This is a genomic window from Microbacterium sp. lyk4-40-TSB-66, assembly GCF_030209475.1.
In the GTDB taxonomy this organism is placed as follows: Bacteria; Actinomycetota; Actinomycetes; order Actinomycetales; family Microbacteriaceae; genus Microbacterium.
The window spans coordinates 55,929-113,599 of sequence record NZ_JARVRW010000002.1 but is presented as its reverse complement, the minus strand read 5'-3'; the positions used below and the strand labels follow the sequence as shown (position 1 = coordinate 113,599).

Here is a 57,671-nt window from a genome sequence, read left to right as displayed (position 1 = left end):
CAGCGACATGGTGTCGGTCGGCGGACCCATCACGGTCGCCTCGTCACGGCGGTGGCGCAGCACGTCGTCGATGTAGGAGCTCACGACCTCGGCGAGCGGCACGGAGCGCCCTCGCGCCTGCGACATGTACCACCGGTGCTCGAGCACCTGATGGAACACCTCGGCCGGCTCGAGCTTGGCCCGCAGGTCCCACGGGATGGCCATGACGATGGGCTCGAACACGCGGGTGAGCCACTCGTGCGCGACCATCTCCTCGTCGGCGCCCAGACGCGAGACGCGCGCCCGGAACTCATCGAGGTCGTTGAGCAGGCGGCGGGCCTGATTCTCTTCGACGTCGAGCCCCGTGAGGCGCAGCAGGCGTCGCTGGTGGTGCCCGGCATCCACGACCTTCGGCTGGATCGACACCTGCGTCCCGTCGATCGCCGTGCGGATCGACATCTCGCCGATGTCGAAGCCGAGGGCGTTGAGGCGGTGGACACGCTCGGTGATGCGCCAGGACTCGTCGACCGCGAACGACTCCTTGTCGGTGAGCGCACCCCACAGCGAGTGGTACGACGACACGAGACCGTCGGCGATGGCGATGGCATCCACGCCGCCCTCGAGTCGTCCGCCCGCCTCGAGGTCCATGATCTCGCCCGCGATGTTCGTCCGCGCGATGTCGAGGTCGTGGGCGCGTTGGCCGGGGCTCAGGCGGTTGCCGTGCAGCTCGCCGGTCTCGGCGTCGACCAGGTAAGCGGCGAACTCTCCCGCGTCGCGGCGGAACAGGGTGTTCGACAGCGACACGTCGCCCCAGTAGAAGCCCACGTTGTGCAGGCGCACGAGCAGCACCGCGAGGGCGTCGACGAGGCGCGTGGCGGTGTGGGGACGGAGCACCTGCGTGAACAAGGCGCGGTAGGGGAGGGAGAAGCGCAGATGTGCGGTGACGAGTGCGGCGGGCAACGGGCGGCCCGAGGCATCGGTGCGCCCGGCGATCACGGCGATCCGATCGACGCAGGGGGCGGCGAGGCGGTCGAGGTTGCCGAGCATGTCGTACTCGCGACGCGCCATCTCCTCGGTCGTCTCCTTGATGGCCACGACGCGGCCGGAGAGGGTGGCGAAACGCACGAGGTGACGCGAGATGCCCTTGGGCAGCGCGACGATGTGGCTGCTCGGCCACTCGCCGAGTCCGGTCGACCAGGGCAGCTGAAGGAGTCCTGGATCTACGGCGCTGGCCGTGATGCTGAGGGATTCGGACACGGGGGACCTCCGGGAAACAGTGCGGCGCGCCCCCGGCCCGAGCGAATCGGGACCGGGGACGCGCCGCGTCGGTGCGTGGGTCAGGCCGAAGCGATGGCCCGGTCGGTCAGGCGGTCACCCGACTCGAGGTCGAACACGTGGATGTGTCCGGGGACCGGAGCCAGCACGACCGTCTCGCCCGCGTTGGGGTGGCGGCGACCGTCGACGCGCGCGACCAGGTCGGTGCGCTTGCCGTTGATGTCGGTGTGGCCATAGAGGTAGCCGTCGGCGCCGAGCTCTTCGACGAGGTCGACGACGACCTTGAGGCCGCGGCCGTCGGCCGGGGCGACCTGGATGTCTTCGGGGCGCACACCGATGGTGACCTCGGAGCCGTGCGCCTTGCCGATGGTGTCGGCCTCGACGGGGACGACCATGTCGCCGAAGCGGACGCCGCCCTCGGCCAGGTCGGCGGTGAAGAGGTTCATCGCGGGCGAGCCGATGAAGCCGGCGACGAAGACGTTCTTCGGGGTCTCGTACAGGTCGCGCGGGGTGCCGACCTGCTGGAGGAGGCCGTCCTTGAGGACCGCGATGCGGTCGCCCATGGTGAGGGCCTCGGTCTGGTCGTGCGTGACGTAGACCGTGGTGACGCCGAGGCGGCGCTGGAGCGACGCGATCTGGGTGCGGGTCTGCACGCGGAGCTTGGCGTCGAGGTTCGACAGCGGCTCGTCCATGAGGAACACCTGGGGCTGACGGACGATCGCTCGGCCCATCGCGACGCGCTGACGCTGACCACCCGAGAGGGCCTTCGGCTTGCGCGTGAGGTACTGCTCGAGGTCGAGGAGCTTGGCGGCCTCGAGCACGCGAGCGGCGCGGTCCTCTTTGCCGACGCCGGCGATCTTGAGCGCGAAGCCCATGTTCTCGGCGACGGTCATGTGCGGGTACAGCGCGTAGTTCTGGAAGACCATCGCGATGTCGCGGTCTTTCGGGGGCACGTCGGTGACGTCGCGGTCGCCGATCAAGATGCGGCCGGAGTTGACCTCTTCGAGGCCGGCGAGCATGCGCAGCGACGTGGACTTGCCGCAGCCGGACGGGCCGACGAGGACGAGGAACTCGCCGTCTGCGACGTCGAGGCTCAGCTTGTCGACGGCGGCGCGGGTTCCGCCCGGGTACAGACGGGTTGCGTTGTCAAAGGTGACGGACGCCATTTCTTCTTCTCCTTCACCGGCAGGTACGTGCCGGACGATCCGTAGTGAATGGAATGAACGGGGGCGACCCCGTGCGTGCGACGGTGCACGCAGGGTCAGTATGGCACGTGTCTGGTCATTTCTCAGCCAGCGTGGCTACCATCGGTGCTCGTTCGCCCACCCGTGCGAACCCCCTCGTTTCATGCGGCGATCACCCGCGTCCGGAAGGTTTCATGTCCCACGACCCCTCAGCGAATGCGCCCGCCGAACGCGACCGTCGCGAGGCGGTGCGCGAGAAGGCGCAGCAGGTCAAGGCGAAGCAGACGCGCTGGCGCATCGCGCGCCGCTCCGCCATCGCCGTCGGCGCCGTCGCGGTGATCGGCATCGGCGCCGTGGGCGTCTCGGCCGCGCTGAACTCGCGCGAGGACCGCTCGCAGGCGCTCCCGGATGCCGCCAGCGACGACGGATTCCTCATCACCAACGCTCCGCAGGTGGCCAACCCGCTGGCCGACCAGACCGTCGACGGCACCGCCGCGACGATGGCGGCCGAGGCCGCGCCGACCGTGGAGCCCACCCCCGAGCCCACGTCGACGGCCGCGCCCGTCGACATCCGCGTCTACGTCGACTACCTCTCCACCGAGGCGAAGGAGTTCCAGTCGGCGAACGCGACGCAGCTGTCGAAGTGGGTGGGCGACGACGCCGCCACCCTCACCTACTACCCCGTGGCGATGCTCACCTCCAAGTCGAACGGCACGAAGTACAGCCTGCGCGCCGCCGGAGCCGCCGCGTGCGTGGCCACCCACGCGTCGGACCGCTTCTTCGCCTTCAACCACGAGCTGCTCACCACCCAGCCCGCCGTCGACACCGACGGGTACAGCGACCAGCAGCTTGCCGACATGGCTCAGGGAGCCGGCGTGAGCGACGTCGCGACCGTGCGGTCGTGCATCGAAGACGAGACGTACACCGCCTGGGCCAAGGCCGCCACCGATCGCGCGATCAAAGGGCTGCCCGGCACGGACGGACAGGCGCTCACCTCCACCGCGACCGTGCTGGTGAACGGCACGCCGTACGTCGGCAACATGGATGACGCGAAGGAGTTCGCGCAGTTCGTGCTGACCGTCGACAGCAACGCCTATTACTCCACAGCCACCCCGGTGCCCTCGACCACGCCCGCGGGCTGAACGAATCTCTCGGTGGAGGCGACGGTGTGCGATTCTGTTGTCATGAACGAGGAGATCGAGGACTCGCCGCCGCGGCGGTCCCGTGATCAGTTGAAGATGTGGGTGCAGGAATTCCGCGACCAGGGGCACATCGTCGCGGGCAAGATCAAGGTCGTCGATCAGGAGGACGCCGACGGCCAGGACACCGGCCTCGTCGTGGTCAGCCTGTCGAACGCGAAGGCGTCCATCTACATGCAGCCCCGGGGCTACGACGAGCCTCTGTGGGAGGCGACGCTCAGCGCCCGCCCCGACGACCTCACGCTCACACCGCACGAGATGGCGAGCCTCGCGGCCGAACTCGTCATCGCCGGCAACCTCTGCTCGTTCCTGCAGTTCAAGTCGCTCGACTGGGACCGCCGTAGCGGCCAGCACCACGAGTGATCCGGCCCACGGCCTAGACTCGTCCTCCGAGACGCCTCGGCGCCTCACGCCGGCTTGGCGCAATTGGTAGCGCACCGTACTTGTAATACGGGGGTTGCAGGTTCAAGTCCTGTAGCCGGCACGTCACTCTCCTCTTCCCCGATGACCCGGGCGGAGATCCCGATGCCCTCGTACGCGTCGTCGCGTGGGAATGAACGCCCAGGGCCGGATGAACGCACCGATACGCTCTTTCCTATGACCGGAGATGCGGCGTCGATCGGTCGCATCGACTACCTCGACGGCCTGCGCGCTGCGCTCATGCTGCTCGGCATCCCCTTCCACGCGGCGCTCGCGTTCTCCGGGGGAGGGTGGCTGGTCTCCTCACCGATCGACTCGCCGGCGCTCGTCGCGGTCGCGGACTTCCTCCATGCGTGGCGTATGCCCGCGTTCTTCCTCGTCGCCGGCTTCTTCGCCGCGCTTCTGCTGCAGCGCCGGGGGCCTGGCCCGTGGTTTCGCGGCCGTCTGACGCGGCTCGGTGTCCCGCTCGTCTTCGGAGTGGTCCTGACCGTCCCCGTGCAGTGGGCGCTCATCGGCCACCACCGCTTCGGCAACTGGCCCGAGACCTGGGCGTTCGTGTCGAGACTGGCCGCCGTCCCGAGCCAATGGTGGCTGCTGCACCTCTGGTTCCTGCTCGAACTCCTCATCCTGTGCGCGGTGACGGCGGTGATCGCGGCGAGTCCGCTGCGCTCGTCGCTCGCCAGGCTGAGCGACGTGGTCGCACGATGCGCGCACCGTCGTCCCGCCGCCACGACTGCCGTCGTCCTTCTGCTGGCATCGGTGCTCGTCCTGCTCGGCCGCGGCGCCTGGCGGCTGCTGTCGCTCGACGAGATGCTGAACGGCGTCATCTCGAGGAACCTCGTCGTCTACGCCCCGGCGTTCGCCGTCGGCGCGCTGCTCGGGTCGCGTCGGGACCTCCTCTCCCTCGTCACCTCTCGGGCAGCGGCAGCGACGTTCGCCATCGCGGCGGTCGCCGCTTCGGTCGTCGCCGTCACGGTCTCCGGCGCGGGGGCCGGGACCGTCGTCCGCTCCGTGGCGTGGACGATCGTCGGGCTGACCGCGGCGGGTGTCGCCCTCAGCACCGCCAGAGGGCTGCTCGAACGGCGACGACACGTCATCCGGTGGCTCGTGGACGCCTCGCTCGTCGTCTACATCGTGCACCAGCCGATCATCCTGGCTCTGGCCGTCGTGCTGTTCTCGATCGGTGTGTTCGGCATCCTCGGGTGGACGGTGACGGTCGCGACGGCGCTGATCCTGTCGGCGCTGATCTACGAGGTCGTCAACCGCACTCCCGGTCTGCGCTTCCTCCTGACCGGTCGCACGTTCCGGCAGACGTCGCTGCTTGAGGGCCGCGGTCGGCTCCGGGCGCCGTAGGCGGGACCGGGCAGCGCGCGGGGCGTCGGTTTCCGGCGACGGAATCCGACGGACCTGTGGAACGAATCCTCCTCACCCGTGGACTCACCCCGAAGACACGGGGAGATCGTCCCCCCGTAACGTCCCCGACCATCCGTGTGCGTAGGGTTGATCGGACGTCATGGGGACCGTTACGGAGTGTTCGGAATGAAGAATGACTGATCTTTCTCGACGGACCGCGATGTCCCTGCTGCTTCTGGCGCCGGTGGCCGTCGTCGCCGCGTGCGCCCCCGAGCGGGAACCCGTGACGCCGACCACGTCGCCGTCCGCGCCGGAGGCCTCGGGCGAGGCGCCCGGCGCCGTCGCTCCCGCGGCGGCATCCACCGCTCCGGAGATCCCGCCCGCGGGCGACGTCTTCGGTCCCACCGGCCACACGTGGCCGACGCGGACGCCGCGAGCGTACGACGCGTTCGACGCGAGCGTCGAGTGCGAGTGCACGTGGGAAGCCATCGCCGCCGCGATCACCGCGGTCGACGCCGCGGCGCCGGACGGTTCGGGGCGCGTGCTGGTTCGACCCGGGGTGCTGCCGGGGAACGGAGCGGGTTCCACCTCCGAACCCGTGTTGGCAGACGTCGGACGCGAGGGGCGGGCCTCGCGGGTCCTCGTAATCCCGCGCGATGGGACGGAGTCCGTGACGATCGACGGGTCTCTGCGGCTGGACGCCGTGGTGGGCGTCGCCTTCGCCGGATTTTCGACGTTCCCCAAGAGCCTCGTGCTGACCTCGACACGTGACGTGGCGTGGGCCTGGTCGAAGGGACAGGCGTTCAACATCACGTCGGGCGACAGTGGACCCACCGAGGACACGGAGTTCGTGGAGTGCGTCACGCCCGACGCGGTCTCGGGCGACGCCGACACCTGGGCGTTCCGGACGGGGTCGAACGCCTTCCGCGACATCTCCGTCCGGGGCTGCTACATCGCCCCGACCTACAAGGACGACGGTTCGTCGTCGCACTGCGACACCCTCCAACTGTCGGGTAACGCCGACAAGGAGGGGCTGCTGCTCGAAGGGACCGTGCTGTTCTCCTCCACCAACGCCGGGTTCATCCCGGCGGCGGAGGCCCGCGACATCGTCTTCGACCGGAGCCTCCTCGTGGGTGGCGACCGCATGCTCGAGCGCTACCCGCTGCCCGACGGGGCGAACGCCTTCACCTCCGGAGCGCCGTCCGTGGTGAACGCGGCGAAGTCGATCGACGAGATGAGCGCGAAGGACTCCATCTTCATCGGCCGCGTGCGGGGGACGTTCGCGAACGTCGAGAACTCCATGATCTCGGCCGCGGATCCGCCCACCGCCACGGCGGGTGCGTTCGAGTCGGATCCCTCGCTGGCCGACATCGACGCCGAGTGGCTGGACGAGCGGGCGCCGATGCCGACCGACGACCGGCTCCGGGAGATCTGGCAGCTGCGCTGACCGGCCGTCCTCATCGGTGAAGCGACCGCACGGTCCTTCTTCGCTCCGAAAACGAAGAAAAGATTAAGTTTGATGGGCGATTGAAGCAATGGTCCTCGGCATATTCATCGGGCTCATATATTTGCGCCATGAATTCCATCACCCGTCGCGCTTTCGTCGGATTGCTCTCGGCCGCGCCCGTGGTCGCCGCCTCCACATTCCTGCTGCCCCAGGTGGCGTCCGCCGCCACCGTCATGTCGACCAGGTTCGGACCGGACGGTTCGCATTGGCCGTCTCGAACGCCCCGCCCCACCGACATGTTCGACAAGACCATCGAGTGCGAATGCAATTGGACGGCCATCGCGAACGCCATCGCGTCGCTGCGCACGGTCGCGCCCAACGGCAACGTGCGCATCCTCGTGCGCCCCGGACGCCTGGCCGGCAACGGCGCGGGGTCGTCGTCGAAGCCCGTCCTGCAGGGAGCCGGGCAGGCCGGCCGCGGCCGTCGCATCCTGATCATGCCGCGAGACGGCTCGGCGAGTGTCGGCTTCGACGCGTCGATCCGACTCGACCGCGTCGTGGGCATGAGCTTCGTGGGCTTCTGGACCTTCCCCGGGTCGCTGGTGCTCACCGGCGTCTCCGACTTCGCCTGGGCATGGTCGAAAGGCCGGGCGTTCAACGTCTCGAGCAACGAGACGGCGGCCGTGTCCGGCGTCGAGTTCGTCGAGTGCGTGACCCCCGAGTCGCAGCTCACCGAATCCGACGCGTGGGCGACGCGGACGGCGGGCAGCACCGTGACCGACCTGTCGATCACGGGCTGCTACATCGCGTCGATGTACAAGCCCTCGGGCTCGTCGGCGCACCTCGACACCTATCAGCTGTCGGGTACGCACGCGCTCCGCAACGTGGTGATGAAGGACACCGTCATCTTCGCCTCCACGAATGCGGCGTTCATCCCCACCGAGCTCGCGAGCGGGGTGCGTTTCGAGCATTGTCTGGTGGTCGCCGGAAGTCGGATGCTTCAGCGTTATCCGCTCCCCACGGGCGCCTACTCGTCGACCACCGGAGCACCCCAGGCGGCGAACGGGTCGGGCACCAACGGCGTTTTGGCGGCACGCGATTCGATTATGATCGGAAGCGTCCCGGGCGTCTGGGCATCCGTAGAGAATTCCTTCACACCGGCGACGACGACCTACTCCAATTCCGGACGATGGACGACTGATCCGACGCTTTCAACCGTAGATTCCGCGTGGCTCGAACAGCGCACACCTACACCTACCGATGAATACCTGAGGGCCATTTGGAAACTTTGATCATTCCCTCGGCTCGCCGGAGCCCCGCAGACGTCGTCCCGAAGAGCGCTCTGTGAGCGCGCTCCGACGCCTGGCGAAGCCCCTGCAATCCGAGGGTCTCATCCGTCTCGTCGACCGCATCCTGCTGCACGCGCGACCGCAGAAGGGGGCTCGCAACCACGTCCTGCTGGCCCCTCCGGGTCGCGGCAACATCGGTGACCAAGCCCTGGTGGAAGCCTTCGTCGAGACCGTCGACGGCCCCGTGGTGGTCCTGACGCGCTCCACGCAGGATTTCGACGTACCGACCGCTCTGCGCGAGCGGATGCGCGTCGTCCCGCTCCCCGCCCTCGTCTACGGCTCCGCGGTAGGTCATGCGCGCGACGTGCGCGCCCTGGCCCGCGAACTCCGCTCGGCGCGGTCGTTCTCGGTCATCGGCGCCGACATCATGGACGGCGCGTACGTGCTGCGGGCATCCGTGAACCGCGCGGGGCTCGCAGAGCGGCTCGCCCGTCTCGGATGGCCCACGCGCATCGTGGGCTTCAGCTGGAACGCATCGCCTCACGCGCGATCCGTCGCGGCTCTGCGCCGCGCCGGCGACGCGGGGGTGCGCCTGTACCTGCGCGATCCGCGCTCGGCCGCGCGGGCACGGGCCGACGGGCTCTCGGTGCGGGACAGCGCCGACATCGTCTTCGCCGCGACCTCGCGGGATGACACGATCGTCCAGCGTCTGCTGCCCGAGCTCGGCGACCGCGAGCTCGCGCTCGTGAACGCGTCGGGGTTGGTCGGAGACAGACTGCCCGCTTACGTCCGGGTCGTGGAGACCCTGCGAGCGGCGGGCTTCGTGGTCCTCGTCGTCCCGCACGTGTCTCGTCACGGTGCTGACGACCTGCCGCTGTGCCAGGCGCTGGTGGACGCCGCCGGAGGTGATGCCGACGTGCATCTGGTTCCGCGTCTGCTCGCGCCGGCCGAGATCCGCGGCCTCGCCGCGCGCGCTTCGGTCACGGTCACCGGCCGCATGCATCTCGCGGTGATGTCGCTGATGGCGGGTACGCCGCCGGTGACGGTCGCGACGCAGGGGAAGGTCGAAGGACTGATGGACCTCTTCGGGACGCCGGAGTTGTGCGTCGCGCCGGGATCGTCGTTCGACGGAGATCTCTTCACCGCGGTGTCGACCGCCGTCGACCAGCGGGCCGAGCTGCGCTCGCGGATCCTCGGCGCCCGCGCGACCGTCACGGACCTCGCGCGGCGCAACGTCGAGGGCCTGTCATGAGGGGGCGGACCATCAACCCCATGACGCTCATGGAGTACGCCACCCGCGCACGGGACATGGCGTACACCAAGATCGCGGCCACCGGTTTCGCGGAGTTCGGGAGCGGATCGCGCATCATGCTGCCGTTCCGCGCCGGCAACCCCCAGAAGGTCGTCGTCGGCCGCGACGTGCTCATCGGGCCGTCGTCGTGGTTCATGGTGCCGCGGCTCGACGCCGCCGGCCCCGTCATCCACATCGGCGACCGCGTGCGCATGAACCAGACCTCGATCACCGCCGTCGAGGAGGTGATCGTCGAGGATGCCGTCGCTCTGGCCCGCGGCGTCTACATCTCCGACCACACGCACGGGTTCGACGACCCCGACATCCCCATCCGCGATCAGCCGCTCTCGCGCGTGGCCCCCGTCCGGATCGGCCGCGGAGCCTGGCTCGGCCAGAACGTCGTGGTCATGCCCGGTGTGACCATCGGTGCCGGAACGGTCGTGGGGGCGAATGCCGTCGTCACCTCCGACCTCCCGCCCCGCTGCGTCGCGGTGGGCGCTCCGGCCCGCGTGCTCCGGGAGATCGTCTCGTGAAACGCGACGTCGTCTTCACGTTCTCGTACGAGACCTACGCCGATGCCGCGGCCCGCGGCATGATGCGTCCGCCCGACCGGATCCTGCAGACCCTCATGTCGTCGGACGAGGTGGGCGACCTCCTCGTCGCCAACCCGTTCCGCTCGCTCGCCAGCGTGGCGGCCCGCGGAATCCGGCCGGCCGAGTCCTTCCCCGCCCGGGCGGACCGACGGCTCATCACCCCGACCCGCCTCGCCCGCCGCGACCCGGTCTCGGTGCCCGCGATCGTGCGCACGTACCGCTCGTACGACGAGCAACTGCGCACGGCGGCCGCCCGCGCCGGCATGAGCCGCACCGCGATCGTGACGACGAACCCGCTCGTGGCGGCGTTCTGCCCCTTCGGCTGGGCCGACACCGTCACCTACTTCGGACGCGACGATTGGCTGAGCTCCGAGGCGCGTCAGGCGTACTGGCCGGCGTACGCCGCGGCCTACCGTCAGATCAGCGAGAGCGAGGTCGGCGTCGCCGCGGTATCGCAGCAGATCATCGACCGGATCGACCCGCGCGGACCGGCCGTGGTCGTTCCGAACGGAGTCGACCCCCGCGAGTGGACGGGTCCCCGCCCCGCGGCGCCGGACTGGCTGGCCGCCATCCCCGGTCCGCGCGCGATCTACGTCGGCACGATCGACAGTCGGCTCGACGTCGAGGGCATCGCGCACCTCGCGGTCCTGCGACCCGAGCTCCAGATCGTGCTGCTGGGTCCCACTCCCGAGCCCGGCTACACCCGTGCGCTGCGCGAGATCCCGAACGTGCACCAGCACTCCGGTGTCGGCCGGTCGGAGCTCGTGGCGGCGATGCGCAACTGCGACGTGTCCCTGCTGTCGCACCGGCGCACGGCGCTCACCGAGGCGATGAGTCCGCTCAAGGTGTACGAGTACCTCGCCGCGGGGCTTCCCGTGGTCTCCGTCGACCTCCCGCCGGTGCGGGGGATCCACGAACGGGTCACCTTCTCCGCCAGCACGGCCGAGATGGCCCCCCAGGTCGACGACGCGCTCGCGCGCGGTTCCCTCACCGATGCCCAGCGCGCGGCGTTCATCGAGGACAACAGCTGGGGATCGCGGCACCGTGCTGTGCTGGACCTCGTCCTGCGGTCGTCCGCGCGCCACCGCGCCGCATCCCCCGCGAACGCCTGATCCCCTTCGTCGCGTCCGAACCGGTCAGCCGGTAGGGACGCGACGAAGGGGAGTGCGGGCGGTCAGCCGCCGAGGGCCTTCTGCACCGCGGGCCACGCCGCGGCCGCCACCTTCGCCTGGCCGGAGGCCGAGGGGTGGAAGTGATCGGCCGACGAGATGTCGTCCAACGTGAAGGTCATGCGGGCGACGGCTCCGTCATCGGTCGTGCATCCCGACACCTCGGCGCAGGCCTCGACGATCGCGGCGTTGTAGCCGGCGAGGGTCTCGGCCACCGAAGCGCGACGCTCCTCATCGGCCGCGGCATCCGAATCCGCGTCGCCGAGCAGGGTGCGGCACGACGGGCTCTGGTTCCACAGGCGCACGATGGTCGGGTCCGACCGGCCGGCCTCCCACAACTGGGTGATGTCGGGCAGGGACACCGCGACGATCGGTGCATCCGGCACACCGGCGCGGATGGTGGCGAGCAGTTCGCCGTAGGTCTGGCCGAACTCGTCCACGGGCGTGATCTTGTCCATGCTGCTGGTGCAGACGTTGTTCGTCCCGATCGCGACGAGCACGAGGTCGGCGGACTCGCCGCGGGCCTTCTCGACGGCCGTGATCCGGTCGGCCACGACCGCTCCCGGACGTGCCAGCGACAGCGGTTCGATGGCCGCACCACCCGTGGCGGCACTCACGCGTTCGCGGATGGATGCCACGGCGGGATCCGTTCCGAGCGCCCACGAGGCCTCGGGGCAGGCGTCGCGCGAGCCGCAGGCGGCCATGCCGACCGACATCGAGTCACCGACGACCGCGATCGACGAGACGGGGCGCATCTGGGCGTCGGGGGTCTCCGTCGGGGTCGTCGGAGCGGCCTCGGGCGGGGTGCACCCCGACAGGACCGCGACGAGGGCGAGTCCGATCGCGACCATGGGGATCCTGGTCTTCATCGTCGTCTGTCCTTCCGTCGAGCGTTCTCCTGCTCGATCTCGGATTCGAGCTCGCCGGCCGACGGCTCGTCGGCGCCGAGTATGGTGGCCGGGGCGTCGACGGGCGTCGCCTCGAGGTCGATCTCGGCCGCGGTGGGCTGCGAGACCGCGTCGGCATCCGGTGCCGCGGCGCCGGTGGGTTGTTCGGCGGCGGGCTTCTTCGGTGCGGGCTTCCGCGCCTGCTTCACGAAGTCGAGCATCATCCGGTAGTCGCGCCGGTACCCGGGGACGAGGTACAGGATGCCGAGGACGAGGAGTCCCGCGAGACCGCCACCGATGACCTGGAGGATCGCGAGCCAGTCGACCAGCAGCTGCGCGGTGGTCCAGGACGCACCGAAGGCGAGGCCGGCGGCGATCGCGGGGCGGATGAGGGGGAGGGCGATGTCACGACCGCTGCGCAGGAACGTGCCCTGGGTGGCCACGAGGAATCCCGGAACCAGGAGCGCCAGGGTCACCAGGCCGTAGAGCAGGGCGAGGCCGTTCACGCCGTTCCATGCCACGCCGACGAAGAAGGCGGCGATCACGATGGGACGGGTGATGGCGTAGTAGACCAGCTGACGATGCGCGCGTCCGAGGGTGATGTAGATCCACCCGTTCACGTTGCCGACCGCCTGGGCGACACCCGCCAGGGCGAGGAGCGCGAAGGCATCCGCCGCGGTGTCCCATCCCGGCCCGAGGAGCAGCAGGATGAGCGGGTGGGCGACGGCCGCCGCGATCGCGTAGACCGGGAGGGCGAGGTAGCCGATGACCACCATGGCGTTGCTGATGTAGCGCCGGTAGCGCTCACCGTCATCCTGCAGGCGGCTCAGCACGGGCAGGGCCACCCGACCGAGGGGGGCCGTCAGCTGCTGCTGCGGGAGGAGGAACAGACCGTAGGCGCGGGAGTACTGTCCCAGCGCCGCGGCGCCGAGCTGCTGACCGATCACCACGTTGTCGAGGTTGCGCGAGGCGTAGTTCAGCAGCTGCACGCCGAAGAGGCTTCCGCCCGTCGAGAGCAGCGGGCGGATGTCGCGACCGACACGGGGGCGACCCCAGCGGGGCTTGGCGGCCATCCACAGGGCGATCAGGCGGTACACCTGGCCGGCACCGGCGAAGACGACCAGCGACCAGACTCCGAAGCCCACGAGGGCGGCCACGACCGACAGGGCGACTCCGACCGCCATCGCCACGATGTCGATGAGGGCGAGGGTCCCGAAGCGCAGGTCGCGTTGCACCGAGGCCTGCAGCGGCATGCAGAGGCCGTTGATGAGGAGCGTCGGGGCGATGGCGAGGGTCAGGATCGTCAGGCGGGGCTCGCCGTAGAGCAGGGCGATGAGCGGAGCGCAGGCGGCGATGCCGATCATGAGCACGGTGCCCAGCAGAGCCGAGAACCACAGCAGCGACCGCCACTGGTCCTCGGTGAGCTTCTTGGCCTGGAGGATGGCCCCGGTCATGCCGAAGTCGCGCACGAGGTCGGCCACGCCGACGATGGCCATGATCATCGCGACCAGACCGAAGTCGGACTGATCGAGCAGGCGGGCGAGCAGCATCGTCGAGATGAGCTGCAGCGCCGTCTTGATCCACAGGCCTCCGGCGGTGACCGCGGCGCCGCGGGACGCTTTGTGTTTGAGGTCGCTTGTCATCGGCGTGATGCCTCTCTGAGGGATGAGTCGCGGTCCCAGGCGATGGGACCTGCCGATCGGCGACGGGCGATGAGCTTGGGCATCGCGTATCCCCACGCGTAGAAGGGGAAGGAGAGCCAGAGGCGGGGGGAGCGCGCGACGCGTCCGAGGAGCCCGCCGCGGTCGCGCTCGGCGGCGCCGTTCGGAAGCTGCTTGTTGCCGAGTTCGATGCGGACCCCGCGGCGCACGAGGGCGCGCATGTTCCGGGGAGCATGGACCGTGAAGGTCTCGTCGGCGAGGGTCGTGCGCTCGTCGGGCGCGAAGCGCAGCTGCACGAACCGGTCGTCGGCGATGACGTCGGGGAACGTCTCCCAGCGTCCGCGGCCCGCGGCGTTGACCGCGTAGACCCCGGAGCCGACGTGACCGCGGGATCGGTAGGCCGACGCAGCCCAGACGCGCGAGTGGCACCGCACGGGCAGGCTCGACCGGGACGTGTCGACGACGAGGCGCGGGGCGACGGCGAGCGGAGCCGATGTGCCGGTGAGCTCGTCGGCCATTGCGCGCAGAGCCGTCACCGACAGTGCGACGTCGGCATCGATGTAGGCGCGGGGGAGCACCCCGGCGTGCGCGTCGCCCGCGTTCAACGCCGCGATCTTGGAGCCCTCGGCGATCTCGAGGACGGTCACGCCCGGTACGGCGCGCGCCTGTTCCGCGGTGTCGTCCGAGCAGCCGTTGGCCACCACGACGACGTCGAACTCACCGGGCGCCGCACCCCGGAGCATCTGCTCCAGGGTGCGGCGCACCAGGGGGCCCTCGTCGTGGGCCGGGATGACGATCGACATCCGCGGCGTCATGCGGCGACCCCGGATGACACCGTCGCACGGGGCCACCGGACGAACAGCCCCTCGCCGGCCGCGCGCGCCCTCAGGGCGGGCGGGCTGGATGTGATCAGCCACGCGCCGACCGCGAGCAGCATCGAATAGACGAAGAAGGTCTGCATGAACCCGAATGCGTCGTAGAAGAACAGTGCGGTGGTGTAGCCGGCGCCGCTGAGGAACAGGGCGAATGCCAGCATCGCGTAGCGGGGTTCGTCGCGGGCGGTGGTGAACGCCCACGCGCCCATCATCAGGATGGGGACGAGGATGAACACCGCGAGACCGAGGACACCCACGGCGCCCACTTCGAGCAGCGAACCGAGCACCTGGTTGTCGAGGATGTAGGCGTTCTGCTCGTCGCCGACCACGATGCGGCTGCCCAGACCCGTTCCGAAGAACGGATACTGCGATGCCTGGATCAGGGAGGGACCGAGATCCGCCAACCTCCCGGCGCCGCGGAACCCCGGCGACGTCTGTTGCGAGGCGATCAGTCCGTCGATGTCGAGGAACGACAGCACCAGCGTGCCGAAGACCTTGGGGAGGGCCGCCATGCCGATCGCCAGCATGGGGATCCCCAGCGCCATCAGGGTGATGCCCAACCACGGCCGCAGAAGGAGCGTGAGAAGGAACATGATGCCCAGGACGATGACCGCGGTGCGCGAGACCGCGACCAGCACGCCCATGAGCAGGATGAGGGTGACGATCGAGTAGACGAGGCGACGCGTCCACTCGTTCTTGGGCCACCGGCCGTAGCGCGCGAGGTAGATCGCCAGGGGGATGAGGATGCAGAACATCACCGACAGGGCGATGGGGTGCTGCGACGACCCGAACGAGCGGTATCCACCGGCGCGGAACGACTCGCCGTCGGCGGCGATGAGGTTCAGCGGCAGGAAGGTCTCAAGGCGGTGGAACACGTTGATGCGCGTCACGCGCTCGAAGACGGCGAACACCGACACGACCGTCCCGCACCACACGAGTGCGGTCATGAGACCCATCGCGATCGTCTCGGTGTCGATGATCTGCCGCACGATGAAGAACACCGACAGCAGGACGACCCAGTTGACGAGCGTACCGATGGCGCTCGTGCCGAGACCCTCCTGGACGAGCTGGGTGCCGTTCATCGGGATCGAGACGAACAACGAGATGAAGAAGATCCCGATCGGCCAGCCGAAGCCGACCGGCTTCCACCTGCGGTTGCGGTCGAGCAGGAGCGCCGCGACCATGCCCGCGAACATCACGAACAGGACGAGGCGGTAGGCCTCGAGCTGGAAGGGCAGCGGGATGGGCAACGCGTAGCGCCGGATGGGGATGAACATCACCACGGCGACGAGGATGCCGAGCCAGCCGACCCACGAGGTGAGGATCCTCCGTGCCAGGACCGCCAGGGCGACGACGATCATCGCTCCGCCGGCCGCGACCGGGGGCAGGAAGATGACGGACACGGCGGCCACGGCGATCAAGATGACCACGGCCAGGATCGCCCTGCCCACGGGCAGGGTCACCTCGTCCTCCGTCACCGGGGCCGGTGAAGGAGGAGGCGACGCGGGGGCAGCATCGTGCGGCCCCCGCGTCTGCGATGTGTGCAGTGACACGGGAGGGGCCTCGGGGTTCAGACGTCGCTGCGAAGAGTCGTCGACTCCACGCGGGAGGACCGGGCGCGCGCTCGCGAGGGGACGGTCTCCGCCTCGGAATCCGAGCGCTGGCCCGGCAGGAGGTCATCGATGGAGAAGTCGGAGGCGTCGCCGTCGATCTTCGCCGAGGTGGGGCCGTCGTTCTCGCGAGCGGCCTTCGCGGCGCGCTTGCGCTCACGGGAGGCCTTGGATCCGGCGATGATGTAGGCCGCCGCCACGAAGAGCAGGAAGACACCGAGGAAGGTGACCACGACCGGGATGGCCGGGTTGGAGCCCTCGAGCGCCGTGCCGGGCTTCTGGTCGATGGTGGTGATCAGCACGCGGTTGCCCTCGGGGATCTCCGCGGCGTTCTGGTCGGTCACGACCTGCGCCTCGAAGGTCTGGGCGGCCGTGCGGGAGATCTGCTCGGCCCGCTCGGGCGTCGAGGCCGTACCGACGACCTCGAGGATCGGCAGCACGTACCGGCCGGCGAACGACTCGTCACCGGCGGGCTGCGTGGTGCGGCGGAGAGCGGTGAGCGTCTCCTCCTCGGCGAAGGTGCCGATCTGCGACTCGACCGTCGCGCGCATGTCCTGGCCGCTGATCAGGTACGCGTACAGGATGGCGCGGGAGGTCAGGTCGACCGTCTGCGGCTGGGTCTGACCCTCCTGCAGCTCCTGGCCGGGGATGACGGCCTGATAGAGCGGCTGGTCGGGACCGTTCAGCAGCAGGGTCGTGCCCGCGCGGTACGTCTGCTCAGCGCGCGGCTCCACCTGACCGTTGGTGATCGTGAAGCCGGCGAAGAATGCGGCGACGGCCGCGACGAGGGCGCCCACCACGAGCAGCCACTTGCTCCTCCAGAGGACGCGCAAATACGTCGGAATTTCCATTGTTTCCCCTCCAGTCGCCCCCCCGGGCGACGATGTAACTTGAGCCACCTATGGCGATTGAGAGGATCTCCGGAGACACCCCGTAATCGGCGAACCGATCGACCTCACCTTGACAGTATGCGGGCAACCTCTGGTATTAGCGATTCGAACGTGTTACAAGGTCGCGTCGGTCGGGTGTACATCAAGTGCTCAACTTGCAATGCCGCCGCCCCGTGTCCACAGTAGGAGACCGGCGGGTATCGATGGCTGCATTCGATGTCTGCTCGAAACGGGGGCAATGTACATGCGGGTGCTTTTTTCGTTTCCTCATGCACTCGGGGCGCCAGGCATCGGCTGGACGGCATGGAACCAGGTCGACGGACTCGCCCGGCTCGGTCACGACGTCCACGTCGTGGCGGCCAGCATCGCGCGGCCCGTGCCGTCGAACGTGCGGGTGACGCAGACCCTCGCCGTGCGGGGCAAGAGGGTTCCGCACCGCGCGATCGGGCGCGACCGTGCCTTCGCGTGGCACGACGCCCAAGCGGCGCGATTCGCCGCGCGCGGCGGATACGACGTCGTGCACCTGTGGCCCACGGGCCCCGGTCGCACAGCGGCGACGGCGCGCGAGCGCGGGACCGCGGTCGTGCGCGAGGCGCCGAACACCCACACGGAGTTCGCGTGGCGGGTGGTCTCCGAGGAGGTCGCGAGACTGGGCCTGCAGGGCGAAGTCGACACCGCGCACACCGCGAACGACCGCCGTCTGAACATGGAACGCGCTGACTGGACGCACGCCACGGCCGTCCTCGCTCCGTCGGAGTTCGTGGCGCAGACCTTCCGTGACGCCGGTTTCGCCGACGACCGCATCCTTCGTCATCAGTACGGCTTCCGCCCCGGGACGCGGGTCGCCCGCGCCCGCACGGCGGCCCCGGCGCCTCTGCGCGCCGTCTACGTCGGACTCGGCGAGCCCCGCAAGGGACTGCACTACGCCCTCGACGCGTGGCTTCGATCGAGCGCGAGCGCGGAGGGGACCCTCACGGTCGTCGGGCGCATGCTCCCCGCGTACGAGGCCCTCCTCGCGGACCGCCTGGCCCACCCGAGCGTGCGGGTCGTCGGCTTCACCCATCAGGTGGAGGCGGCACTGGCGGCATCCGATGTCCTGCTCCTGCCCACCATCGAGGAGGGGTCGGCGCTGGTGACGTACGAGGCGCAGGCGATGGGCTGCGTGCCCCTCGTCTCGACCGCGTCCGGAGCCCTCATGGAGGACGGCGTGCAGGGACTCTTCCACGAGCCCCGCGACGTCGACGCCCTCGTCTCGCACCTCGACCTGCTCTCGAGCGACCGTGCGGAGCTGGCGCGGATGAGCGCCGCCGCGATCGCGCACGGCCCGGAGCTGACCTGGGACGCCGCCGCCCACACCCTCGTCCGCTGCTACGACGCCGCGCGCGACCGTGCCGCGGCGGGAGGTGCGCATGCTCACGCCGTCTGACATCTCGATCATCGTCTGCACCCGCAACCGCCCCGGGTACCTCCGCGAGGCTCTGGCGGCGATCCGCAAGAACACTCCTGCCGAGACCGAGGTCGTCGTCGTCGACAGCGCCTCCGACACGGACGAGACGCGGCGGATCGCGGAGGAGGCCGGCGTCGTCTACGTGCTCGCGGGCGCCGGACTGTCGGTGGCGCGGAACGCCGGGATCCATGCCTCCGCGCGCCCGTTCGTGATCTTCACCGACGACGACTGCCTTCCCGAGGAGGGGTGGATCGACGTCGTCCTCCCGCACTTCGAGGACCCCACGGTGGGGGCGGTGACGGGCCGCATGCTGCACCGCTCCGAGTCCGCCGCCAAGGCTCCGTACCGCAGGCAGCGCCTGTACCGCACCCCCGTCCAGGGACTGGATGCCGGCCACGGCGCCGTCATGGCGTTCCGACGCGAGATGCTCCTGCGCATGGGCGGCTTCGACGACGCGCTCGGTGCGGGGAAGCCCTGGGCCGGTGCCGAGGACCTCGACATCTTCGTCCGCATCGTCCGCGCCGGATCGACCATCGTGCACGACGCCACCTGCATCGTGTGGCACAACAACACCCGTGAGGGCCAGGACTACGTCAATCTGCACCGCGGCTACGGCCTCGGACTGGGCGCGATGATCGCGAAGTGGATCCACATCGATCCGGTGCTCGGCACCCGGCTCGCGTGGCGTCTGGTGGGGCGTTCGGTGGTGCGTATCGTGCGCGCCTTCGCCCGGAAGAAACCCGCGGCCCATGAACACGCCATGTTCGACGGCATCGTCACCGGAGCGCGACAGGCCTGGAGGTCGCCGGTGATCGGTGAGCGGTTCGCGTCCGTCCCGTCTTCGGCGGGTGTCTCGCGGCCGACGGCGCGTGCTGGAGAGACCTCGGCCGCCCCCGGGGTGTCGGTCGAGCTGCTCCGCATCCTCGATGAGACGCACCTCGCCACGAACATCCAGTACGAGACCATGCACACCGGGTGCATCCTCGTCCTGAGCGGTCGCAACCTGCGCCTCGCCGACGGCTCGCTGGACCAGGAGAAGATCCTGGCGGGAGTCGACCGGCTCGTGCGACGGGTTCCGGAGTTCCGCCTGCGCGTCATCGACTCCCCGCTCGGGATCACGGCGCCGGCGTGGGTTCCGGCTGAGGGCTTCGACCTGCGCAACCACGTGCACTTCCCCGAGGGGACGCACGACCTCGCGACGGACCGCCTGCGGTGGTTCATCGACGGTGACCGCGGCCTCCTCCCGCGCGACCGTCCGCTCTGGGACTTCACGTTCACGCTCCTGACGACTGGTCAGGTCGCCTTCGGGGCCCGCATGCACCACGCCAACGGGGATGCCAAGTGGGCGATGGAACGCCTCACCGAGCTCACCGAGGCATCCGAGGTCTCCGAGGAGACGCCGTTGCCGAGCATGGCGCGACCGCCCGCGTCGCGCGCGCTCGTGCCGCTGTACGCCGCCCGCAATTGGTGGCGGTTGCAGCCGAACGCCTCGGCCGCGTGGCGCGAGTATTGGCGCAAGCCGGTCGCGAAGAGGGCGAAACGCCTGGTCGGGCGCAATATCCGCCCCATCAAGGAGGTCTACGCGACCCGCCGGAACCTCCGCGCGAGCTTCATCCCGCCCTTCACCGACACGTACTTCGAGGTCGACGCCTCGGCCACCACTCGCCGGGCGGCGAAGCTGCGCGGCTCGCTGAACGACCTGATCGTCGCGGCCGCCATGTGCGCGGTCGACGACGACCGTGACGGCATCGACGTGATGGTCCCGGTGTCGCGGCGCAAGAAGGGCGAGCGCGCCATCCGCAACCACGTGGAGATGCTCCGCGCGCACGGGACGCCGTCGTCGGGCCTGCCCGAGGTCATCGCGTCGGTGCGCTCCCAGGTCGCGGCATTCGCACGCGGCGTCGCCGTCGAAGAGCAGCCGCGCGGTCGCTCCATCGGATACGTGACGCTGGTGCCGTGGTCGCGCGAGCCGCGGTTCTTCTCCGGAGATGTGGTGGAGCGGTTCATCGTGCTGCCGGCCTCGGATCGCCGGGACGAGCTCGCGGTGTTCGCCGCCGTCTACGGCGAGAAGATCACCTTGACGGTGACGACACGTGCGGAGCTGGACACCGACGGCATCGCCGGACGGCTCCGCTCGATGCTCGAAGGGGTGGACGAATGAACCGGATCCGCAAGACGCTCGTGGCCGTCGCCTCGCTGCTCGACCCGCGGGTGTACCTGCACGGACTGCGCGTGCTGCACTTCTACGGGTACTCCCACGTCTCGCAGGTGCGGAAGCTGACGCGCGGGACCGACGTGAGCTTCGCACCCAACGTCTCCTTCCGGAATGCCGAGCGCATCACCATCGGCTCCGGCACCCGGATCGGGGAGTACTCCACGATCTGGGCGGGCAACTCGACGGGTCGCATCACGTTCGGGGAGAAGGCCCTGCTCGCCCCCCGCGTGACGCTCACGGCATCGAACTACGGCATCGCGAAGGGCGTCGCGCCCATGGATCAGCCCAAGCAGGAGGATGACATCGTCATCGGGGCCGGAACCTGGCTCGGGGCCGACGTCGTCGTCCTCGCCGGCGTCACCATCGGGGACGGCGCGATCATCGCCGCCGGCGCCGTGGTGACGAAGGACGTCCCCGAGAACGCGATCGCCGGTGGCGTGCCGGCCAAGGTCATCGCCTACCGGCGAGACGACGAACCCGCGTCGACGCCCGGCCGGGTCACCGCGTGAGCGCGCCCACCGTCGACGCGATCATCGTCAACTACAACACCCGCGATCGCACCCTCGAGGCCATCGACTCCCTGGTCGACCTCGATCTCGACTGGCTCGGGATCGTCCTGATCGACAACGGATCCACCGACGGTTCCCTCGAGGCGATCCGCGCCGCGCACCCGACCGTGACGCTGATCGACGCGGGCGAGAACCTCGGATTCGCGCGAGCGGTCAATCGGGGCGTGGAAGCGTCGACGGCCGACTACGTCATGCTGTTCAACCCCGACGCGTCGGCCTTCCCGGGTTCGCTGGAAGCCCTGGTGGGCTTCGCCGAGGCCCACCCCGAACACGGGATCTACGGAGGCCGCACGGTCGACGAGACCGGCGCGCTCGACCCCTCTTCGTGCTGGGGTGCGCCGAGCCTGTGGTCACTGCTCTGCTACGCCACGGGGGCGTCGGCCGTGGCGAAGAAGTCCGCCCTGTTCGACCCGGAGTCCCTGGGGCGCTGGAAGCGCGACACGGTTCGCGAGGTACCCATCGTCACGGGCTGCCTCCTGCTCACGCGCCGTGACGTGTGGCACCGCATCGGCGGTATGGACGAGCGGTTCTTCCTGTACGGCGAGGACGCGGAGTTCTCGACGAGGGCATGGCGCCGCGGTTTCCGTCCGATCATCGTGCCCGAGGCCGTCATCCGTCACGACGTCGGCGGGTCGAGCAGTTCGAGCGGTCGCCGGCTGGCGATGGTCCTCGCCGGCAAGGTCACGTACTTCACGACGGTCTGGTCCGCCCCCGTCGCGCTGCTCGCGGTGCTGCTGCTCCAAGCGGGTGTGGCCCTGCGCGCGGTCCTCGAAGCCGTGCGCCGCAGCTCGCGCGACGCCTACCGTCAGGCGTGGGCCCACCGCCGTTCCTGGCGTCGCGGATTCCCCGCCGCCGAGCGCACCCTCTTCGGTCGGGAGCCGTCGACGACGGCGCGGCATCCATTGGTCGTCCAGGCCGAACCGGCGTTCCGCACCGAGAAGGCGAACCCCTACACCGCCGACCTGGCCCGCGCCCTGCAGCGGCGAGGCGCCGTCGTGCGCGATCTGCACTACGGACGCCTGCTCGTCGAGCGCACTGACGTCATCCATCTGCACTGGCCGGACCTGTCGTTCCTGTCGGGGCCGCGGCTGTACCGGCACGTCTGCCGGCTCGCGCTGTTCTACGGCAGCCTCGCGCTCTCGCGGCGGCGGGGGACCGTTCTGGTGTGGACGGTGCACAACGTCGCCGCGCACGAGGAGCGATCGACGGCCCGCCTGCGCGCACTGGCCGACAAGCTCCTGCTGAAGAACGTCGACGGCATCATCTCGCTGACGGCTCAGGGCGTCGTCGGCGCCCGTACGGCCTATCCCGAACTCGCCGCCGTTCCCGCGGAGGTCATCCCGCACGGCCACTACCGCGACTCCTACGACTTCGGGATCGGCCGCACCGCGGCCCGCGAGCGGCTGGGGCTCGACCCCCGTCGCCCGGTGATCGTCAGCGTGGGGCAGATCCGCCGCTACAAGAACGTCCCCCATCTGATCCGGGTGTTCCGCGAGAGCGACGTGGATGCCACGCTGCTCATCGCCGGCAAGATCTCGCCGCCCGAACTCGAGGCGGAGATCCGCGAGGCCGCACGCGGAGACGACCGGATCGTGATCGACGCGCGGTTCCTCCCCGATGACGACATCGCCGCGGCTCTGGCGGCGGCGGACCTCGTCATCCTTCCGTACTCGCGGATCCAGAACTCGGGCTCGGCGATCCTGGCCGTCTCGGCCGACCGCCCGGTGCTCGTTCCGCAGTTGGGGGCCATGCAGGAGCTCCAGCAGCAGCTCGGCGACGACTGGGTGCGCCTGTTCGACGGCGACCTGACGCCCGCCGCCCTGGCGAGCGCACTCGAGTGGTCCACGACGTCGGGGAGGCCGGAGAGAGCGGATCTGCGCGCGCTGGATTGGGACGTCATCGCCGCGCAGACCCTGAGCGCTTACCGCAAGATTCTCGGTCGAGCTCGGACGTGAATGTCGTGGACGGGCTCCGGAATTCCGGTGGTTCCGTTCGTTTTCGCACCGCGACCGGCGGTGCGCATCGCATTCCTGGTCGGCTCCGTTGCTTTGCCGGACACGGCCCTGTAATGCGCCTACCGTACAATTCACTCTGACGTCGGGCCTGAGAGAGGTCGGTTCCGACAAAAGATCTGGGGGAGATCAGTGATTCTTACTCGTGCGTCTGACAATGCGTCGTCCGGGAGGACGGCGACGAGAGAGCGCCGGCGGACGACGGCGGTCTCCACGACCCGCCGCGGAACGGGTGGGGTCTGATGATCGCGGCGCGTGACATGTCCGACCGTCTGGACCTGACCCCCGACAACCCGCGCAAGATGCTGCTCGCGGCGTCGACCGGCGGGCACATCGCCCAGCTCGTGCGCCTGGCTCCCGGGCTCGGCGCGACCGACGACTCGCTCTGGGTCAGCTTCGACTCGCCCCAGACCCGGTCGCTCCTCCGCGACAAGCGCACTCTCCTCGTGCCCTACATCAAGCCGCGCGACTGGCGCGGCACGCTCAAGGCGGTCGGTCAGATCGACAAGGCCCTCGCGGTCGAAGACTTCGACGCCGCCGTCAGCACCGGGGCCGCGCTCGCCACGGCCGCTCTGCCGGCCGCGCGTCGACGTGGCATCCCGGCGCTGTACATCGAGAGCGTCTCGCGCGTCCTCGGGCCCTCTCTGACGGGTCGCATGCTCTACCACAGCCGTCTCGCCGAGATGCGGACGCAGCACCGCTCGTGGGCCGGTGGCCGATGGGGCCTCCACCCGAGCGTGCTCGAGACCTTCTCGATCGAGGATCGCATCGCCCCCGAGGGGCGACCGCTGAAGATCTTCGTCACGCTCGGCACCATCCAGGGTTACCGCTTCGACACGCTCGTCGACTCCCTGCTGGCGACGGGTCTCATGGGTGAGGACACCACCTGGCAGCTCGGCTACACCACCCGTGACGACCTGCCCGGCCGGGTCGTGCAGGACATGGATGCCGCGTCCTTCGACCGGGCCATCCACGAGGCCGACGTGGTGGTCACCCACGCCGGCGTCGGCACCATCCTCGGCCTGCTCGAGGCCGGTGTGTACCCCGTCGCCGTCGTCCGCCGCGCCGGCCGCAACGAGCACGTCGACGACCACCAGGCCCAGATCGCCGGACTGATGAACGACACCCGGATCGGAACCGCCGTCGAGGTCGAGGACATGACGGCCGAGGTGCTGCTCGAAGCCGCGGCGCGACGCATCGCGACCACCGACGGGCTGCCGGCGCCGGAGCGCCGCTGACGGCGATCCGGCGGGGAGACCGCTCCGCCGGGAACGCCGCTGCGTCCGCCCCCGCCGCGGGGAGCCGCTCCGCCGGGAACACCTCCGATGTCGTCCCGGCGGGGGCTCGCGTCGGGACGAGCGGTCAGCGCGTCCGTACGCGGAGCCAGCGCAGGTCGTGCGCACCGAGCGTGACGCCGGCGCCGAGCCACACGGGGGCGCCGGTGACGAGGTCGAGCGCCTCGGGTGCGAGCCCCGACAGGGTCAACGCGTCGATCTCCACCGCGGAGTCGGCGACGTTCGCGACGACCAGCACCGAGAACCCGCTCTCGCCGGGACGCAGGAACGCGACCACCGAATTCACGCGCGCGTCGAAGGCGATCAGGTCGTTGCCCGCGAACTCCGGCGTCGCGCGGCGGACGGCGAGCAGTCGCGACAGCCGCGAGAAGACCCGGCCCGCGGGAGTCGCGGCATCCGTGCGTTCGGCGTAGTTCTGTTCGGGACGGAACGGGCGGTGCACCCACCGGCTGTCGCCCGCCTCCGCCGCCCGGTCGGCGTATGCGTAGTCGTTCAGCTGAGCGACCTCGTCACCGAGGTACAGCAGCGGGATGCCACCGGTCGACAGTGCCAGCGCGTGGGCGAGGATGACGCGGTCCTCACCGCCGGCGTCACCCGCCTCGACGCCGGCGAGGGATGCCGTGGTGCCGGTGACACGGGCGTCGCCCGTGCGCGGGTTCTCCTGGAAGGGAACGCCGCGGGCGAAGGTGCCGTCCGCACGGCCGACGTAGAAGTCGTTGAGGAAGCGGCGGTGCGGGTAGCCGTCGATGCCGAGCTCGGCGGCATCCTCGTCGGCGAAGGTCCACCCGATGTCGTCATGGCTGCGCACGTAGTTGACCCAGGCCGTGCCGTCGGGCAGGGCGTGACGCCGGTCGAGCGCCTGCTGCAGCAAGCGGCCGTCGCGCGTCGCCAGGGCCTCCCACGTGAGGGCCATCTGCAGAGGGTTGTACGAGATCTGGCACTCGTCGGGAGAGACGTAGGAGATGACCTCGTCGGGGTGCACGATGGCCTCCGACTTGAACAGCAGACCCGGCGCCGCCATCCGCAGCACCGCATTGAACGCCTGCAGCAGCAGATGCGCCTCGGGCAGCGATTCGCAGGTCGTGCCGAGTCGCTTCCAGATGAAGGCCACGGCATCCATCCGCAGGATCTCGACGCCCTGGTTGGCCAGGAACAGCATCTCGCCGGCCATCGCCTCGAAGACGGCGGGGTTGGCGTAGTTGAGGTCCCACTGGAAATGGTAGAACGTCGCCCAGATCCAGCGTCCGTCGTCGAGCTGCACGAATGAGCCGGGATGGTCGTCGGGGAAGATCTCCCGCGTCGTCCGTTCGAACGCGTCGGGCATCTCGCGGTCGGGGTAGATGAGGTAGAAGTCCTCGTACCCCGGCTCTCCGGCGACGGCCTTCTTCGCCCACTCGTGCTCGTTGCTGGTGTGGTTGAAGATGAAATCGACCACGAGCGAGATGCCCGCGCGCCGCAGGTCGGCGGCGAGGGACGCGAGCTCCGCCATCGTCCCCAACGCCGGGTTCACGGCGCGGTAGCTCGACACCGCATAGCCGCCGTCGCTGTTGCCCTCGGGGCTCTCGAACAGCGGCATGAGGTGCAGGTAGGTCAGCCCCAGTTCGCGGAAGTACGGGATCTGATCCCGGATGCCGCTGAGCCCGCCCGCGTAGCGGTCGACGTAGCAGACACCGCCGAGCATGCGCTCGCTCTCGAACCAGTCGGGGGTGCTGTCGCGTTCGCGGTCGAGGGCCTTGAGCGCCCGCGGACGCTCGGTCCACGAGCGTCGGGCGAGGTCGACGACGGATGCCAGTCGCTCGAGGCCGTCGGTGCGCTCGCCGTAGAGGCGGACGAAGAGCTCGTGCAGGCGGGGCAGGTGCAGTTCGGCGTGGGCGAGGAACTCGCGGTCGGCGCCCGCACTGTTCAGGTCGCCGAGGATGTGCGAGACGTCGCGGGGGCCGGGGTTGAGCTGTGTCACGGGTGACAGCCTGACGCATGGAATCGGTCCCGGCCGGCAGCGACGTGCCCGCGATCCCCGCGACGCCCGCGCGGGCGGTGGCGGTGCCCCGGGCGCACGTCGCAGGCACCCGTCGCGCGAACCACGTCGTACGATCGACGACGGCCCGACGCGCGGGCGCGAGGGGGACGCGGTGTCGGAACGGGGTGCGGTCGGCGTGGCCGTCGGGGGAGCGGTGCTCATCGGCGCCCTCACCGCCCTGCAGGCGCGCATCAACGGCACCCTCGGCGCCGCGTTCGGCGACGGCATCGTCGCTGCGGCGGTGTCGTTCACGTCAGGGCTGGTGATCCTCGTCGCACTGTCGGCGCTGCTGCCCGAAGGGCGTCGCGGGTTCGGGCGGCTGGTCGGCGGCATCCGGACCCGGTCCATCCCTCCGTGGATGCTCCTGGGCGGCCTCGTCGGCGCCTTCACCGTGGCGAGTCAAGGCTTGACGGTGGCCACGATCGGCGTCGCCCTGTTCACGGTCGGCTTCGTCGCCGGCCAGACCACCGGCGGCCTCGTGCTCGATCGGATCGGCTACGGTCCGGCCGGCGTCGTTCCGGTCACCGTGCGCCGCGCCGTGGGGGCGGCCCTGGCCATCGCGGGTGTCGTCGTCTGCCTGTCGGGCGACGCCCTCGCGGGCGTCCCCCCGTGGATGCTCATCGTGCCCGCGGTCGCCGGCGCCGCCGTCTCGTGGCAGCAGGGCACGAACGGGCGTCTGCGCGTGCAGGTCGACAGCCCTCTGACGGCCACGCTGGTGAACTTCATCGGGGGGACCGTCGTGCTCCTCCTCGCGGCGGCCGCGCACATCGCCGTCGTCGGCGCGCCCCGGGCCGTGCCGACCGAGCCGTGGCTGTACAGCGGCGGCGCGGTGGGCGTGATCTACATCTTCCTGTCGTCGGTGGTCGTGCGTCGCACCGGCGTGCTGCTGCTGGGCCTCGGGTCGGTGGTGGGGCTGCTCACCACCTCGGTGCTGCTCGACGCGGCGTGGCCCGCCCCGGCGGCGCCGTCGCCCGCAGTCGCGGTGCTCGCCGCTGCGGTGGCCATCGCCGGTGTCGTCGTCGCGGCCGTGCCCTGGCGGCGGCGGCGCGGCTGAGGTCGCTCCGCCGGCCCCGAACGACGACGCCGCCCGAGGGGAGCCCCCGGGCGGCGTCGCTGCACGCGTGCGGATCAGTGGGAGACGTCGTCGACCTTGCGGCCCTTCTTGCCCCCGGGCATGCGCGAGATGTGCTTCGCGGCATCCACGGTCTTGCGGCGCACCGGGCGCGAGCGCTGCGGCTTGCCGCCCACGTACAACCAGCCCAGCAGCACCTCGCCCTTGCGCAGGCCGTGCGCCTTCGCGAGCGCCTTGCTGCGGGTGTTGTCGTCGGTGCGCCAGAACACGCCGAAGCCCGCCTCGTCGAGCACGAGGCTGAGCATGTGGGCGACACCGGATGCCGCGGCCTCCTGCTCCCACGCGGGGATCTTCTTCGACGACACGTCGGCCACCAGCGCGATGATCAGGGGCGCCCGACGCGGCTTCGAGGAGTACCCGCGCTTGCCGTCGGCCTTGTTCAGCGCGCGAGCCAGCAGGTCGCGGTCGCTCCCGCGGATCTCGATGATGCGCCACGGGCGCAACGTCTTGTGGTCGGCGACGCGACCGGCCGCGGCGACGAACGCCTCGAGCTCGGGACCGGTGGGGGCGAGGTCGGTGACCTTCGACCACGACCGGCGGTCGCGCATCGCCTCGAGTGCGCTCACGCCTTGTCTTCCGGGGTGAAGCTCAGCGAGAGCGAGTTCATGCAGTACCGGTCGCCCGTGGGCGTGCCGAAGCCGTCGGGGAACACGTGCCCCAGGTGCGAGCCGCAGTTCGCGCACCGCACCTCGGTGCGCTGCATGCCGTGGCTGTTGTCGTCGATGAGCTCGACCGCCTCGGGGCGCACCGACTCGTAGAAGCTCGGCCACCCGCAGTGGGAGTCGAACTTCGTCCCGCTCTGGAACAGTTCCGCACCGCACGCGGCGCAGGTGTAGAAACCGGCGCGGCTCTCGTCGAGCAGCTCACCCGTCCAGGCGCGTTCGGTGCCGGCCTGGCGGAGCACCGCGTACTGCTCGGGCGTCAGCTCTTCGCGCCACTGGTCGTCGGACTTGTCGACGGCGTAAGTCATGGAAACTTCCCTTCTCCGGCATCCATTCTGTCGTGCCCGGGAGCGGTCAGGTCGGCGCGGCATAATCTGCGGGATGGATCAGGATGCCGTGAATGCCGTCGTCGAGAGGTACGGGCGCTTCGCCCTCGACGAGGCGCCCGGCCGATCCGCCGTCTACGAGGCGTGGGCGCGCCGGGTGGTCGACGACCCCGCGGTCGCGACAGCCCTCGCCGGAATCGCCGAGACGCGCCGTCAGCCCCCGCTCGTCTTCGCCGTCCTCCGCGTGCTCGGCGCCCCGATGGGCGATCTCGATGCCTGGGCGTCGTGGGTGGTCGCACACGCCGACGCGATCGCGGACGAGTGCGGGCGGCGGAGCGTGCAGACCAACGAGCCGCTCCGGTGCGCCGCTCTGCTGCCGGCGCTGTCGTTGATCGAGGGGCCCGTCGCCCTGCTCGAAGTGGGGGCGAGTGCAGGGCTCTGCCTCTACCCCGACCGCTATTCGTACCGCTACCGCAGCGGTGCCGACACCCTCGCGCTCGACCCCGTGGACGGAGTGAGCCCGGTCGTCCTCCACAGTGCGCTGGAGGGGATGCCGGAGGTGCGGATGCCGCAGGTGGTCTGGCGCGCGGGCATCGATCTGAACCCGCTCGACGCGCGTCGGGCCGACGACCGGGCGTGGCTCACGGGCCTCGTGTGGCCGGGGGAGGAGGGGCGGCGGGAACGGATCGAGGGCGCACTCGACATCGCCGCGGCCGCCCCGCCCCTGCTCGTCGCCGGCGACGGGGCCGACGCCCTCCCGGAACTCGCCGCCCGCGCGCCCCGCGACGCCACCCTGGTCGTGACGACCCCCGGTGTGCTCGCGCACGTCCCGCGTGCCCGGCGCGCGGCGGTGATCGCGGCAGCCCGCACGGCGGGGCGGTGGATCACCCTCGACGCGCCGGGACTCCACGAGGGCTGGACGCGACCCGTCGGGTCGGTGCGGGGAGGCTTCTCGCTGGCGCTCGACGGCGACGTCGTCGCCGAGGTGGATCCGCTGGGGGCCTGGGTGGCGTGGCATCCCGGATCCGAGGCTTCACACCCTTAACGTGGAGCCGTGACTCTGTCGGACCGCGAACTCACCTTCCTCGCCTTCGAGGGTGAATGGCGGCGCCACGCGGGGGCGAAGGAAGAGGCGATCCGCGCCGAGTTCGGCCTGACGCCCGCCCGGTACTACCAGGTGCTCGGCCGCCTGATCGACACGCCCGACGCCCTCGCGCACGACCCGATGCTCGTGCGTCGCCTCCGCCGCCGTCGCGACGAGGCCGCGGACCGCCACCGGTCACGGCTCGGTCGAGCGGCGTCGCGCTGACGGAGCGGCCGGGCTCCGACCGGTAGCATCGTCCAATGGCCAGATCGACCTTCCCTCGGGATCGCTTCGACGACCTGCCCGATCCCTCCGGGCGCATCGGTGCCCACCGCGCCGAGAACCCCCGGCTGCGTGGATGGATCGTGTTCCTCTGGGCGGCCATCGCCACGCTCGTGCTGATCATCGCGGGCATCTTCGCGACCCTCGTCGTGTCGGGGCGCATCTCGCTCGGTCCCGACGACGCCGCGAGCCCCGTGCCCACCGTCGAGGCCACCACGCCCGCCGTGGTCGATCCGTCGTATGCGGTCGTCGTGCTGAACGGAACCGCCGACGAGGGGCTGGCCGGATCGCTCCGCGACACGATCATCGCCGCCGGCTGGCCCGGTGACGGCGTCGAGACGGGTGACTCCGACAGCACCGACTTCGCACAGACGACCGTGTTCTACCTCCGCGAGAGCGACGAGGCGGCCGCCGAGGGTCTCGCTCAGGCGATCGGGGGCGCCGAGATCGCCCAGAGCGATTTCCTGCAGCCGACGGACGACCCCGGCACCCCCGACGACGAGAGCGCGGTCAAGCGGCTGATCGTCGTGATCGGCCTCGATCGCGCCGCCGGTCAAGCGTCGGAGTCGCCCGCATCCTGACCCGCGTGGCCGCGTGTTTCCGCGGGGTAACAACTTGGCGGCACGCGCGTCAACAATGCGTCCGAACCCTGATCAGGGGGCACTCTGCGTGCTTACGATGACCTCGTCGTTCAGCAACAGGAGATTCGCATGACGCAGGGCACTGTCAAATGGTTCAACGCCGAGAAGGGTTTCGGCTTCATCACCGTCGCTGACGGGCAGGACGTGTTCGTCCACTACTCGAGCATCGAGATGTCGGGCTTCCGCGTCCTCGAGGAGGGGCAGGCGGTCGAGTTCACCGTCGGCACCGGTCAGAAGGGACCGCAGGCGGAGTCGGTTCGCCTGGCCTGAGTGCTGATCCGAACGCCGCGGCATCCGAGTTCCGGATGCCGCGGCGTTCGTCGTTCCACGGGCGTCCGGTGGCTTGCACTCCCCAGGGTCGAGTGCCAGAATGAGTTAGCACTCGCTTTCGTCGAGTGCCAAAATCTGCAAGTCACCCGTCCGGGAGGGACGACACACTTATGGCAAAGATCATCGCTTTCGACGAAGAGGCTCGGCGCGGCCTCGAGCGCGGCCTCAACACGCTGGCCGACGCCGTCAAGGTGACCCTGGGCCCCCGCGGTCGCAACGTCGTGCTCGAGAAGAAGTGGGGAGCCCCCACGATCACGAACGACGGTGTCTCGATCGCCAAGGAGATCGAGCTCGACGACCCGTACGAGAAGATCGGCGCAGAGCTGGTCAAGGAGGTCGCCAAGAAGACCGACGACGTCGCGGGTGACGGCACCACCACCGCCACCGTTCTCGCCCAGGCGCTCGTGCGCGAGGGCCTGCGCAACGTCGCCGCCGGCGCCGACCCCATCTCGCTCAAGAAGGGCATCGAGAAGGCCGTCAAGGCCGTCACCGACGAGCTGCTCGCCTCGGCCAAAGAGGTCGAGTCCAAGGAGCAGATCGCCGCGACCGCGTCGATCTCGGCCGCTGACCCCGCCATCGGCGAGCTCATCGCCGAGGCCATCGACAAGGTCGGCAAGGAAGGCGTCGTCACCGTCGAGGAGTCGAACACCTTCGGCACCGAGCTCGAGCTCACCGAGGGCATGCGCTTCGACAAGGGGTACATCAACCCCTACTTCGTCACCGACCCCGAGCGTCAGGAAGCGGTCTTCGAAGACCCGTACATCCTGATCGCGAACCAGAAGATCTCGAACATCAAGGACCTTCTGCCCATCGTCGACAAGGTGATCCAGGAGGGCAAAGAGCTCCTGATCATCGCCGAGGACGTCGAGGGCGAGGCTCTCGCGACCCTCGTGCTCAACAAGATCCGCGGCATCTTCAAGTCGGTCGCCGTCAAGGCTCCCGGCTTCGGCGACCGCCGTAAGGCGCAGCTGCAGGACATCGCGATCCTCACCGGCGGCCAGGTCATCACCGAAGAGGTGGGCCTCAAGCTCGAGAACGCGACGGTCGACCTGCTCGGCCGTGCCCGCAAGGTGATCATCACCAAGGACGAGACCACGATCGTCGAGGGTGCCGGTGAGTCGGAGCTGATCGAGGGTCGCGTGACCCAGATCCGCCGCGAGATCGAGAACACCGACAGCGACTACGACCGCGAGAAGCTCCAGGAGCGCCTCGCGAAGCTCGCCGGTGGCGTCGCCGTCATCAAGGCCGGAGCCGCGACCGAGGTCGAGCTCAAGGAGCGCAAGCACCGCATCGAAGACGCCGTGCGCAACGCCAAGGCCGCTGTGGAAGAGGGTGTCGTCGCCGGTGGTGGCGTCGCGCTGATCCAGGCCGGCAAGAACGCCCTCGGCAACCTGAACCTCGTCGGTGACGAGGCCACGGGTGCCAACATCGTCAAGGTCGCCATCGAGGCCCCGCTCAAGCAGATCGCGCTCAACGCCGGTCTCGAGCCCGGCGTCGTGGCCAACAAGGTCGCCGAGCTCCCCGTGGGCCACGGCCTCAACGCCGCGACCGGCGAGTACGGTGACCTGTTCGCACAGGGCATCATCGACCCCGCCAAGGTGACGCGTTCGGCGCTGCAGAACGCGGCGTCCATCGCAGGGCTCTTCCTCACCACCGAGGTCGTCGTCGCCGACAAGCCCGAGAAGGTCTCCGCTCCCGCGGGCGACCCGACGGGTGGCATGGACTTCTGATCCACGTCTGACGTCATCGGAACGCCCCCTCCTTCGGGAGGGGGCGTTCTGCGTGTGCGGCGGGTCGTCGCATGGGTCGTGCCTGTGCGGCCGGGACCGCCGGACTGCGCCGGGCGGCGTGCGCGGTCACGCCCACCGGCGCCGCGTGCGGAGGAGATTCCGGGACGGGAGGAGTGATCCGCACCGGGGGGTCCTCCGCCGCCCGGATCCCCTCCGCTCCCGGCGCCGCGCTCGGGGGCGACCGATGCGGTCGGGCCGGGGGCCGTCGTGCTCGGCGGTCCGGGCGCGACGGGGAAGGGGGCACTCGGCGGGCCTTTCGCCGCGCGCGGACCCCCGCAGCCCCTCGCCCTCGCCGCTAGCGCGCCCCTCGGGGCCGATCACGACGGGGAACGCCTGGGTGGCGGTCCCGCCTCCTCAGGCGGTCGGCTCGGGCCGATACCCCGCGGGGAGACGCTCGAGGGGCTGCGTCTCGATGAGCGCGTGCTCCTGGGCGTCGCGCCGGTCGGCGAGGGGGAGCGAGACGCGGAAGGTCGCGCCGCCACCGGGTGTGTCGACCACCTCGACGGTTCCGTGCAGCAGGTCGACGATGGATGCCACGATCGATAGCCCGAGGCCCGACCCGCCCGTCTCGCGGGTGCGGGAGGTGTCGGCGCGCCAGAAGCGCTGGAAGATCTGGTCGCGGATCTGCTCCGGAACGCCCTCGCCGTGATCGATGATCTCGATCCACCCCATGTCGCTCTCGACGTCCACGCCCACGCGGAGACCGATGGGAGAGTCGTCACCGGTGAACCGGCGGGCGTTTCCGAGGAGGTTCGCCACGACCTGGCGCACCTTGTTCTCGTCTCCCAGGACGATCGGCGCGATCCGCGCGGGCGTGCGGACCACCCCGGTCGGAGAGGTGGGCGCCGCGGTCGGAGCGCCGTCGGCAGGCGTCGACGCCGACTCGGCGGCATCCCGGGGCTTGCGCCGAAGCCGCGACAGCGTCGCACCCGCGATCGCCATGGCCGATGTGGTCGGGGCGGCGCGCCGGCGGCTCGCGGCCGTCGTGGGATCCCCGCCGGCATCCAGCAGCGGATCGAGGGTGATGGTGGGCAGGACGATCTCGTCGCGCGAGGTGGTGTCGTCGACGGTCACCTCTCGCTGGGGAGAGGTGACCCGCAGGTCGAGAGCCGCGTCGCGGGCGATCGGACGCAGGTCGAGCGGGATGATCGTCACGTCGCGGCGCTCGTCGAGACGCGCGAGGGCGAGGAGATCCTCGACCAGCGCGCCCATGCGGATGGCTTCCTTCTCGATGCGCTCCATCGACTGCGCGACATCCTCGTCCGAGCGGATCGCGCCCATCCGGTACAGCTCCGCGTATCCGCGCATCGTGACCAGGGGGGTGCGCAGCTCATGGCTGGCGTCGCCGATGAAGCGACGCATCTGCCGCACCGTGGCATCCCGTTGGCCCAGGGCGCCGTCGATCCGCGCGAGCATCGCGTTGATCGCGGTCTTGAGCCGGCCCACCTCGGTATCGGGGACGATGTCGGTCAGTCGCTGGCTGAAGTCACCGGCGGCGATGTCCATCGCGGTCGTCTCGACCTGGCGGAGGTTTCGGAACGCCAACGTCACGAGCCACCGGGTGAGCAGGGCGGTCGCGATGAGGATCAACAGGGCGACGAAGGCGTAGATGCCGATGTACGCCGCGACGATGCGATCGGTCTGCGCGAGCGGCTGGATCACCATCTGCGTGTAGACGCCCGAGCTGCCGTTCACCTGCAGCACGCCGACGCGCGCCAGGAAATGCTGGCCCGAGTCGGCGTCGTGGAGCTCGATGCGCCGATCGATCTGGCTGTAGGTCTGCTCGACCGTGAACGTCGACGGCAACTGGGGCAGGGTCTTGGATGCCGTGCCGTTGTAGAACGCCTTGCGTTCGCCGTCGGGGCCGTAGACGACCACCATCGACCCGATCTGCGGCGCGTTCTCGATCTGCGAGAACACGATCTGCCCGTCGATGGGCGTCATCGTGAACACGCTGTCGGCGATGTTGCCCGCCGCCTGCTGGGCGAGCTGCTCGTCGAGGTTGTTCACCAGCGTCGTCCGCAGAAAGACCATGGTGCCGATGCCCGCCGTGAACAGACCGATCGCCAAGAGCATGACGGTGACGCCGGTGACCTTGGTGCGGAGGCTCAGTCCGCGCCACCAGCGCGTGAGGGAATCGTCGGGATGCGACAGGGCGGATGCCTTCTCGTCAGGCGGTCTTGCCCGACTTCAGCATGTAGCCGAAGCCGCGCTTGGTCTGGATCAGCGGTTCGGAGGAGTGCGGGTCGATCTTGCGACGGAGATACGAGATGTAGCTCTCGACGATGCCGGCATCGCCGTTGAAGTCGTACTCCCAGACGTGGTCGAGGATCTGCGCCTTCGACAGCACGCGATTGGGGTTGAGCATGAGGTAGCGCAGGAGCTTGAACTCTGTCGGGCTGAGGTCGATCGACACGTCGCCGACGCTGACGTCGTGCGTGTCCTGATCCATCGTGAGTTCGCCGGTGCGGATGATCGACTCCTCGTCGGCCTGCATCGTGCGGCGGAGGATCGCCTGGATGCGGGCGACGATCTCGTCGAGGCTGAACGGCTTGGTGACGTAATCGTCGCCTCCGGCGTTCAGGCCCTCGATCTTGTCTTCGGTCTCGTCCTTCGCCGTCAGGAACAGGATCGGCGCGGTGTAGCCCGCGCCGCGCAGACGCTTGGTGACGCTGAAGCCGTTCATGTCGGGCAGCATCACGTCGAGCACGATGAGGTCGGGTTCCTCCTCGAGCACGGCCGAGATCGTCTGCGCGCCGTTCGCGACGGCACGCACCTGGAACCCGGCGAAGCGCAGACTCGTGATGAGCAGGTCGCGGATGTTCGGTTCGTCGTCGACGACGAGGATGCGAGGTGCTGTCATGACCTCATTATCGTGACACGACCCAGCAATCCGCTGGATATGGAACCGATGGGCGCGCCCTGCTATGGATCAGGCCGCCGCGGCGTCGATTCCGTCGGCATCCAGGATCGTGTACGCGTACCCCTGTTCGGCGAGGAACCGCTGGCGGTTCTGGGCGAAATCCTGATCGACCGTGTCGCGCGCGATGAGCGTGTAGAAGCTCGCCGTGTGGTTCGACTGCTTCGGCCGGAGGAGCCGACCGAGACGCTGAGCCTCTTCTTGACGCGACCCGAACGAGCCCGACACCTGGATCGCGACCGAGGCCTCCGGCAGGTCGACCGAGAAGTTGGCGACCTTCGAGACCACCAGCAGGGGGATGCTGCCGTCGCGGAAACCCTGGAACAGCTCTTCGCGCTCAGGGATCGGCGTCGCCCCGGTGATCTGCGGGGCGTCGAGGGCTTCGGCGAGCTCGTCGATCTGGTCGAGGTACTGCCCGATCACGAGGACGCGCTCACCCGGATGCCGTTCGACGAGGCGGCGCGCGACGTCGATCTTCGCGGGCGCGGTGGCCGCGAGACGGTAGCGGTCCTCGTCGGCGGCGGCCGCGTACTCAAGGCGCTCCCCGGCGGGGAGGTCGATGCGCACCTCGTAGCAGGCGGCGGGGGAGATGAAGCCCTGGGCCTCGATCTCTTTCCACGGCGCGTCGAAGCGCTTCGGCCCGATGAGGCTGAAGACGTCGCCCTCGCGCCCGTCCTCGCGCACCAGCGTCGCCGTGAGTCCCAGCCGGCGTCGGGCCTGCAGGTCGGCCGTGAGCTTGAAGACGGGGGCGGGCAGCAGGTGCACCTCGTCGTAGAGCACCAGGCCCCAGTCGAGGGCGTCGAGGAGCGCGAGGTGGGCGTATTGACCCTTCCGCTTGGCGGTGAGGATCTGGTACGTCGCGATGGTGACGGGCTTGATCTCCTTGACCTGACCGGAGTACTCCCCGATCTCCTCCGCCGTGAGGGTCGTGCGCCGCAGCAGCTCGTCGCGCCACTGCCGTGCGCTCACGGTGTTGGTGACGAGGATGAGCGTGGTGGTGCGGGTGTCGGCCATCGCGCCTGCGCCCACGAGGGTCTTGCCGGCGCCGCACGGGAGCACCACGACACCGGAGCCGCCCTCGGAGAAGGAGTCCACCGCCTGTCGCTGGTACGGCCGCAGGCTCCAGCCGTCTTCGGCGAGATCGATGGGGTGGGGCGTTCCGGGGGTGTATCCGGCGAGGTCTTCGGCCGGCCAGCCGATCTTGAGCAGCTCCTGCTTGATGTGGCCGCGGGCCCACGCGTCGACGAGGAAGCTGTCGGGGGTGGGGTGGCCGATCAGCAGCGGCGCGATGCGCTTGTTGCGCGACACCTCGCTGAGCACGGCGGCATCCGTGGACCGCAGGACGAGCTCTTTGTCGTCGTTGCGCTCGATCACGAGACGGCCGTAGCGGTTGACCGTCTCGCGGATGTCGGTGCTGACCGAGGCCGGCACCGGGAAGCGCGACCATCGGTCGAGGGTGTCGAGCATCGCGTCGGCGTCATGACCTGCCGCGCGGGCGTTCCACAGCCCCAGACGCGTGATGCGGTACGTGTGGATGTGCTCGGGTGCGCGCTCGAGCTCGGCGAAGATGGCGAGCTCGTGCCGCGCCGTCTCCGCCTGAGGGTGTGCGACCTCCAGGAGGACGGTGCGGTCGCTCTGCACGATGAGGGGGCCGTCAGCCATAGCGTTCGATTCTACCGGGCTCGCGACGGCAGGCGCCGACCACGCCGACGTGAGACGTCACTCGGCGGGGACGACGCCGTCGATGTGCGACAGCGGCAGGGTGCGTTCCACGTCGGCACCGCGGTCGCGGCCGCGGAGCCGCCCGCCTCCCAACCCCGTCGCCTCCAGCCGGAACACGCGCGCCGAGCCGTCGGGGAGGCGCACGGTCACGTCGATGACGGCGCGGGCGCGGACGGCCTGGTCGAGCTCGCGTTCGAGCCACGCGGCATCCGAGTCGCCGACCCCGTCGTGCAGGCGCCGCAGCAGGTCGCTGTAGACGTCGGCGGGTTCGGCGGCGGGCTGCGTGCCGGGGGCCAGCTTCGCGCGCTCCAGCGCACGCGGCCGTCCGTCGGCGTCGACGGCGATGGCGGGGTAGTGCGCGTCGGTGAGCGCCCAGAACACGACGTCGCTCGACACGTGCGACACCAGTTCGTCGTCGTCGGTGCGCGTCAGCGCGATCGAGCGCAGCGACTGGTCGATCTCCATCGAGCGCAGTAGCGTCTCGTCGTCGGTCACGACGCGCGTCAGACGGGTGGACGGGTCGCTCGTCACGCGCACACGCCCGTGCTCGGCGGACGTGCGTTCGATGACGTACGCGAGAGGCTGCGGAAGCCCGGTCAGCGAGATGTCGCTGAGGAACTCGCGAAGCGAGTCGGCCGTCTCGCCGGCCGTGATCGCCGCGCCGATCGACGACGCGCTGAAGCGGTAGCTCGAGGCCTGCGCCCGCGACTCGCGCACCGCCATCGACCGCAGACGCACGTCGAGGTGCGGGGCGAGGGGGCCGGGCGCGATCGCGGTGAGGTCGTTCTGGAGGTAGACGCGGTCGACCTCGGGCGGGAGGAGCTCACGCAGGGCGGAGGTGTCGACGTCGCCTCCCCGGGCGAGGGGTTCGGCCCACGGGGCGGTGCGCCCCGCGGCATCCACGAGTCCCCATCGCCGGAGCCGGCGAGCCCACAGCGCCGCGCGGTCCGCGCCCTCGGGGTCGAACGGGGTCGCTCCGGCCCACTCTGCGACGGGGATCCACCCGCCGTCCGCCGAGCGGTACGCGCGGGGGAGGGCGTCTCGCAGCGCCACCGCCGTGTGCTGCCACCGTTCGAGGGTGGGCAGGCGCAACCACTCCCGGCCGGCGGAGGAGACGAGCCATGCGCGGTCGTTCGCGCCCAGCAGTCCGACGTCGGCCGCGAGACCGACCAGCAGATCCGCGTCGGCGGGCGTCGAGACGGCTCCGGCGTCGACGAGTCGACGGCGCTCCGTCGCCCCGAGGGAGCCCGACCCGATGCGTCCGAGCGGGGCCTCGAGGGTCTGCAGAAGGATGTCGGCCACGGACGCGGCATACGTGAAGGCGGCCTCGGATGCCGCGGCGGTCTCGGCCACGGACGGCGTGGGCGAGAGCGGGACGGCGGCGGGGACACCCTCGGGCAGCGCCTCGCGGATCGCGTCGACCACGCTCGGGAAGGGGCGGCCGTCGTCTCCGACCAGGGCTTGGGTGATCAGCTCGTCACGCACGTCGCCGGTCGCGGGGGTGCCGTCGACGGCGGCGAACAGGGCGTCCGACTCCTGGCGGGTGAGGGCCGGAAGCGCACGGGCGACCGATGCCGGATCGAGTAACGCCTCGGCCGCGTCGAACATGTCGCGCCAGGTCGCCGACGGCGAGATGTGCCGATCGGCGAACAGACGCGCGAGCTCGTCATCCGAGCGCGCGCCCAACGAGACCGCCAGTGCGCGTTGAGCGGAGGTCTCGGCCACGTCAACGAGCCTTGTTGGCCCGGGCCCTTCGGATGAAGCTCATGATGAGCACGGCCAAGAGGCATCCGAAGGCGATGGGGGGTGTGACGAGGACGAGCAGGCTCACGACCGGCCAGACGCCCGAGGCCAGATCGGCGCCGGCGGTGGAGCCGATGATGATGGCGAAGAAGCACACGAGCGCCAGCACGAGCAACCCGAGCGACATGAACGCCAGGATGCGGTCGATGCGGCGGACGGGAACGTCGTCGCCCGGCGTGCTGCCGCCGGAGGTGCGGGTGCTCATCGGCCTCAGCCTACTGCCTGGCGGCGGTGCCGTAGGCTGGAAGACCGGGATCCGATCGGGTCCCGCGTTCCGCCGCGCGTTCGCGCACACACTCAGCGAGGTGTCCATGCCCACCGGCAAGGTCAGGTTCTACGACGACGAGAAGGGCTTCGGCTTCATCAGCACCGATGACGGCCAGGACGTGTTCCTGCACGCCACGGCTCTGCCCGCCGGAACCCCCGGGCCCAAGGCCGGGACACGACTGGAGTTCGGCGTCGCCGACGGCAAGCGCGGCCCCCAGGCCCTGTCCGTGCGCGTCCTCGACGCCCCGGTGAGCCTCTCCAAGCGCTCCCGCAAGCCCGCCGACGACATGGCGATCATCGTCGAAGACCTCGTCAAGCTCCTCGACGGCATCGGCGGCGACCTGCGACGCGGTCGCTACCCCAACGGCCCTCACGCGCAGAAGATCGCGGCCGTGCTGCGCAAGGTCGCCGATGACTTCGAAGCCTGAGCAGCCCGTCGACGAGCGTCTGACCGGCGCCCACGACCTGGCGCTCTCCGCCCTCCACGAGATCACGCCGGCCGACACCGTCGGCCCCGCGGCCGGGTACACGGCCGAAGACGACGGTGCCGTGTCGTTGCGTTTCCACACGCGCCTCTCCGGGTACCCGGGCTGGTTCTGGACGGTGAGCGTCGCCGTGGTCGAGGGGGCCGATCCCACCGTGCTCGAGGTCGAACTGCTGCCGGGGGAGGGAGCCCTGCTCGCCCCCGACTGGGTGCCGTGGGCGACGCGCCTGGCCGAGTACCAGGCGGCGCAGGTGGCCGCGGCCGTCATCGACGAGGACGATGACGATCTCGACGAAGATGACGACGACGACACCGACGACGTCGACGACGAGGTGGACGACGACGAAGACGAGCCGAAGGCGCGCTTCCACGCCGGCGACCTCGACGGTGTCGACATCGACGAACTCGACGCCGACCACCCCGACGCGGCCGACGACGACCCCGACGCGGCGGACGACGACCTCGACGAGACGGACGACGACGAGCCCGACCGCTCCGACGAGGACGAAGACGAGGGCGACCGCAGCTATTGAGCACGAACGACGAAGGCCGTCCCGCACGATGCGGGACGGCCTTCGTCGATTCGACCGGGCGTCAGGCGCGGGGCAGGTTCTCGATCGTGTAGTCGATCGCGCCGATGAGGCGACGCACGTCGGCGGGCTCGATCGAGACGAACGTCGCGACCCGCAGCTGGTTGCGCCCGAGCTTGCGGTACGGCTCGGTGTCGACGATGCCGTTCGCGCGGAGGCTCTTGGCGATCGCGGCCGCGTCGATGCTGTCGTCGAAGTCGATGGTGACGACGACGGGCGAGCGGTCGGCGGGGTCGGACACGAAGGGGGTCGCGACGGTGCTCGCATCGGCCCACTCGTACAGGGCCGACGACGACTCCGCCGTGCGCGCGGCGGCCCAGGACAGGCCGCCGTTGTCGAGGATCCAGCCGAGCTGCTCGTCGAGCAGCAGCAGGGTCGCCAACGCGGGGGTGTTGAGCGTCTGCTGGAGGCGGGAGTTGTCGAGGGCGTTCTTCAGGCTCAGGAACTCGGGGATGTACCTGTCGGATGCCGCGATGCGCTCGATGCGCTCGATGGCGGCCGGCGACACGGCGGCGTACCAGAGGCCCCCGTCGGAGCCGAGGTTCTTCTGCGGCGCGAAGTAGTACACGTCGGCCTGCGTCACATCGAAGTCGATGCCGCCCGCGGCGCTCGTCGCATCGATGACGGTCAGCGCACCGGCATCCGCCCGGACGCGCTCGATCGGAGCGGACACGCCGGTCGAGGTCTCGTTGTGCGGCCAGGCGTAGACGTCGACGCCCTCGACCACCTCGGCGACCGTCCGCGTGCCCGGCGCGGCCTTGCGCACGTCGGGGGCCTGCAACCAGGGAGCGGCGGCCGCGGAGGCGAACTTGCCGCCGAACTCGCCGAAGACCAGGTTCTGGCTGCGGGTGTCGATGAGGCCGAACGCCGCGGCATCCCAGAAGGCGGTCGACCCGCCGTTGCCCAGGATGATCTCGTAGCCCTCGGGCAGACGGAGCAGCTGCGACAGCCGTTCGCGCGTGCTGGCGACGAGGTTCTTGACGGGGGCCTGCCGGTGCGAGGTGCCGAGGATCGACGCTCCGCGGGTGACGAGGGCCTCGAGCTGCGCACCGCGCACCTTCGAGGGGCCGCACCCGAAGCGGCCGTCGGCGGGCAGGAGTTCGCTGGGGAGTTCCACGTGCGGCATGGACCGATTCTAGAGTCCCCGCCCCGCCCCTCCCGCGCTCATGTCGGAGGGGGTCGGTAGGCTGGGAGGACTTGCCGCGCGACATCGAGGACACCTGAATGACCGACCTGATCGACACCACCGAGATGTACCTGCGCACGATCCTCGAGCTCGAAGAGGAGAAGATCGTGCCGCTGCGCGCGCGCATCTCCGAGCGCCTCGGCCACTCGGGTCCGACGGTCTCGCAGACCGTGGGCCGCATGGAGCGCGACGGTCTCGTCGTCGTCTCGGAAGACCGTCGACTCGAGCTGACCGACGACGGACGCCAGAAGGCCGTCGACGTCATGCGCAAGCACCGTCTCGCCGAGCGCCTCCTGAGCGACGTCATCGGGCTCGACTGGGCCTACGTGCACGACGAGGCGTGCCGGTGGGAGCACGTCATGAGCGAGCAGGTCGAGCGACGTCTCGTCGAACTGCTCGGGCACCCGACCGAGTCCCCGTACGGCAACCCGATCCCCGGCCTCGACCAGCTCGGCGACGCCACCAGCGCCACCTTCGACGACGGCGTGGTCGGTCTCGTGCGAAAGCTGACGGATGCCGGGGGCCCCATCACCGGCACGATCCGGCGCCTCGCCGAACCCGCGCAGGTCGATCCCGAACTTCTGCAGCAGCTCAAGGCCGCCGGAGTCCTCCCCGGCAAGCGCGGCGACTACCGCTTCAACGAGGGCTACGTCCTCCTGCAGATGGAGGGCGTCGACGAGGGGCTCGAGCTGCCCGTCGAGGTCGCTTCGCACATCTTCCTGGTCGCCGGCGACTGAGCGTCGGCGGGATTTCACCCGGGTGTTCGTCGGGGCCACCCGAGCTAAGCGTGACTTGTTCGTTATCTTCAGGTAGCCTCAAAGGGTCCACAGGCTGGAAGCCCGCCGTCGGACCCCTCGCGGTTTGCCTCATCGGCTCGTCGTCCGTAGAGGGCTAAGCCCGCACATCGTGCCCCCAATGATCGAGTGCTGACGAGCCAGCGTCCCCGAAGACGCAGAGGCGCCGGAGGAACTTTGGCTGAACACAACGATCCCGCTGCGGACCTACCCGAGGTCCCCGTAACGGGCCCCACCCGAAAGAGCACACGCGCGGCCGTCGCCCGAACGACGAACCGTCCCGCTCGCATCGCGGCCGTACCGGTCGCCCGCACCGCGGCCGCACCGGCCGTGAGCGGCATCCCCGCTCCCCGCCCCTCATCGACGCGCCGCATCGGCAAGCCGTTGCGCAGCGCCGTCATCCTGTCGATGGTGGCGGGCCTCGTCGCCACCGTCGCCATCCCGGCGTACGCGGCCACCATGCCCGCGGCCGAGACGATGACGCTGCAGCAGATGTCGGCGGCCGACAACCAGTCGCTGGTCGTCGCCTCCGACGCGACGGCCGAGTCGCTCGACCGCAGCAGCTACTCCGCCACGACCGCGGACGAGATCAAGAAGAAGAAAGACGAGGAGGCCGCCGCAGCCGCCGCCGCGGCAGCGGCTGAGCGCGCCCGTCTGACCGCATCCACCGCGAACGCCTCCGTCTCGTCGGTCGACCTGTCGATGACCGCGCCCGGATCGGGCGAGGTCCGGTGGCCGCTCACCAGCTACGTCCTCGGACGCGGCCTGTGGGATTCCGGCTACCACCAGGGCGTCGACCTTCTCGCCCCCGGTGGGCAGCCGATCTTCGCCGCGGCCGCCGGTGTCGTGAGCGTCTCGCAGGAGAGCTACGGCGGGTACGGCGTCGGTATCGAGATCGAGCACGTCATCAACGGCCAGAAGGTGCGCACCACGTACGGCCACATGACCTACGGCAGCCGTCAGGTGCAGGCCGGGGACACGGTCGCCGCGGGCCAGCTCATCGGCCTCGTCGGTTCGACCGGCAGCTCGACCGCCAACCACCTGCACTTCGAGGTGCACATCAACAACTCGGTGGTCGACCCTTACGCCTGGCTGCAGCAGAACGCCGGCTGATCCTTCCTCACGCGAGACGGCGTGCCGGAGACCATCGTTCTCCGACACGCCGTCTTCCGTTTCCCCTCCGGCCCGACCCCGGGCGTGTTCTCGTGGGTTAGCCTTTCCTCGACGTCGGAAGAACCGGAGGGAACGCCGATGAACGCCAGTCCGCGCATCCGCACCATGGATGCGCTCGGGCTGCTCGTTCTTCGGCATCGTGAGTTCGGATGCCGTGGCCTCGCCGCGCGTCCGAAGGCGCTGTCTGCCTAGACAGCGCCTTTTTTCATACCCTTCCGCGCCTGCCGTCGTCGCGAGTCGAACATCCGAGAAGCCGTCTCGGCCATTCGAGAGGAGACGTACATGCGCACACTGGTGCTCAACGCGGGCTACGAGCCCCTCGCCGTCGTGTCGTTCAAGCGAGCGCTCGTGCTCGTGATGAACGAGAAGGCCGTGGTCGTCGAACGCGTCGAGGAGGACCCCGTCTGGGCTTCCGCCGGCACGTACGATCGCCCGGCGGTGATCATCCTGACCCGCTACGTGCGCGTGCCGGGCGCACGGCGTGTGCCGGTGACGCGTCGCGGCGTCCTTCGTCGCGACGGGCACCGCTGCGGGTACTGCGGGAAGGCCGCCTCAACGATCGATCACGTGATGCCGCGCTCGCGCGGTGGCAAGGACACCTGGGAGAACCTCGTGGCGTGCTGTCTCGCGTGCAACAACATCAAGGGCGATCGCACGCCGCAGGAGATGCGGTGGGAGCTGCGGCTCGTGCCCGCACCGCCGCACGGCTCGTCCTGGACGGTGCGCGGCGTCGACAAGAGCGACCCGCGCTGGGAACCGTACCTGGCGCTCGCGGCTTGACGCTGCTGACCCGCCCCGGTTCGCCGGGCTCGTCGTCGTGCCCGGCCGAGGGTTTCCGGGGATCGACGTCGTGTCTCGGGAGGCCTCGGCAGACCTCCTCCGCCGATGTCGGAGGTCGATCGTATCTTCGACCCACAGGGATTGAGGGAATAGAACACATGTTCTAACCTGTGGGAGTGAGGGCGATCATGCGAGACCAGGTACAGGCCGTACCCGATATCCATGCGCTGCGCGATCGCCTGGAGCGCATGCAGGGGCGTCGGATGGACGCCCCGGTGCTCCCGACGCATCCCGCATTCTCGCCGCTGCTGCCCGGAGGGGGTTTGCGCCCGGGCTCGGCCTACGCCCTCGCGCGCTCGTCCTCCCTGCTGCTGGCGCTCATGGCCCGACCCTCGCAGGACGGGGCGTGGTGCGGAGTGATCGGCATGCCCGAACTGGGCGCCGAGGCCGCAGAGAAATACGGTCTCGATCTCGACCGGCTCGTCTTCATCCCCGATCCGGGCCCGCGGTGGCTCGCGGTGACCGCGACGATCACCGAGGTGCTGCCGGTGGTGGCCGTGCGCCCGCCCGCGGGTTCCACGGCGGCTCGCGGGGGTGCCGAGACCACGCGCCTGGCCGCGCGGTTGCGCGACCGCGGGTCGGTGCTGCTCGTGCAGGGCGCGTGGCCGCAGGCCGAAGCGGTGATCGACGTGGCCGACCCGCAGTGGTCGGGGCTCGGTCAGGGCAGCGGGTATCTCGCCGGTCGTGAGCTGACGGTCTCGGTCAGCAGCCGTCGTTCGCCGAACGCCCGCCGCGCGCGCATGCTGCTGCCGGCCGCCGACGGGTCGATCGAGCTGCTGGGCGCCCCGGCCGAACGTCTCGTGCCGCGCGGTCATGACGCCTCCCCGACGTCGGCGTATCCCGTTCGGGCGGTGGGCTGATGCAGGCGCCCACGCGCAGCCTCGTGCTGTGGTTCCCCGACTGGCCGATCACGGCGTTCGCTCACGAGGCCGTCTCGCCCCCGAAGCCGGAGGCCGCCGTCGCGGTGTTCGCGAACAACATCGTCGTGGCGTGCTCGTGGGCGGCCCGCGCGCAGGGTGTGCGCCGGGGCCAGAAGCGCCGCGACGCGCAGGCCCTGTGCCCGACGCTGCAGGTCGTGCCCGCAGACCCCGTGCGCGACACGCGCGCCTTCGCCCCCGTCGTCGCGCGCGTCGAGGAACACGCCCCCGGAGTGCAGGTCGTGCGACCCGGTCTCTGCGCGCTGAAAGCGCGAGGACCGGCTCGGTACTACGGCGGCGAACACGAGGCGGCTCGCACGCTGATCCGCCTGCTCGACGACGTCGGTTTCCGCGACGTGCGGGCGAGTGTCGCCGACGGCGTCTTCACTGCCGAGCAGGCGGCGCGATCGGCGCGCGTCGACGACCCGGTGCGGATCGTCGCCCCCGGTGAAGCCGGTACGTTCCTGGCCCCCCTGTCCGTCGCGACGCTTGACGACGACGAGTTCGGGAGCCTGCTCTCACGTCTGGGCGTGCACACGCTCGGCGACCTGGCCGCGCTCCCGGTCGAGCGGGTACGTGAGCGCTTCGGCGGCCGCGGGGTGCGGCTGCACGCCCTGTCGGGAGGACTCGACTCGCAGCCGGTGCAGCCGCGGACGCCTCCGCCCGAACTGCACCGCGACGTCGCCTTCGAGCCCCCGCTCGAACTCGCCGATCAGATCGCCTTCGGCATGCGCGTGGCGGCCGAGGAGTTCATCGCCGGGTTGGGCGCGCACGACCTCGTGTGCACCGAACTGCGCGTCGTCCTCACCGGCGAACGAGCCGAACGCAGTGAACGCGTCTGGTTGCATCCGGGGTCGTTCGACGCCGCCGCCGTGGTCGATCGGGTGCGGTGGCAACTCGCCGAAGACGCCCAGGGCATCTTCGGCAGCGGAGTGGCCGGGGTGCACATCGAACCCGAAGCGGTGGATGCCGCGGCCCACCACGCCAAAGGGCTGTTCGGCGCCGGCCCCGACGAACGCGTGCACCACGCGTTGTCGCGCGTGCAGGCGATGCTCGGCCATCGCGCCGTGGTGACGCCTGTCGTCGGCGGCGGGCGATGGCTCGCCGAACGCCAGGTGAACGTGCCGTGGGGAGATCGGGCCGTGACGGCGAGAGATCGGGCACGACCCTGGCCCGGCAGCCTTCCCGACCCTCTGCCGGCCACGGTCTACCCCGAACCGCGCCTGGTCGGTGTGACCGACATCGCGGGCGCGCCCGTGACGGTGGGGGAGCGCGACCTGCTGAGTGCCCCGCCCGCCGTGCTCGAGACGGCGGGGCAACGTCGTCGCATCCGTGAATGGGCAGGCCCTTGGCCGATCAGCGAGCGGGGGTGGGACCCGTTGCGGGCACGCCGGGCGCATCGATTCCAGGTGGTCGACGCCGACGGCGGCGCGTGGCTGCTGGTGGTCGAAGAGGGCGAGTGGCGGGCGGAGGGTCGATATGACTGAGGCGGGGGTGCGCTGATGGGATGGACCAACCCCCCGGTGAAGTGGTCGGAGCTGGAGCGACTGCTCAGCGACGCGCGTCGACCGACCGGCACACCGCCGAACGGCGACGGCGGCGACAGCCCGGCCTGGTCGCACAAGCGCGGCGCTTATGTGCCGCCGTCGATCGAGCGTCCCGACGACACGATCCCGTACGCCGAACTGCACGCGCACTCGTCGTACTCGTTCCTCGACGGAGCCTCCTCGCCCGAAGAGCTCGTCGAAGAGGCCGAGCGTCTGGGCCTTCACGCCCTCGCCCTCACCGACCACGACGGCTTCTACGGGATCGTGCGCTTCGCCGAGGCGGCCGAGGCCCGCACGGTGAAGACGGTTTTCGGGGCGGAGTTGTCGTTGGGACTCAGCGGTCCGCAGAACGGCGCGGCCGACCCCGAGGGCTCGCACCTGCTCGTCCTCGCGCGGCGAGAAGAGGGGTACCACCGTCTCGCCGCCGCGATCACCCACGCGCAGCTCACCGGCGCCGAGAAGGGGCGTCCCGTCTACGACCTCGTCGATCTCGCCGAGCGGGCGGGCGGTCCCCGCGATCCGCACTGGGCCGTGCTCACCGGATGCCGCAAGGGAGCCGTGCGGCAGGCGCTGGCATCCGAGGGACCGGCGGGGGCCGCGCGTGAACTCGACACCCTCGTCGACCTGTTCGGCGCACAGGCCGTCTACGTCGAGCTGATGGATCAGGGCGACCCGCTCGACTCCCGTCGCAACGACGTGCTGGCGGCTCTCGCCGCCGAGCGGGGACTGCCGACCCTCGCCACCAACAACGTGCACTACGCCGCTCCGCAGAAAGAACTGCTCGCCGCCGCCGTGGCCGCGGTGCGGGCGAACAGGGGTCTCGACGAGCTCGACGGGTGGCTACCCGCCCACGCCGGCGCGCACCTGCGCTCGGGCGTCGAGATGTCGGCCCGGTTCGCGCGCTACCCGGGCGCCGTCGCGCGCACCGTGACGCTGGCCGACGAGATCGCCTTCCCGCTGCGCCGCGCCAAGCCCGCGCTTCCCAAACAGAAGGTTCCCGAGGGGCACACGCCCATGTCGTGGCTGCGGCACCTGGTGTGGCAGGCCGTGCCCCGCAAGTACCCGGACCTCTCCGACGACGACCGCCGCCGCATCGAACGCGAGCTCGGCGTCATCGAGATGAAGGACTTCCCGGGGTACTTCCTCATCGTCTACGGCATCGTGGCCGAGGCCCGCCGTCGTGGCATCCTGTGCCAGGGGCGCGGGTCGGCCGCCAACAGCGCGGTCTGCTACCTGCTCGACATCACCGCGGTCGACTCCATCTTCTACAAGCTGCCGTTCGAGCGGTTCCTGTCGAGCCTGCGCGACGAGGAGCCCGACATCGACGTCGACTTCGACTCCGACCGCCGCGAAGAGATCATCCAGTGGGTCTACGGGGAGTACGGGCGCGAGCGGGCGGCGCAGGTGGCGAACGTCATCCAGTACCGCCCCAAGAACGCCGTGCGCGACATGGCCCGGGCGCTCGGTCACTCGCCCGGTCAGCAAGATGCCTGGTCGAAGCAGGTCGAGCGCTGGGGGGCGACGCTCGAGACCGGGGGCGACCATGACATCCCCGACCAGGTCATCGAGTTCGCGTCGGAGCTGCTGAAGGCGCCGCGGCACCTCGGCATCCATTCCGGGGGCATGGTGCTCACCGATCGGCCGGTGGGCGAGGTCGTCCCCATCGAGCACGCGCGCATGGAGGACCGCACGGTCATCCAGTGGGACAAAGACGACGCCGCGTGGATGGGACTGGTGAAGTTCGATCTGTTGGGGCTCGGCATGCTCGCGGCCCTGCAGTACTGCTTCGACCTGATCCGGGATGCCACCGGCGAGGAATGGGAGCTGTCGACCCTGCCGAAAGAAGAGAAGGCCGTGTACGACATGCTGTGCCGGGCCGACTCGATCGGGGTCTTCCAAGTGGAGTCGCGCGCGCAGATGGGGCTGCTGCCCCGCCTGCAGCCGCGCAAGTTCTACGACCTGGTCGTGCAGATCGCCCTGATCCGTCCGGGCCCCATCCAGGGCGGGGCCGTGCACCCGTTCGTGCGGCGCAAACTCGGCCAGGAGAAGATCACCTACGTGCACCCCAAGCTCGAACCGGTGCTGGAACGCACGATGGGGGTGCCGGTGTTCCAGGAGCAACTGATGCAGATGGCGGTCGCCATCGGCAACTGCTCCGCCGAAGACGCAGATCTGCTGCGCCGGGCAATGGGGTCCAAACGGGGGCTGGAGCGCATCGACTCGCTCCGCGAGACGTTGTACGCCGGCATGGCCGAGAACGGCCTCGTCGGCCAGGTCGCCGACGAGCTGTACGCCAAGATCCAGGCGTTCGCGAACTTCGGCTTCGCCGAGTCGCACTCGCTGTCGTTCGCACTGCTGGTCTACGCGAGCTCGTGGATCAAGCTGCACTATCCGGCGGCGTTCCTCGCGGGGTTGCTGCGCGCACAGCCCATGGGGTTCTACTCGCCCGCGACCCTGACCGCCGACGCGCGGCGGCACGGCGTGGTGGTACGCCGGCCCGACCTGTCGCGGTCGGGGGTCGAAGCGACGCTCGAGGCGGTCGACGCGGGGGAGACGGGTGCCGCGGCGACGGGTGCCTCGGCGACGGGTGCCTCGACGGGTGCGACGGGTGCGAGTTCGAGCGGTTCGGCGCCGCGGCAGCGCCGGAGCATGGGACCCCCGACCGGACTCGACGCGTGCGCGGACGCACGGCAGCCTCCGACCGGGGACTTCGACCCGTCGGAGCCCGACGAGACCCTGGCGCACCGTCGTGACGGGGGTTTCACCGTTCGCCTCGGCCTCGCCGGGGTGACCGGCATCGGCACGAAAGTGGCCGCGCGCATCGTCTCCGAACGCGAGCGCGGCGGCGCCTACCGCGACCTTCGCGACCTCGTGCGTCGCACCGGACTGGTCACGGCCCAGCTCGAGGCGCTCGCGACGGCGGGGGCTTTCGAGTGCTTCGGGCACACGCGGCGCGAGGCGATCTGGTTGTCGGGTTCGGCGGCGCTGGACCGCGCCGAGTTCCTTCCCGACTCCCTCGTGGCCGTGCAGCCGCCGTTGTTCACCGACCCGTCGAGCTACGAGATCCTCGCCTCCGACCTCTGGGCGACGGGTCTCTCGGCCGACGATCACCCGCTCACCCACTTCCGGTCGGCGCTCGACGCGCGGGGGGTGCTGACCTCGCGCGAGCTCCGCACGTTCGAGACCGACCGGCGCATCGAGGTGGCGGGGCTCGTCACCCACCGGCAGCGGCCGGCCACGGCGTCCGGCATCACATTCCTCAACCTCGAAGACGAGCACGGGCTCATGAACATCATCTGCTCGGTCGGGGTGTGGAACAGGTATCGCCGGGTCGCCCGTGAGTCGCCCGCGCTGATCGTGCGCGGCATGCTCGAGCGTTCCGTCGAGGGTGTGACGAACGTGGTCGCCGACGGGTTCACCGATCTGCGCGTGGGAGTCGCCCACGCGTCGCGGGACTTCCGATGAGAGGCGTCACGACCTCGGATCGAGCGACGGCCGGCGATCGATCATCGCCTCCGACGGCACGGTGGGGCACGATGGGCGGCAGGGCACGGGGGCGCCTTCAGCGACCTTCCGCCATGCCCGGCCAGCGCCGAAGGAGCCGCTCGATGTCGATGCCGACGAAGTCCCGGCCGCGTGCACTCGCGGTCCTCACCGCGCTCGCGATAACCGCTTCCGCCTCGGTCGCCAGCGCGCCGTCGTTCGCGGCGACCTCCGCCGCCTCCGCACCGATCGTGCGGACCATCGACGGGCTCGACGCGTCGATCGCCTACAGCGGGTCGTGGCGCAAAACCTCGAACAAGGCCGACCATAACGGCTCCGTGCAATACGCGAACGCCGCAGCCGCCTCCTACTCCTACAGCTTCGAGGGCACCGGCATCCGTATCCTCGGACGCAAGACGCCCCTCAGCGGCATCAGCGAGATCCGTATCGACGGGGTTCTGTCGGCCCGCATCGACGCCTATGCGCCGTCGAACGTGTTCAACACGGTGCTGTACGAGCGGGCCGACCTCGCTCCCGGCGCGCACACGCTCACCGTGACCGCGACGGGCCAGAAATCCGCCGCGGCACAGAACACCAACGTGACCTTGGACGCCCTCACGGTGACCTCCGCCGGCGCCAGCCCCACGCCGAGCCCTCCCGTCGTGCCGAGTCCGACCGCGACCGCGGCGCCGTCGCCGACGCCTTCGCCGAGCGCCACCCCCACGACTTCACCGACCCCAGCGCCGACCCCGACTCCGACGGCCACGCCGACGGTGGCCCCGACTCCGACGTCCACTCCGACGCCCTCGCCGACCCCGACGCCGACGCCGACGGCCGGACCCGTCGGCGTGCCGGCGCCGATCGCCGAGTGGCGGTTCGAGGAAGCCGCCGCTCCGTTCCGCACGACCACCGGAGACCTTCCGCTTCAACACGCGGGCAATGTGCGCGCGACCACCGTCGCGACGCCGTTCGGGCGCGGGGTGAACCTGCCCGGCAAGAGCTTCCTGCGGCTGCACCGCGACGCCGTCGGGCGCCTGAACGTGGGGGCGGGCACGGGAACGGTCACCGTCGCGGCCTGGGTCCTGATGACCGACGACAACGCCGGGTTCGTCGCGGGGATGTGGTCGGAGTCGAGTAGGGATCCGCGCAGGTCGTACGGACTCTTCTACGACCTCTCCACGTACGGCGGAGACGAACGCGGCAACTTCCATGTGTCGCGGACGGGAGGACCCACAGCCGGTCACCCGTTCTCGATCGACTACTCCGCGTCCGGACAGACCTTCACCCGTCGCGTGTGGCAACTGCACGTCGGCACCTACGACGGTCGGGAAGCCGTCTCCTACCTCGACGGACTCTCCGTCCCGCTGGGGCCGGTGAAGGACAAATTCGGCAACACCTACATGAAGAATCCGTACCCCTATCCGGACGGTCTGAACCCGACCCCCGCGGAGTTCACCGTCGGCGCCGTGCAGATGGCCTCGACGGTCGGCAACTACGCCGAGGGCACCTTCTCCCGCGTGCGTGTCTGGGACCGCGCCCTCACCGCCGAGCAGGTGCGAGCCCTGTACGAGAACGAGCGACCCGTCGTGCCCTGACGCTGCGGTCGTGCCGCATCCCGGTGTGGCGGTCCCGGCGGAACGAACGGGTTCCGGGCGCGATCGTGTCACGCGCGTAGCCCGGTCGCGACGGATATGCGAAAGGGTTCCGGTCGTGATCGTGTCACGCGCGTGGCTCGGTCGCGACGGGTATGCGAAAGGGTTCCGGTCGTGATCGCACCGCGCGCCGCGGCTCGATCCGCGACGCGTGTGCGAACGGGTCCCGGGCGTGATCGCGCCGCGTGCTGTTTCCCGGCTCGTGACGCGCGCGGACCTGGGGACGGACACCGACGGCGTTCTCCTGCCCTCACTAGACTCGGGCCATCCCGCCGGTTCCGCATCAGACAGGGAGCGCCATGACCGACACACCCACTCCGCCCGACGGCTGGTACCCCGATCCCGCCGGAGGTGGCGGCCTCCGCCGATGGAACGGCACGTCGTGGACCGACGAGGTGCGCGCGGTCGACGGGAGCACCGCCGCCCCCGCTGGAGAGAGCAAGGATGCCGCGGTGCCGCTGCATGACGACTCCTCGCGCGGCGCTGCCTCCGACCATGACGCCGTCACCTCGGCGACCGCGACGGACCACCGTGCCGCCGATGAGACGCCGACCGAGTCCTTCGGCGCGGAGGGCGAATCTTCATCGCTCGCCCCCGACTCGACCGTCGCGCACGGGGATCACGGCTCGACCGAAGACGATGCCGCCTGGAACGAGGACGCCCCCGCGGTCACCTCGTCGACGCCGGGCGAGTCGGCTGCGGTGTCCGGGTCGACCGCCCCGCACGAGCCGTCCGCTCCGCGCGAGACGATCGCTGCGCACGAGACGATCGCTGCGCACGAGCCGTCCGCCCCGCACGAGCCATCCGCCCCGCACGAGCTGTCCGCCCCGCACGACCTGTTCGCTCCGCGGGAGGCGTCCGCCGATTCGGAGCCGGTGTCTCCTCCGGAGCCGGTCGCCGCCCACGAGCCGTCCAGTGCCCAGGAGCCGCCCGCCGTCCGAGAGCCCGCGGCCGCTCCCGAGCCGCCTACAGCCCGCGACCCGCACATCGCTCCCGCCGCGGCCGCCGCCGGCGCGGGCGCCGTGGCTGCCGCGGCCGCAGCGGCGGCTCCCGCGGCATCGTCGGGCACTCCTCCCGTCGCCCCGGCCCCCGCCTTCCCGTCGGCGTACCCCGGTGCCCAGGCCCCGGCGACGGCCGCTGGCGCACCCGCCTATCCGGGAGCCGCCTCGGCCGGTGCACCGACGTATCCCGGAGCGTCCACCGCGGCTGCCCCGGCGTACGCGTCCGCGCCACCAGTCGGATACGGCGCCGCCCCGAAACGACACATCAACACGAACACCGTGTGGATCTGGCTCCTGGTCGCCCTGCCGCTGGTCGGCGTCCTGAGTCTGTTCGCGTTCGACTGGGGTTCGTTCATGCGCGAGTCGGTGTACAACGACCTGTACTCCGAGTCCCTGGCGAGCCCGTCCATGGCAGGCACCCTGCTCACGGTGGTGTCGTCGATCCTGAGCCTCGTGCTGGCGGGCGCCACCGTGCTGTTCGCCTTCCTGGACTGGCGGCAGCTGCGCGCCCGCGGAATCGAGCGGCCCTTCCACTGGGCATGGAGCTTCTTCGTGCTCGCGATCGGCAGCGGCCTGGTCTACATCATCGGGCGCAGCGTGATCGTGCGCCGACACACGGGCAAGGGCCTGGCCCCGCTGTGGGCGGCGATCGGCGTCACCGTGCTGACGTGGATCATCGCGAGCGTGTGGGTCGTGATGCTGCTGACGCAGATCTTCTCGCTCGTCCAGGAGCTGCAGTACACCTACGGCTACTGACGATCGGGGCGGCGCGAAGCGCGCGCCGCCCCGATCGACGCCTGCCGCCCCCACCCTGCCCGATGCCCGGTGTGCCTCGACGGTCGGGCGTCGGCGGTCACGCCGGACGACGCCACCGAGCCCTGGTCACCCGGCGACCGCCGTACCGCCCTGGTCACCCGGTGACCGCCGTTCCGCCTGATCACCCGGCTCGGTCACGCCGGACGACGTCACTGAGCCTCTGCCGTACTGCGCCGGTCACCCGGCGATCGCCGTACCGCCCCGGTCACCCGGCGCCGCCGTACCGCCAGGGATCACCCGGAGACCGCCGTACCGCCGTACCGCCGTACCGCCGTACCGCCGTACCGCCGTACCGCCGCACCGCCGTACCGCCGCACCGCCGCGTCTCCGCACCGCCGTGACCACGTCGATCGATCGCGACGACCATCAGCCGGTGCCGGAGAGCCGCGCCGCCGTGACCACGTCGATCGGTCGCGACGGCGATCAGCCGATGCCGGAGAGCCGCGCCGCCACGACCGCGTCGAGCAGCGCGTGCGCGGTGTCGTCCTTCGAACCGGATGCCGTGGCGACGACCTCCCCGTCGCCGTCGACGATCGTGAGCGCGTTGTCGACGGCCTCGAAGCCCTGCGTCCACCCGACCGCGTTCGCGGCGAGCAGGTCGACGCCCTTTCGGATCGCCTTCGCGCGGGCGCGCTCGCGCAGTTCCTCGTCGCCGGTCACCGTCTCGGCGGCGAACGCGACGACGGTCTGCCCCGGCCGGCGACGTTCGACGAGCCCCGCCACGATGTCGCGGTTCTCCACCAGCTCGAGGGTCAGCGCGCCGGGGAAGTCCTGCTTGCGGAGCTTCCCCTCGGCGATCGACGCGAGGGAGTAGTCGGCGACCGCCGCGGCCATGATGACGACGTCGGCGCCGGGGGAGACGGCATCCATCGTCCTTCCGAGCTCCTCGGCGGTGCCGGCGGCGATGACCTCGACCCGCGCATCCGGCCGTACGTCGGCGTCGAGGTGCGCCGCGACCAGGGTGACGTCGGCGCCGCGGTCGGCGGCGGCTCGGGCGATCGCGACGCCCTGCCGTCCGCTGGAACGGTTGCCGAGGTAGCGCACCGGATCGATGGGCTCACGTGTGCCGCCGGCGCTCACGACGATCGACAGACCCTGGAGGTCTCGGGGGCGCTCGACGAGGGCGAGGGCGGCGGCGACGATCTCCTCAGGCTCCGACATGCGCCCGGGCCCGGAGTCTCCGCCCGTCAGCACGCCGTCGGCGGGACCGACCACATGCACGCCCCGGTCGCGGAGCACCCCCATGTTGTGCGTCGTCGCCGGATGCCGCCACATCTCGGTGTGCATCGCCGGGGCGACGACGACCGGCGCGGTCGTGGCCAACAGCGTCGTGCCCAGCAGATCGGATGCCAACCCCGCGGCCATGGCGGCGAGGGTGTTCGCGGTGGCCGGAGCGACGATGACGAGATCGGCGGCCTGGCCGAGGCCGACGTGACGCACGCTCGCGACGTCGTCGTGCACCGACGTCGTGACGGGGTTGCGGCTGAGCGACTCCCACGTCGGCAGGCCGACGAACCGCAACGCGTCGTCTGTCGGGACGACGTGCACATCGTGCCCCGCCTTCACCAGCAGTCGCACGAGGCTCACGGTCTTGTAGGCCGCGATGCCCCCGGTCACTCCCACGACGACGAACATCGTCCCAGTCTTCCAGGTCGACCGCCGCGGCGGGGCGGCCGGTTGCTCGCGCGCCGCGCCACGAGAACACGGGATGCCGTGAGGACCGGGGGAGACGTGGTCCGATGGGCGTGCTCCGGGGCGGAGCCCCGTCTCGTGGCGGATGAGGGCGCGGCGATCGGGCTGAGCCCACCGCGATCGGGCGCGGGTAGCGTGGAAGGAATGTGCACGGTCGTGATCGACGTTCCGGAGACCGCCGGTGAGCCTGTACGCCTGCTCGCCGTCCGCGACGAGGAGCGCGATCGGCCGTGGCGCGGCCTCGGACCGTGGTGGCCGGAGCGCGGCGGCATCCTGGGTGTCCGCGACGACCGCGCGGGCGGTGCGTGGCTGGCGGTCGACCCCGTCGCGGGACGACTGGCGGTGCTGCTCAACCGGCAGGACCTGTCCACCCGTTCGGACGACGAGGTCGTCAGCCGCGGCGCGATTCCGCTCGACGCGGTGGGGGACGGCATCCCGGACCGTCCGGTCACGCGCGGCTTCAATCTTGTCGAGGTGGATGCCGACGGCGCCCACCTCGTGGAGTGGGACGGCCTCGTCGCGCAGCGCTCGCGGATCGCGCCGGGCACCCACATGATCGCTCACCACGAGGTCGACGACCCGGTCACTCCGCGCATCGGGCGGTGGCTCGAGGACTTCCGTCGTGCCGGTACCGGAGCGGGCGAGGATTGGTGGATGCCGTGGCTCGACGTCGTCGCACGCGCCACCGGCGACCCGTCCGCGTCGGTGCTGCGGCGGGACGCCCACGACGGGCACGTGCTCGAGTCGCTGCTGGTGTGCGTCGCGAGCATCGGAGCGGAGGGAGTCGACGTGCGTCAGGCGACCCCCGCCGAGCCCGGCCGCTGGGACGACGGGCTCATCGAGGGGCTGCGTCGTCGTGTCGGCGACCCGGACGTCGCCGGCTGAGGCGCCTCGGTCGCTGCAGCCCTCAGCCCGAGCGGTGACCGCCGGGGCGCTCGTCGAACGCGCATCCGCCCCGCCGATCGCCGCGCACTAAACTGATGGCATCCCGCCTTCGTAGCTCAGGGGATAGAGCGCCGCACTCCTAACGCGGGCGTCGCAGGTTCGAATCCTGTCGGGGGCACCGTTTCATCCGTCGTCGCTGGCGGCGGGGCGAGTCGCCGTCGGCTCTCGGCGGGATCGCTCGGCCGTCGACACCGGCGCCCCGTCGACACCGACGCCCCGGCGACACCGACGCCCGGGCGACACCAGCGACACCGACGACACCGACGACACCGACGACACCGACGACACCGAGACACCGAGACACCGAGACACCGGCGACACCGGCGACACCGGCGACCCGGCGACACCGGCGACACCGGCGCCCCGGCGACACCGACGCCCCGGCGACACCGACGCCCGGGCGACACCGGCGACCCGCCCCCCCCGGCGACACCAGCGACACCGGCGACACCGGCGACACCGACGACACCGACGCCACCGACGCCCCTTCACGGCCACGGCTCGCGCCCGGCGCGGTCGGGGATCCCGGGGTGCGCATTGCCGCCGGAGCATCCGCCTGGCATGATTACTGAACGATCGGTCGGAAAACCTCGGAGTCGAGGAAGGACGACCCCGCCGAAGCCGGCGGGGGAGAGGACGGCGATGTCGGACGCGATTCTCACCGGCGGTGCACGCACCCCCGTCGAGCAGGGGGCGCCGCGCCTGCGGATCGAGACGACGGACGACCGCGTCGTCGCGACCCTCGACCGCCCCGACCGGCGCAACGCGATCGACCAGTCCACGGTCGATGAGCTGCACGCGCTCTGCGCCCAGCTCGAGGAGCGGCCCCGCACCCTCATCGTGACGGGAGCGGGCGGGATCTTCGCCGCCGGAGCAGACATCGCGGAGCTCCGCGACCGCACGGGCGACGACGCG

49 protein-coding genes and 2 tRNA genes (2 of these 51 cut by a window edge) are annotated in these 57,671 nt (G+C 70.5%); 33 read left to right on the top strand and 18 right to left on the bottom strand.

The window, feature by feature from the left end:
- Both QRO03_RS02645 and QRO03_RS02640 read right to left on the bottom strand, forming a co-directional pair.
- Window positions 1-1,236, bottom strand: partial view of a DUF4032 domain-containing protein gene (locus tag QRO03_RS02645; RefSeq protein ID WP_285135971.1) — the 5' portion only. Its footprint begins 87 nt before the window's first position; 1,236 of the gene's 1,323 nt are visible here — the first part of the coding sequence; the start codon lies at window positions 1,234-1,236; its stop codon lies off the left edge, out of view.
- 80 nt (window positions 1,237-1,316) lie between these two features.
- Window positions 1,317-2,420 (bottom strand): ABC transporter ATP-binding protein, encoded by a 1,104-nt coding sequence (locus QRO03_RS02640; protein ID WP_285135970.1) that lies wholly within the window; start codon window positions 2,418-2,420, stop codon window positions 1,317-1,319.
- Window positions 2,421-2,632: 212 nt separating this feature from the next.
- On the opposite strand from QRO03_RS02640, the gene QRO03_RS02635 reads away from it, so the two are divergent.
- The 9 genes from QRO03_RS02635 (at window position 2,633) to QRO03_RS02595 (ending at window position 11,142) form a co-directional block, all read left to right on the top strand.
- The gene (locus QRO03_RS02635; RefSeq protein ID WP_285135969.1) at window positions 2,633-3,580 is read left to right on the top strand and encodes a DsbA family protein; all 948 of its coding nucleotides are present in this window, start codon (window positions 2,633-2,635) and stop codon (window positions 3,578-3,580) included.
- A gap of 42 nt (window positions 3,581-3,622) precedes the next feature.
- Window positions 3,623-4,000, top strand: a complete 378-nt coding sequence (locus QRO03_RS02630; RefSeq protein WP_285135968.1) for a hypothetical protein — start codon at window positions 3,623-3,625, stop codon at window positions 3,998-4,000.
- Window positions 4,001-4,048: 48 nt separating this feature from the next.
- Window positions 4,049-4,121: transfer RNA gene (locus QRO03_RS02625), tRNA-Thr, on the top strand.
- Window positions 4,122-4,234: 113 nt separating this feature from the next.
- Window positions 4,235-5,410 (top strand): acyltransferase family protein, encoded by a 1,176-nt coding sequence (locus QRO03_RS02620; RefSeq protein ID WP_285135967.1) that lies wholly within the window; start codon window positions 4,235-4,237, stop codon window positions 5,408-5,410.
- 193 nt (window positions 5,411-5,603) lie between these two features.
- Complete coding sequence (locus QRO03_RS02615; RefSeq protein ID WP_285135966.1) at window positions 5,604-6,857, top strand: hypothetical protein; 1,254 nt, start codon at window positions 5,604-5,606, stop codon at window positions 6,855-6,857.
- A gap of 128 nt (window positions 6,858-6,985) precedes the next feature.
- Entirely contained in the window at window positions 6,986-8,149 is a 1,164-nt protein-coding gene (locus QRO03_RS02610; protein ID WP_285135965.1) for a hypothetical protein, read from the top strand.
- Between the two features lie 52 nt (window positions 8,150-8,201).
- Window positions 8,202-9,398, top strand: coding sequence for a polysaccharide pyruvyl transferase family protein (locus tag QRO03_RS02605; protein WP_285135964.1), 1,197 nt, complete (start codon window positions 8,202-8,204; stop codon window positions 9,396-9,398).
- The gene (locus QRO03_RS02600) at window positions 9,395-9,970 is read left to right on the top strand and encodes an acyltransferase (RefSeq protein ID WP_285135963.1); all 576 of its coding nucleotides are present in this window, start codon (window positions 9,395-9,397) and stop codon (window positions 9,968-9,970) included. Before QRO03_RS02605 ends, QRO03_RS02600 begins: the two co-directional genes overlap by 4 nt.
- Complete coding sequence (locus QRO03_RS02595; protein ID WP_285135962.1) at window positions 9,967-11,142, top strand: glycosyltransferase family protein; 1,176 nt, start codon at window positions 9,967-9,969, stop codon at window positions 11,140-11,142. The genes QRO03_RS02600 and QRO03_RS02595 overlap by 4 nt, the downstream gene beginning before the upstream one ends.
- A gap of 62 nt (window positions 11,143-11,204) precedes the next feature.
- Here the strand turns inward: QRO03_RS02595 and QRO03_RS02590 are convergent, their stop codons facing one another.
- The 5 genes from QRO03_RS02590 to QRO03_RS02570 form a co-directional block, all read right to left on the bottom strand.
- Window positions 11,205-12,068, bottom strand: a complete 864-nt coding sequence (locus tag QRO03_RS02590; protein WP_285135961.1) for an SGNH/GDSL hydrolase family protein — start codon at window positions 12,066-12,068, stop codon at window positions 11,205-11,207.
- A complete protein-coding gene (locus QRO03_RS02585) occupies window positions 12,065-13,729 on the bottom strand; it encodes a lipopolysaccharide biosynthesis protein (RefSeq protein ID WP_285135960.1) in 1,665 nt (554 codons plus the stop codon). Before QRO03_RS02585 ends, QRO03_RS02590 begins: the two co-directional genes overlap by 4 nt.
- Window positions 13,726-14,550 (bottom strand): glycosyltransferase family 2 protein, encoded by an 825-nt coding sequence (locus QRO03_RS02580; protein ID WP_285135959.1) that lies wholly within the window; start codon window positions 14,548-14,550, stop codon window positions 13,726-13,728. The genes QRO03_RS02585 and QRO03_RS02580 overlap by 4 nt, the downstream gene beginning before the upstream one ends.
- Before the next feature lie 8 nt (window positions 14,551-14,558).
- Window positions 14,559-16,085: an O-antigen ligase family protein gene (locus QRO03_RS02575; protein ID WP_285135958.1), complete on the bottom strand. Its 1,527-nt coding sequence runs from the start codon at window positions 16,083-16,085 to the stop codon at window positions 14,559-14,561.
- 107 nt (window positions 16,086-16,192) lie between these two features.
- A complete protein-coding gene (locus QRO03_RS02570; protein WP_285135957.1) occupies window positions 16,193-17,083 on the bottom strand; it encodes a hypothetical protein in 891 nt (296 codons plus the stop codon).
- Between the two features lie 199 nt (window positions 17,084-17,282).
- Between QRO03_RS02570 and QRO03_RS02565 the strand changes: the two genes are divergently transcribed.
- The 5 genes from QRO03_RS02565 (at window position 17,283) to QRO03_RS02545 (ending at window position 24,603) form a co-directional block, all read left to right on the top strand.
- Entirely contained in the window at window positions 17,283-18,548 is a 1,266-nt protein-coding gene (locus tag QRO03_RS02565; RefSeq protein ID WP_350224115.1) for a glycosyltransferase family 4 protein, read from the top strand.
- On the top strand, window positions 18,532-20,730 hold the full coding sequence (locus QRO03_RS02560) for a glycosyltransferase (protein ID WP_285135955.1): 2,199 nt from the start codon (window positions 18,532-18,534) through the stop codon (window positions 20,728-20,730). The genes QRO03_RS02565 and QRO03_RS02560 overlap by 17 nt, the downstream gene beginning before the upstream one ends.
- Window positions 20,727-21,293, top strand: a complete 567-nt coding sequence (locus QRO03_RS02555; RefSeq protein ID WP_285135954.1) for an acyltransferase — start codon at window positions 20,727-20,729, stop codon at window positions 21,291-21,293. The genes QRO03_RS02560 and QRO03_RS02555 overlap by 4 nt, the downstream gene beginning before the upstream one ends.
- Window positions 21,290-23,308 carry a glycosyltransferase gene (locus QRO03_RS02550; protein WP_285135953.1) on the top strand — a complete coding sequence of 673 codons (2,019 nt, stop codon included), beginning with the start codon at window positions 21,290-21,292 and terminating at the stop codon, window positions 23,306-23,308. The genes QRO03_RS02555 and QRO03_RS02550 overlap by 4 nt, the downstream gene beginning before the upstream one ends.
- 317 nt (window positions 23,309-23,625) lie before the next feature.
- Entirely contained in the window at window positions 23,626-24,603 is a 978-nt protein-coding gene (locus QRO03_RS02545) for a glycosyltransferase (protein WP_285135952.1), read from the top strand.
- 124 nt (window positions 24,604-24,727) lie between these two features.
- Here QRO03_RS02545 and QRO03_RS02540 read toward each other — a convergent pair whose 3' ends face one another.
- Window positions 24,728-26,617, bottom strand: a complete 1,890-nt coding sequence (locus tag QRO03_RS02540; protein WP_502882998.1) for an alpha-amylase family protein — start codon at window positions 26,615-26,617, stop codon at window positions 24,728-24,730.
- 172 nt (window positions 26,618-26,789) lie between these two features.
- Between QRO03_RS02540 and QRO03_RS02535 the strand changes: the two genes are divergently transcribed.
- Window positions 26,790-27,731, top strand: coding sequence for a DMT family transporter (locus tag QRO03_RS02535; protein ID WP_285135951.1), 942 nt, complete (start codon window positions 26,790-26,792; stop codon window positions 27,729-27,731).
- 74 nt (window positions 27,732-27,805) lie between these two features.
- On the opposite strand, the gene QRO03_RS02530 is transcribed toward QRO03_RS02535, so the two are convergent.
- Together QRO03_RS02530 and msrB are read right to left on the bottom strand one after the other, a co-directional pair.
- Window positions 27,806-28,357: a nitroreductase family protein gene (locus QRO03_RS02530; RefSeq protein ID WP_285136438.1), complete on the bottom strand. Its 552-nt coding sequence runs from the start codon at window positions 28,355-28,357 to the stop codon at window positions 27,806-27,808.
- 14 nt (window positions 28,358-28,371) lie between these two features.
- On the bottom strand, window positions 28,372-28,779 hold the full coding sequence (msrB, locus tag QRO03_RS02525; protein ID WP_502882997.1) for a peptide-methionine (R)-S-oxide reductase MsrB: 408 nt from the start codon (window positions 28,777-28,779) through the stop codon (window positions 28,372-28,374).
- A 73-nt stretch (window positions 28,780-28,852) separates the two neighbouring features.
- Here msrB and QRO03_RS02520 point away from each other — a divergent pair, with 73 nt between their 5' ends.
- The 5 genes from QRO03_RS02520 to groL all read left to right on the top strand — a co-directional run bounded on the left by QRO03_RS02520 (window position 28,853) and on the right by groL (window position 32,864).
- Window positions 28,853-29,842: a DUF2332 domain-containing protein gene (locus QRO03_RS02520; RefSeq protein ID WP_285135950.1), complete on the top strand. Its 990-nt coding sequence runs from the start codon at window positions 28,853-28,855 to the stop codon at window positions 29,840-29,842.
- A gap of 9 nt (window positions 29,843-29,851) precedes the next feature.
- On the top strand, window positions 29,852-30,106 hold the full coding sequence (locus QRO03_RS02515) for a DUF3263 domain-containing protein (RefSeq protein WP_285135949.1): 255 nt from the start codon (window positions 29,852-29,854) through the stop codon (window positions 30,104-30,106).
- A 35-nt stretch (window positions 30,107-30,141) separates the two neighbouring features.
- Window positions 30,142-30,744, top strand: a complete 603-nt coding sequence (locus QRO03_RS02510; protein WP_285135948.1) for a LytR C-terminal domain-containing protein — start codon at window positions 30,142-30,144, stop codon at window positions 30,742-30,744.
- Window positions 30,745-30,873: 129 nt separating this feature from the next.
- Window positions 30,874-31,074, top strand: coding sequence for a cold-shock protein (locus QRO03_RS02505; protein WP_055838224.1), 201 nt, complete (start codon window positions 30,874-30,876; stop codon window positions 31,072-31,074).
- 170 nt (window positions 31,075-31,244) lie between these two features.
- Window positions 31,245-32,864, top strand: a complete 1,620-nt coding sequence (gene groL / locus QRO03_RS02500; RefSeq protein ID WP_285135947.1) for a chaperonin GroEL — start codon at window positions 31,245-31,247, stop codon at window positions 32,862-32,864.
- Window positions 32,865-33,278: 414 nt separating this feature from the next.
- On the opposite strand, the gene QRO03_RS02495 is transcribed toward groL, so the two are convergent.
- The 5 genes from QRO03_RS02495 to QRO03_RS02475 all read right to left on the bottom strand — a co-directional run bounded on the left by QRO03_RS02495 (window position 33,279) and on the right by QRO03_RS02475 (window position 39,574).
- Complete coding sequence (locus QRO03_RS02495; protein ID WP_285135946.1) at window positions 33,279-35,000, bottom strand: sensor histidine kinase; 1,722 nt, start codon at window positions 34,998-35,000, stop codon at window positions 33,279-33,281.
- A gap of 94 nt (window positions 35,001-35,094) precedes the next feature.
- Complete coding sequence (locus tag QRO03_RS02490; RefSeq protein WP_055956651.1) at window positions 35,095-35,787, bottom strand: response regulator transcription factor; 693 nt, start codon at window positions 35,785-35,787, stop codon at window positions 35,095-35,097.
- Between the two features lie 69 nt (window positions 35,788-35,856).
- Window positions 35,857-37,506: a DNA repair helicase XPB gene (locus QRO03_RS02485; RefSeq protein ID WP_285135945.1), complete on the bottom strand. Its 1,650-nt coding sequence runs from the start codon at window positions 37,504-37,506 to the stop codon at window positions 35,857-35,859.
- 57 nt (window positions 37,507-37,563) lie between these two features.
- Window positions 37,564-39,291, bottom strand: a complete 1,728-nt coding sequence (locus QRO03_RS02480) for a helicase-associated domain-containing protein (RefSeq protein ID WP_285135944.1) — start codon at window positions 39,289-39,291, stop codon at window positions 37,564-37,566.
- Window position 39,292: 1 nt separating this feature from the next.
- A complete protein-coding gene (locus QRO03_RS02475; protein WP_285135943.1) occupies window positions 39,293-39,574 on the bottom strand; it encodes a multidrug ABC transporter ATPase in 282 nt (93 codons plus the stop codon).
- A 106-nt stretch (window positions 39,575-39,680) separates the two neighbouring features.
- On the opposite strand from QRO03_RS02475, the gene QRO03_RS02470 reads away from it, so the two are divergent.
- A complete protein-coding gene (locus tag QRO03_RS02470) occupies window positions 39,681-40,064 on the top strand; it encodes a cold-shock protein (protein ID WP_055957202.1) in 384 nt (127 codons plus the stop codon).
- The gene (locus QRO03_RS02465) at window positions 40,048-40,653 is read left to right on the top strand and encodes a DUF3027 domain-containing protein (protein WP_285135942.1); all 606 of its coding nucleotides are present in this window, start codon (window positions 40,048-40,050) and stop codon (window positions 40,651-40,653) included. The genes QRO03_RS02470 and QRO03_RS02465 overlap by 17 nt, the downstream gene beginning before the upstream one ends.
- Window positions 40,654-40,714: 61 nt before the next feature.
- Here the strand turns inward: QRO03_RS02465 and serC are convergent, their stop codons facing one another.
- Window positions 40,715-41,836 carry a phosphoserine transaminase gene (gene serC / locus QRO03_RS02460; RefSeq protein ID WP_285135941.1) on the bottom strand — a complete coding sequence of 374 codons (1,122 nt, stop codon included), beginning with the start codon at window positions 41,834-41,836 and terminating at the stop codon, window positions 40,715-40,717.
- A 98-nt stretch (window positions 41,837-41,934) separates the two neighbouring features.
- On the opposite strand from serC, the gene QRO03_RS02455 reads away from it, so the two are divergent.
- The 6 genes from QRO03_RS02455 to QRO03_RS02430 all read left to right on the top strand — a co-directional run bounded on the left by QRO03_RS02455 (window position 41,935) and on the right by QRO03_RS02430 (window position 50,632).
- Window positions 41,935-42,633, top strand: a complete 699-nt coding sequence (locus tag QRO03_RS02455; protein ID WP_285135940.1) for an iron-dependent transcriptional repressor DtxR — start codon at window positions 41,935-41,937, stop codon at window positions 42,631-42,633.
- A 387-nt stretch (window positions 42,634-43,020) separates the two neighbouring features.
- Window positions 43,021-43,803 (top strand): M23 family metallopeptidase, encoded by a 783-nt coding sequence (locus QRO03_RS02450; protein ID WP_285135939.1) that lies wholly within the window; start codon window positions 43,021-43,023, stop codon window positions 43,801-43,803.
- Window positions 43,804-44,145: 342 nt separating this feature from the next.
- On the top strand, window positions 44,146-44,643 hold the full coding sequence (locus QRO03_RS02445; protein WP_055956669.1) for an HNH endonuclease: 498 nt from the start codon (window positions 44,146-44,148) through the stop codon (window positions 44,641-44,643).
- 188 nt (window positions 44,644-44,831) lie between these two features.
- Window positions 44,832-45,563, top strand: coding sequence for a DnaE2-dependent mutagenesis accessory factor ImuA' (gene imuA', locus QRO03_RS02440; protein WP_285135938.1), 732 nt, complete (start codon window positions 44,832-44,834; stop codon window positions 45,561-45,563).
- Window positions 45,563-47,107: a Y-family DNA polymerase gene (locus tag QRO03_RS02435; RefSeq protein ID WP_285135937.1), complete on the top strand. Its 1,545-nt coding sequence runs from the start codon at window positions 45,563-45,565 to the stop codon at window positions 47,105-47,107. Before imuA' ends, QRO03_RS02435 begins: the two co-directional genes overlap by 1 nt.
- A 15-nt stretch (window positions 47,108-47,122) precedes the next feature.
- A complete protein-coding gene (locus tag QRO03_RS02430) occupies window positions 47,123-50,632 on the top strand; it encodes an error-prone DNA polymerase (protein ID WP_285135936.1) in 3,510 nt (1,169 codons plus the stop codon).
- A 97-nt stretch (window positions 50,633-50,729) separates the two neighbouring features.
- Here QRO03_RS02430 and QRO03_RS02425 read toward each other — a convergent pair whose 3' ends face one another.
- Window positions 50,730-50,912, bottom strand: a complete 183-nt coding sequence (locus QRO03_RS02425; RefSeq protein ID WP_285135935.1) for a hypothetical protein — start codon at window positions 50,910-50,912, stop codon at window positions 50,730-50,732.
- On the opposite strand from QRO03_RS02425, the gene QRO03_RS02420 reads away from it, so the two are divergent.
- Window positions 50,902-52,245: a LamG-like jellyroll fold domain-containing protein gene (locus tag QRO03_RS02420; RefSeq protein ID WP_285135934.1), complete on the top strand. Its 1,344-nt coding sequence runs from the start codon at window positions 50,902-50,904 to the stop codon at window positions 52,243-52,245. The two genes, QRO03_RS02425 and QRO03_RS02420, sit on opposite strands and share 11 nt — an antisense overlap.
- 356 nt (window positions 52,246-52,601) lie before the next feature.
- Entirely contained in the window at window positions 52,602-54,059 is a 1,458-nt protein-coding gene (locus QRO03_RS02415; protein ID WP_285135933.1) for a DUF2510 domain-containing protein, read from the top strand.
- A gap of 483 nt (window positions 54,060-54,542) precedes the next feature.
- Here the strand turns inward: QRO03_RS02415 and coaBC are convergent, their stop codons facing one another.
- Complete coding sequence (gene coaBC, locus QRO03_RS02410; RefSeq protein WP_285135932.1) at window positions 54,543-55,754, bottom strand: bifunctional phosphopantothenoylcysteine decarboxylase/phosphopantothenate--cysteine ligase CoaBC; 1,212 nt, start codon at window positions 55,752-55,754, stop codon at window positions 54,543-54,545.
- Between the two features lie 201 nt (window positions 55,755-55,955).
- On the opposite strand from coaBC, the gene QRO03_RS02405 reads away from it, so the two are divergent.
- From QRO03_RS02405 to QRO03_RS02395, 3 genes are all read left to right on the top strand, one after another.
- Complete coding sequence (locus tag QRO03_RS02405) at window positions 55,956-56,696, top strand: NRDE family protein (RefSeq protein WP_285135931.1); 741 nt, start codon at window positions 55,956-55,958, stop codon at window positions 56,694-56,696.
- A gap of 105 nt (window positions 56,697-56,801) precedes the next feature.
- Window positions 56,802-56,874, top strand: a tRNA-Arg gene (locus QRO03_RS02400).
- 524 nt (window positions 56,875-57,398) lie between these two features.
- A protein-coding gene (locus tag QRO03_RS02395) for an enoyl-CoA hydratase/isomerase family protein (protein WP_285135930.1) crosses the window boundary here: on the top strand, window positions 57,399-57,671 show its 5' end (the start). Its footprint extends 510 nt past the window's final position; the window shows 273 of its 783 coding nt (coding positions 1-273); the start codon lies at window positions 57,399-57,401; its stop codon lies beyond the right edge, outside the window.

Bases quoted from the DNA above. Each gene is read 5' to 3' on its own strand.
- QRO03_RS02640 (WP_285135970.1), bottom strand. From the start codon at position 2,420: ATGGCGTCCGTCACCTTTGACAACGCAACCCGTCTGTACCCGGGCGGA.
- QRO03_RS02635 (WP_285135969.1), top strand. From the start codon at position 2,633: ATGTCCCACGACCCCTCAGCGAATGCGCCCGCCGAACGCGACCGTCGC.
- QRO03_RS02630 (WP_285135968.1), top strand. From the start codon at position 3,623: ATGAACGAGGAGATCGAGGACTCGCCGCCGCGGCGGTCCCGTGATCAG.
- QRO03_RS02620 (WP_285135967.1), top strand. From the start codon at position 4,235: ATGACCGGAGATGCGGCGTCGATCGGTCGCATCGACTACCTCGACGGC.
- QRO03_RS02615 (WP_285135966.1), top strand. From the start codon at position 5,604: ATGACTGATCTTTCTCGACGGACCGCGATGTCCCTGCTGCTTCTGGCG.
- QRO03_RS02610 (WP_285135965.1), top strand. From the start codon at position 6,986: ATGAATTCCATCACCCGTCGCGCTTTCGTCGGATTGCTCTCGGCCGCG.
- QRO03_RS02600 (WP_285135963.1), top strand. From the start codon at position 9,395: ATGAGGGGGCGGACCATCAACCCCATGACGCTCATGGAGTACGCCACC.
- QRO03_RS02590 (WP_285135961.1), bottom strand. From the start codon at position 12,068: ATGAAGACCAGGATCCCCATGGTCGCGATCGGACTCGCCCTCGTCGCG.
- QRO03_RS02585 (WP_285135960.1), bottom strand. From the start codon at position 13,729: ATGACAAGCGACCTCAAACACAAAGCGTCCCGCGGCGCCGCGGTCACC.
- QRO03_RS02580 (WP_285135959.1), bottom strand. From the start codon at position 14,550: ATGTCGATCGTCATCCCGGCCCACGACGAGGGCCCCCTGGTGCGCCGC.
- QRO03_RS02570 (WP_285135957.1), bottom strand. From the start codon at position 17,083: ATGGAAATTCCGACGTATTTGCGCGTCCTCTGGAGGAGCAAGTGGCTG.
- QRO03_RS02565 (WP_350224115.1), top strand. From the start codon at position 17,283: ATGCCGCCGCCCCGTGTCCACAGTAGGAGACCGGCGGGTATCGATGGC.
- QRO03_RS02560 (WP_285135955.1), top strand. From the start codon at position 18,532: ATGCTCACGCCGTCTGACATCTCGATCATCGTCTGCACCCGCAACCGC.
- QRO03_RS02555 (WP_285135954.1), top strand. From the start codon at position 20,727: ATGAACCGGATCCGCAAGACGCTCGTGGCCGTCGCCTCGCTGCTCGAC.
- QRO03_RS02545 (WP_285135952.1), top strand. From the start codon at position 23,626: ATGTCCGACCGTCTGGACCTGACCCCCGACAACCCGCGCAAGATGCTG.
- QRO03_RS02530 (WP_285136438.1), bottom strand. From the start codon at position 28,357: ATGCGCGACCGCCGGTCGTGGTCGAAGGTCACCGACCTCGCCCCCACC.
- msrB (WP_502882997.1), bottom strand. From the start codon at position 28,779: ATGACTTACGCCGTCGACAAGTCCGACGACCAGTGGCGCGAAGAGCTG.
- QRO03_RS02520 (WP_285135950.1), top strand. From the start codon at position 28,853: ATGGATCAGGATGCCGTGAATGCCGTCGTCGAGAGGTACGGGCGCTTC.
- QRO03_RS02510 (WP_285135948.1), top strand. From the start codon at position 30,142: ATGGCCAGATCGACCTTCCCTCGGGATCGCTTCGACGACCTGCCCGAT.
- QRO03_RS02505 (WP_055838224.1), top strand. From the start codon at position 30,874: ATGACGCAGGGCACTGTCAAATGGTTCAACGCCGAGAAGGGTTTCGGC.
- groL (WP_285135947.1), top strand. From the start codon at position 31,245: ATGGCAAAGATCATCGCTTTCGACGAAGAGGCTCGGCGCGGCCTCGAG.
- QRO03_RS02495 (WP_285135946.1), bottom strand. From the start codon at position 35,000: ATGCTCTTGGCGATCGGTCTGTTCACGGCGGGCATCGGCACCATGGTC.
- QRO03_RS02490 (WP_055956651.1), bottom strand. From the start codon at position 35,787: ATGACAGCACCTCGCATCCTCGTCGTCGACGACGAACCGAACATCCGC.
- QRO03_RS02485 (WP_285135945.1), bottom strand. From the start codon at position 37,506: ATGGCTGACGGCCCCCTCATCGTGCAGAGCGACCGCACCGTCCTCCTG.
- QRO03_RS02475 (WP_285135943.1), bottom strand. From the start codon at position 39,574: ATGAGCACCCGCACCTCCGGCGGCAGCACGCCGGGCGACGACGTTCCC.
- QRO03_RS02470 (WP_055957202.1), top strand. From the start codon at position 39,681: ATGCCCACCGGCAAGGTCAGGTTCTACGACGACGAGAAGGGCTTCGGC.
- QRO03_RS02465 (WP_285135942.1), top strand. From the start codon at position 40,048: ATGACTTCGAAGCCTGAGCAGCCCGTCGACGAGCGTCTGACCGGCGCC.
- serC (WP_285135941.1), bottom strand. From the start codon at position 41,836: ATGCCGCACGTGGAACTCCCCAGCGAACTCCTGCCCGCCGACGGCCGC.
- QRO03_RS02455 (WP_285135940.1), top strand. From the start codon at position 41,935: ATGACCGACCTGATCGACACCACCGAGATGTACCTGCGCACGATCCTC.
- QRO03_RS02445 (WP_055956669.1), top strand. From the start codon at position 44,146: ATGCGCACACTGGTGCTCAACGCGGGCTACGAGCCCCTCGCCGTCGTG.
- imuA' (WP_285135938.1), top strand. From the start codon at position 44,832: ATGCGAGACCAGGTACAGGCCGTACCCGATATCCATGCGCTGCGCGAT.
- QRO03_RS02435 (WP_285135937.1), top strand. From the start codon at position 45,563: ATGCAGGCGCCCACGCGCAGCCTCGTGCTGTGGTTCCCCGACTGGCCG.
- QRO03_RS02430 (WP_285135936.1), top strand. From the start codon at position 47,123: ATGGGATGGACCAACCCCCCGGTGAAGTGGTCGGAGCTGGAGCGACTG.
- QRO03_RS02425 (WP_285135935.1), bottom strand. From the start codon at position 50,912: ATGGTCCGCACGATCGGTGCGGAGGCGGCGGAGGTCGCCGCGAACGAC.
- QRO03_RS02415 (WP_285135933.1), top strand. From the start codon at position 52,602: ATGACCGACACACCCACTCCGCCCGACGGCTGGTACCCCGATCCCGCC.
- coaBC (WP_285135932.1), bottom strand. From the start codon at position 55,754: ATGTTCGTCGTCGTGGGAGTGACCGGGGGCATCGCGGCCTACAAGACC.
- QRO03_RS02405 (WP_285135931.1), top strand. From the start codon at position 55,956: ATGTGCACGGTCGTGATCGACGTTCCGGAGACCGCCGGTGAGCCTGTA.